39 protein-coding genes (2 of these 39 running past the window's edge) are annotated in these 57,671 nt (G+C 60.1%); 8 read left to right on the forward strand and 31 right to left on the reverse strand.

The features are described from left to right. On the reverse strand, positions 1-265 hold the 5' portion of the coding sequence (locus tag BLW03_RS00745) for a Rieske (2Fe-2S) protein (RefSeq protein WP_074651896.1). Its footprint begins 44 nt before the window's first position; 265 of the gene's 309 nt are visible here — the first part of the coding sequence; it begins with the start codon at positions 263-265; its stop codon lies beyond the left edge, outside the window. A gap of 87 nt (positions 266-352) precedes the next feature. On the opposite strand from BLW03_RS00745, the gene BLW03_RS00750 reads away from it, so the two are divergent. Both BLW03_RS00750 and BLW03_RS00755 read left to right on the forward strand, forming a co-directional pair. Next, positions 353-1,306: a serine aminopeptidase domain-containing protein gene (locus tag BLW03_RS00750; RefSeq protein ID WP_074651897.1), complete on the forward strand. Its 954-nt coding sequence runs from the start codon at positions 353-355 to the stop codon at positions 1,304-1,306. Positions 1,307-1,377: 71 nt separating this feature from the next. Next, the gene (locus BLW03_RS00755; RefSeq protein WP_074651898.1) at positions 1,378-1,800 is read left to right on the forward strand and encodes a DoxX family protein; all 423 of its coding nucleotides are present in this window, start codon (positions 1,378-1,380) and stop codon (positions 1,798-1,800) included. 329 nt (positions 1,801-2,129) lie between these two features. Here BLW03_RS00755 and BLW03_RS00760 read toward each other — a convergent pair whose 3' ends face one another. The 5 genes from BLW03_RS00760 to BLW03_RS00780 form a co-directional block, all read right to left on the reverse strand. Next, positions 2,130-3,374, reverse strand: a complete 1,245-nt coding sequence (locus BLW03_RS00760) for a DUF1501 domain-containing protein (protein WP_074651899.1) — start codon at positions 3,372-3,374, stop codon at positions 2,130-2,132. Between the two features lie 138 nt (positions 3,375-3,512). Beyond that, complete coding sequence (locus BLW03_RS00765; protein WP_244501898.1) at positions 3,513-5,588, reverse strand: DUF1800 domain-containing protein; 2,076 nt, start codon at positions 5,586-5,588, stop codon at positions 3,513-3,515. A gap of 227 nt (positions 5,589-5,815) precedes the next feature. Then, positions 5,816-7,990 (reverse strand): alpha-ketoacid dehydrogenase subunit alpha/beta, encoded by a 2,175-nt coding sequence (locus tag BLW03_RS00770; RefSeq protein WP_074651901.1) that lies wholly within the window; start codon positions 7,988-7,990, stop codon positions 5,816-5,818. Between the two features lie 490 nt (positions 7,991-8,480). After that, entirely contained in the window at positions 8,481-8,732 is a 252-nt protein-coding gene (locus BLW03_RS00775) for a hypothetical protein (RefSeq protein ID WP_244501899.1), read from the reverse strand. A gap of 116 nt (positions 8,733-8,848) precedes the next feature. After that, positions 8,849-9,268 (reverse strand): hypothetical protein, encoded by a 420-nt coding sequence (locus BLW03_RS00780; protein ID WP_074651903.1) that lies wholly within the window; start codon positions 9,266-9,268, stop codon positions 8,849-8,851. 134 nt (positions 9,269-9,402) lie between these two features. Between BLW03_RS00780 and BLW03_RS00785 the strand changes: the two genes are divergently transcribed. Beyond that, on the forward strand, positions 9,403-10,347 hold the full coding sequence (locus BLW03_RS00785) for a mechanosensitive ion channel family protein (RefSeq protein WP_074651904.1): 945 nt from the start codon (positions 9,403-9,405) through the stop codon (positions 10,345-10,347). 9 nt (positions 10,348-10,356) lie between these two features. Here BLW03_RS00785 and BLW03_RS00790 read toward each other — a convergent pair whose 3' ends face one another. The 6 genes from BLW03_RS00790 to BLW03_RS00815 form a co-directional block, all read right to left on the reverse strand. After that, positions 10,357-12,639 carry a PP2C family protein-serine/threonine phosphatase gene (locus BLW03_RS00790; protein WP_074651905.1) on the reverse strand — a complete coding sequence of 761 codons (2,283 nt, stop codon included), beginning with the start codon at positions 12,637-12,639 and terminating at the stop codon, positions 10,357-10,359. Between the two features lie 4 nt (positions 12,640-12,643). After that, positions 12,644-13,648, reverse strand: coding sequence for a YihY/virulence factor BrkB family protein (locus tag BLW03_RS00795; protein WP_244501900.1), 1,005 nt, complete (start codon positions 13,646-13,648; stop codon positions 12,644-12,646). A gap of 43 nt (positions 13,649-13,691) precedes the next feature. Further along, positions 13,692-14,825 carry a tRNA epoxyqueuosine(34) reductase QueG gene (gene queG, locus BLW03_RS00800; RefSeq protein ID WP_074651907.1) on the reverse strand — a complete coding sequence of 378 codons (1,134 nt, stop codon included), beginning with the start codon at positions 14,823-14,825 and terminating at the stop codon, positions 13,692-13,694. Positions 14,826-14,908: 83 nt separating this feature from the next. Beyond that, positions 14,909-16,192 carry a glucoamylase family protein gene (locus BLW03_RS00805; protein WP_244501901.1) on the reverse strand — a complete coding sequence of 428 codons (1,284 nt, stop codon included), beginning with the start codon at positions 16,190-16,192 and terminating at the stop codon, positions 14,909-14,911. Positions 16,193-16,230: 38 nt separating this feature from the next. Then, positions 16,231-17,802 carry a GH39 family glycosyl hydrolase gene (locus BLW03_RS00810; protein ID WP_074651908.1) on the reverse strand — a complete coding sequence of 524 codons (1,572 nt, stop codon included), beginning with the start codon at positions 17,800-17,802 and terminating at the stop codon, positions 16,231-16,233. 97 nt (positions 17,803-17,899) lie between these two features. Then, positions 17,900-21,400: an outer membrane beta-barrel protein gene (locus BLW03_RS00815; RefSeq protein ID WP_074651909.1), complete on the reverse strand. Its 3,501-nt coding sequence runs from the start codon at positions 21,398-21,400 to the stop codon at positions 17,900-17,902. Positions 21,401-22,218: 818 nt separating this feature from the next. On the opposite strand from BLW03_RS00815, the gene BLW03_RS00820 reads away from it, so the two are divergent. After that, positions 22,219-24,324, forward strand: a complete 2,106-nt coding sequence (locus tag BLW03_RS00820) for a putative bifunctional diguanylate cyclase/phosphodiesterase (protein WP_074651910.1) — start codon at positions 22,219-22,221, stop codon at positions 24,322-24,324. Between the two features lie 14 nt (positions 24,325-24,338). Here the strand turns inward: BLW03_RS00820 and BLW03_RS00825 are convergent, their stop codons facing one another. After that, positions 24,339-26,552: an MMPL family transporter gene (locus tag BLW03_RS00825; RefSeq protein WP_074651911.1), complete on the reverse strand. Its 2,214-nt coding sequence runs from the start codon at positions 26,550-26,552 to the stop codon at positions 24,339-24,341. A 208-nt stretch (positions 26,553-26,760) separates the two neighbouring features. On the opposite strand from BLW03_RS00825, the gene BLW03_RS00830 reads away from it, so the two are divergent. Continuing rightward, positions 26,761-27,525, forward strand: coding sequence for a hypothetical protein (locus BLW03_RS00830; RefSeq protein ID WP_074651912.1), 765 nt, complete (start codon positions 26,761-26,763; stop codon positions 27,523-27,525). Here BLW03_RS00830 and BLW03_RS00835 read toward each other — a convergent pair. Further along, positions 27,512-30,829 (reverse strand): thioester reductase domain-containing protein, encoded by a 3,318-nt coding sequence (locus tag BLW03_RS00835; protein WP_083350219.1) that lies wholly within the window; start codon positions 30,827-30,829, stop codon positions 27,512-27,514. The two genes, BLW03_RS00830 and BLW03_RS00835, sit on opposite strands and share 14 nt — an antisense overlap. Before the next feature lie 428 nt (positions 30,830-31,257). Here BLW03_RS00835 and BLW03_RS00840 point away from each other — a divergent pair, with 428 nt between their 5' ends. Together BLW03_RS00840 and BLW03_RS00845 are read left to right on the forward strand one after the other, a co-directional pair. After that, positions 31,258-32,373: a fatty acid desaturase family protein gene (locus BLW03_RS00840; protein ID WP_139285046.1), complete on the forward strand. Its 1,116-nt coding sequence runs from the start codon at positions 31,258-31,260 to the stop codon at positions 32,371-32,373. An 85-nt stretch (positions 32,374-32,458) separates the two neighbouring features. Continuing rightward, the gene (locus BLW03_RS00845; protein WP_074651914.1) at positions 32,459-33,832 is read left to right on the forward strand and encodes a cytochrome P450; all 1,374 of its coding nucleotides are present in this window, start codon (positions 32,459-32,461) and stop codon (positions 33,830-33,832) included. Between the two features lie 12 nt (positions 33,833-33,844). On the opposite strand, the gene BLW03_RS00850 is transcribed toward BLW03_RS00845, so the two are convergent. Both BLW03_RS00850 and BLW03_RS00855 read right to left on the reverse strand, forming a co-directional pair. After that, positions 33,845-34,903 carry an outer membrane protein assembly factor BamB family protein gene (locus BLW03_RS00850; protein ID WP_074651915.1) on the reverse strand — a complete coding sequence of 353 codons (1,059 nt, stop codon included), beginning with the start codon at positions 34,901-34,903 and terminating at the stop codon, positions 33,845-33,847. A 32-nt stretch (positions 34,904-34,935) separates the two neighbouring features. Further along, the gene (locus BLW03_RS00855) at positions 34,936-38,892 is read right to left on the reverse strand and encodes an eCIS core domain-containing protein (RefSeq protein ID WP_244501903.1); all 3,957 of its coding nucleotides are present in this window, start codon (positions 38,890-38,892) and stop codon (positions 34,936-34,938) included. On the opposite strand from BLW03_RS00855, the gene BLW03_RS20945 reads away from it, so the two are divergent. Continuing rightward, a complete protein-coding gene (locus tag BLW03_RS20945) occupies positions 38,893-39,294 on the forward strand; it encodes a hypothetical protein (RefSeq protein ID WP_244501904.1) in 402 nt (133 codons plus the stop codon). It abuts the gene before it with no gap. Between the two features lie 188 nt (positions 39,295-39,482). Here BLW03_RS20945 and BLW03_RS00860 read toward each other — a convergent pair whose 3' ends face one another. The 15 genes from BLW03_RS00860 to BLW03_RS00930 form a co-directional block, all read right to left on the reverse strand. Next, a complete protein-coding gene (locus BLW03_RS00860) occupies positions 39,483-40,937 on the reverse strand; it encodes an eCIS core domain-containing protein (RefSeq protein ID WP_074651917.1) in 1,455 nt (484 codons plus the stop codon). A 7-nt stretch (positions 40,938-40,944) separates the two neighbouring features. Beyond that, positions 40,945-41,850 carry a DUF6734 family protein gene (locus BLW03_RS20515; RefSeq protein ID WP_074651918.1) on the reverse strand — a complete coding sequence of 302 codons (906 nt, stop codon included), beginning with the start codon at positions 41,848-41,850 and terminating at the stop codon, positions 40,945-40,947. A gap of 19 nt (positions 41,851-41,869) precedes the next feature. Then, entirely contained in the window at positions 41,870-44,116 is a 2,247-nt protein-coding gene (locus BLW03_RS00870) for a DUF6519 domain-containing protein (RefSeq protein WP_074651919.1), read from the reverse strand. Between the two features lie 28 nt (positions 44,117-44,144). Beyond that, positions 44,145-46,409: a hypothetical protein gene (locus tag BLW03_RS00875; protein ID WP_074651920.1), complete on the reverse strand. Its 2,265-nt coding sequence runs from the start codon at positions 46,407-46,409 to the stop codon at positions 44,145-44,147. Then, the gene (locus BLW03_RS00880; RefSeq protein ID WP_139285048.1) at positions 46,406-49,132 is read right to left on the reverse strand and encodes a baseplate J/gp47 family protein; all 2,727 of its coding nucleotides are present in this window, start codon (positions 49,130-49,132) and stop codon (positions 46,406-46,408) included. Before BLW03_RS00880 ends, BLW03_RS00875 begins: the two co-directional genes overlap by 4 nt. 80 nt (positions 49,133-49,212) lie before the next feature. Beyond that, positions 49,213-51,663, reverse strand: a complete 2,451-nt coding sequence (locus BLW03_RS00885; protein ID WP_074651922.1) for a baseplate J/gp47 family protein — start codon at positions 51,661-51,663, stop codon at positions 49,213-49,215. Beyond that, a complete protein-coding gene (locus BLW03_RS00890; protein ID WP_074651923.1) occupies positions 51,660-52,025 on the reverse strand; it encodes a GPW/gp25 family protein in 366 nt (121 codons plus the stop codon). The genes BLW03_RS00885 and BLW03_RS00890 overlap by 4 nt, the downstream gene beginning before the upstream one ends. Before the next feature lie 23 nt (positions 52,026-52,048). Beyond that, a complete protein-coding gene (locus BLW03_RS00895) occupies positions 52,049-52,366 on the reverse strand; it encodes a hypothetical protein (RefSeq protein WP_074651924.1) in 318 nt (105 codons plus the stop codon). Between the two features lie 25 nt (positions 52,367-52,391). After that, positions 52,392-52,898, reverse strand: a complete 507-nt coding sequence (locus BLW03_RS00900; RefSeq protein WP_170834911.1) for a phage baseplate assembly protein V — start codon at positions 52,896-52,898, stop codon at positions 52,392-52,394. Between the two features lie 15 nt (positions 52,899-52,913). Next, positions 52,914-54,047 (reverse strand): hypothetical protein, encoded by a 1,134-nt coding sequence (locus BLW03_RS00905; protein WP_074651925.1) that lies wholly within the window; start codon positions 54,045-54,047, stop codon positions 52,914-52,916. Next, the gene (locus BLW03_RS00910) at positions 54,040-54,405 is read right to left on the reverse strand and encodes a LysM peptidoglycan-binding domain-containing protein (protein ID WP_074655682.1); all 366 of its coding nucleotides are present in this window, start codon (positions 54,403-54,405) and stop codon (positions 54,040-54,042) included. Before BLW03_RS00910 ends, BLW03_RS00905 begins: the two co-directional genes overlap by 8 nt. A 17-nt stretch (positions 54,406-54,422) precedes the next feature. Continuing rightward, entirely contained in the window at positions 54,423-55,025 is a 603-nt protein-coding gene (locus tag BLW03_RS00915) for a hypothetical protein (protein WP_074651926.1), read from the reverse strand. Beyond that, on the reverse strand, positions 55,018-55,353 hold the full coding sequence (locus tag BLW03_RS00920; protein ID WP_212733102.1) for a hypothetical protein: 336 nt from the start codon (positions 55,351-55,353) through the stop codon (positions 55,018-55,020). Before BLW03_RS00920 ends, BLW03_RS00915 begins: the two co-directional genes overlap by 8 nt. Then, positions 55,350-57,260, reverse strand: coding sequence for an ATP-binding protein (locus BLW03_RS00925; protein WP_074651928.1), 1,911 nt, complete (start codon positions 57,258-57,260; stop codon positions 55,350-55,352). Before BLW03_RS00925 ends, BLW03_RS00920 begins: the two co-directional genes overlap by 4 nt. Next, positions 57,257-57,671, reverse strand: the end of a protein-coding gene (locus BLW03_RS00930; RefSeq protein WP_074651929.1) for a Pvc16 family protein. It continues 854 nt past the right edge of the window; 415 of the gene's 1,269 nt are visible here — the last part of the coding sequence; its start codon lies beyond the right edge, outside the window — the gene reads right to left on this strand; it ends in the stop codon at positions 57,257-57,259. The genes BLW03_RS00925 and BLW03_RS00930 overlap by 4 nt, the downstream gene beginning before the upstream one ends.

Below are 57,671 nucleotides of genomic sequence, written 5' to 3' on the forward strand. Positions count from 1 at the left end.
GAAAAATATCAACGTGAGCATGCTCTTCCGGACAGTTGCCGGTGCTGACCTCAAAACCCCACGCGTGCCACGGGCACACCACGCGATCGCCCTCAATCCAGCCCTCGCCCAGCGGCCCACGGCGATGCGGACACCAGTTGTCCATCGCACTCAGCGTGCCGTTCACATTCGCCAGGCACACATCCACGCCCTGCGCTTCCAACTGCACCACCTTGCCCGGCTGCGGCACTTCTTCCACACCGCACAAACGAACCCATTGCGCCATTCCCTGCTCCCATTTGCTCTGTCGAGATTGGATGCAGCATGACCGCACGCGGCGTCCATCGATCCTGCGCGCTACTATGAACCCAACATGGCTCAGCAATCCAAGACCTCGTCCAAGTCGCAGTCCCGCAATGCATCCACCCGCCCAACGACGAAGACGGTCGAGGTTGTGGACCCGCGCTGGCTCCTCCGCATGCTCGGAGCATTCATTGTCCTGGGATTGCTTTGCAGCTATCTGGCGCTCGGCCTGTTGTTCTACATGGGATCGTGGCAGCTCGTGCTGCATCCCACTCGGACCGCGAATGGCGGCACACGCCTCTCGTCCGAGAAAACCCACTTCGGTCCAAACGGTGCAGGTGACCCACAGCTTGCGGGAGAATGGCTCAGCGCTCCGGCCAGTTCACCTCGCGCGGACTTCGCTGCGCTCTATCTTCGCGGCGGTGACGGGCAGCTTGATGCTGCTGATGGATCGCAGATCGCGCAGTTACATGACCTCGGACTGAATGTTCTCGCCTTCGACTACCGTGGCTACGGCAACAGCGCGCAACGCCCGCATCCCAGCGAAGACCGCATGCAGGCCGACGCCGTCTCTGCCTGGGAGTACCTCGCCGCGACGCGTCACATCGCCCCCGATCATGTGATCCTCTTCGGCAGCGGCACCGGTGTTTCGCTGGCCGTGAAGCTACTACAGAACTATGGCCCCGGCGGCGGCCTGATTGCCTACAACGCGGATTCCACCGTCCGCGCGCGGGTCGCACACGATCCGCGCAGCCACCTCTTTCCCCTTAGCCTTGTCTTCCACGACAACTTCTCGCTCGACGGTCTGCAGCACATCACGACCCCGAAGCTGCTCTATACCGTAGGCCACGCAGATGGCGCTCGAAAAGCCGTCTACCAGACAGCTGCCGACCCTAAGCTGACGGTCGAAGTGCCCACACATGACGCGGCCGCCGAGAAGGCCGCACTCGTGCGCTTTCTCGACAGCATCCTGCCCGGCGAGGCCTTCCCTGTGCTGACGCCGCAGATGCCTTCGGGAAAATAGCCACGCGGTCGGGAAAATAGCCACGCGGTCGCACTCCTGTCGACTTAGCCTGAACGTAGAGGTGTTCGTCCATGGCTCGATTCTTTGATCGTCTGCAGCCCTATGCCCTGCTTCTCCTTCGCGTAGTCCTGGGCTGCGCGCTGGTATCGGCAAGCTATACAAAGATCATTCCTCACGGCGGTTTCCACGGTAACAACACCTTCGCGGCCATCGAGCACTGGAACGCCTACGTGATCAAACTGGGTATGCCAGCGTGGCTCGGCACCGTCTCCGCGCTTGGAGAGTTCCTTGGCGGTCTTTGCCTTATCGTTGGCCTGTTCACAAGATTCTTCGGTGGTCTCAACACGCTCACGCTGCTCGTCGGCGTCGCCAAGGTCACCTTCCCGGACTACGGTGCCTCAAAATATCCGCTCGCCTGCATGGCACTTGCGTTCATCGTGTTGGCCTTCGGCGCAGGCCCGCTGTCTCTGGATCGCAGACTCGGTTGGGAGTAATTGCAACATCCCATCAATGCTCTGAGTAATTAACAATTCTGAAACATTCCCCAACATCACAGCGCTGAAAAAAACACCCAGACGAAGTGAAGGCCTCCGATACTCTGGAGGCCTTACATAAAAGGTGGGAAGATTTGGTGCGGATAGGTGAGACCAGGGTCGTAGAAGGGTGACCCCGGCATTATTACTGACTACATCGGATAAGACGCAGTCTCGCTTGAAAGGTTGCGCTGCAAAAGCTGGTCTTTCTGAGTAATCAAGTTGTATACGCAATCAAATCTGAGATGGATTGCGCAAAACTGTTGAAACCATACGCGCGGCGAGCCAGATCAGGCAAATCGCAGAAATTGCGCAGGCGTAACGGAGCCGCCCGGAAAGACTGTACTCAGGTCCCGCGTACCCAATGCGTGATAGGTCGCCTCGCCCAACACCTGCCGAAAATCTGTCGTGATCGCTAAGTCGCGTCCCTCATTTAACTGCTCTTCATCCAACCCAGGCCAGCGGCCATAGACCTTCCCGCCCTTGATACCGCCGCCCAATACAAACATTACATTTCCGTGACCGTGATCCGTACCGCCCGTGCCGTTCTGCCGCGCCGTTCTTCCGAACTCACTCATGGTCACCAGCGTGATCTGTTCTGCGTCCTGGCCCATGTCATTCCAGAAGGCGGCAATCGCTTCGCTGAACTCTTTTAGCCTGTTGGACAGGCGTCCGTTTACGCCGCCCTGCGCCTGATGCGTATCCCAGTCGCCGATGTCGGCGAAGGCCGCCTCTACTCCAAGGTTTGCCTTCATCAACTGAGCGATCTGCTTCAGGTTGTTGGCGAATGGCGAATTGGGATAGACCACACCATTCGCCGGTTGGTAGTGCGCCGGATCGGTCGCCTTCAGCATGCGCACAGCTTCGAACGTCTCCTGCCCCTCGCCGCTCAGGATGCGGTCATGGGTGCCCGCGTACATCGCCTGAAATGCGGCAGAGGCAGCAACACCCTGTGCGCCTTGTCCGCCCACCGAGAAATTTGCAACATTTGAGACCGCGACAGCCGGAAGACGCCCCTGCAGCGTGCGCGGAACCTGCGTCCCCAGAGCGACAGCACGGAAGGCGCTCATCGCCTTCGGGTCGATTCGTTCCGCCTGCAGCGCGCGATTCAACCAGCCGTCCTGGGTGCTCTTAATGCCCGGCGTGCCACTCTCCATATAGTCCTGCGCGTCGAAGTGCGAGCGCGTCGTGTCGGGCGATCCCACGGCATGGATCGCCGCAAGATGACCTTGCTTGAAGAGCGGCAACAACGGCGCCATGGCTGGATGCAATCCAAATTGCCCATCCAGATCGAGCACCTCGTTGGGCTGCAATGCGATGGATGGCCGCATGGCGTAGTAGTTCTTCTCCTTGTACGGCACGACGATATTCAAGCCATCGGCCGCGCCCCGCTGGAAGAGCACGACCAGTTTCTTGCCGTTAGCCTGCGCCGCCGCCTGCTCCGCCATCACACTGCGCACCAGGAAACTCGGCACGGTGGCCGTACCCACGAGCGCCAGGGCGCCATTTCGAACGAAAGCTCTACGAGAAAACATCTTTGGTACCCCCCACCGGTTTCGCCGGCGACTTCAGCTCTTTGGACCGACTAGACCGAAACGTTCGGCGCGCGACTCCGTTCGGAAGACCGCCAATCGGATGCGACCTTCTTGAGTGCTCTACTGCCATGAGTGGCACTACCGTCGCTGAAACTCCGGTGAACCGAGCAACAGTCCTGCCATCGCAGCAGCCTGTTTATCCGCGGGAGCCGGACCGGGCTTGATGACTGCCACACCCAGTCCACGCGGTGGAGCCATTCCCTTCTGCGGCGGCGGGCCCTTAACCTTACCGGCCATCATCGCGTCCAGACGATCCTGCTGCTGCGCCTGCTTCTCCGCATCGGTCAACTGACGCGTGCCAGTCGCGGAGAACTGTTGTGCTGCCTGCTGCGCCGTCGCATCGTTTCCCTGCGTGATTACAGCGGTCCGCGTCTGGGCGCTCACGGGTACTTCAAAGAGCCGCGATTCCAATAGCGATTCCTTGCGGCTGGCGTCAGGATCCGCCGCACCCGAGCCCGAAGTCAGGGATACAGGACGGATCGTCGGCGCGCCACTTGCCAGCACAGGCATCCAGTCCACCGTTGCCCCGCCAATGCGATTCGTGCTGAGCGACAGGGAGAAGTTCATCCGGTTGATGAGTGCGGACGATGACAACCAGGTAGCCTCATCCCACTTGTAGCCGGTCGGCGGCTGGCAGCCATACAGCGGCATGCCGAGTTGCTGCAGTGACTGGATCAATGGCTGCGGATTCGATATCTCGGCGCCACTCGCGCGAACCGCGCTGGTGACATACTCCAGCGGCGTCTTCAGTTTGGCATTGACCGTTGCCGTCGTGAAAAATTCCGGGGAATGCACCATCGCGCGGAGCACCTGCTTGATGTCCCCGTTGCTCGTAAGGAAGGCTTTGGCCATGCGGTCGACCATGGCCTGTGGCGGACTGTCGCTGACGAAGCGCTGCGCAATTTCTGTCGAGATAAAGTGCGCAGTCGCCGGGCTGGTCGCCAGCATGTGCAGCGCCTGGTACCCCTCTTCCTCACCGCTTGGCTGGATCGTCCTGCCCAGCACCGTCTTCGGGCCCGGTTCGTGCCGATTCATGTTGAAGTTGTAGGCGCCACCATCGTATGGCCGGTCGAGTGTCCAGCCGGTGAAGACCTTCGCCAGTTCGGTGACATCCTTCTGCGTATAGCCGCCATTCACGCCGAGCGTATGCAGCTCCATGACCTCGCGGGCGTAGTTCTCGTTCAGGCCCAGATCCTGCTTGTTCTTCGGATTCTTGTTCGCGCGCACCGCTGCGATGGAGTTCGGTCCCATGCTGGTTGCGTTGTTCAGATACATCAGCATTGCCGGACTTTGCGCCGTCGCAATCAGCAGGTCTTCAAACTTACCCAGGGCGTGCGAGCGAATCGTCTGTTCGTAGTCGGGGAGCACCGCCGGTATCTGGCCGTTCGCACCCACGAAGACATTAAAATGATTCAGCCAGAAGTCGGTCATCACCGCTTCAAGCTGACGCTCCGAGTAGATGTCCCGCAGCAGCCTGGCTCCCTGCGTCTCCGCGTTGATCATGCGGTTGGTACCAGAGAGCGCCAGCAGCGTCTCTTTCTGCAATGGCGTCATGCCGTCCGTCAGCTTCGCCTCCAACGGCCCGCGGGCTCCCTTCCGTAGGGCGATCAAGTCGGCCGGCGGCATGCTCAACAGGCGGCCATAGCGATCGTTCGGGGCGAGCGACACCAGCGAATCGACCTCAGCCTTCGGCATCGCTGGAGTGCTCTGTTCCAGGTTCACGACCGCTGCCTGCGCCTGGGCGGCGACGCTCTGCGTGGAACCATTCATCATCATGGCGTCCGCAGTGCCGGTTTTGGCAGCATCAGCCTTGGCCTTGTTCTCGCGGATCATCTGGTAGAACTCGACCTGGTCACCGACGATAGCGCGCAGTTCGGGGTCATTCGGCAGCACGCCGGTCTTGGCGATCTGTCGCAGCGTCGCCGGTTCCGGGTACCGACGCAGACGATCGCTCTGTGTCATTCGAAGCGCCGGGTAAGCATCCAGTCTGCCCTCAAATGCGCTGTCGTTAATGGTTTGAGGCTGCAACTGGCGCTCGAACCATGATTCGACTCCAAGAGACTCAAGCGAAAGGAGTTCCGACTTTGTTGGGCCGAAGGTGAGACGATTCAGAATCAGGTTGGCGCGCGCTTCTTTGTCCAACGGACGCGTCACCGGCGCTGGCTTTTTTGCAGCGGTCGCGCTCAGCGGTCCGAGGGCTAAGCAACCACATAACGCTGCGGAAAGCATGAAACGAAACCGGTGTTGAGCGATGCCCATGAAGCACCTCGGGGCTGGATCTCAAGGCGACCAAAGCCGCCGGACTCCAGAGAAAACCCAGTAGCCGCAGCATTGTTGCGGCTACTACTAGTTTCCGAGGTCATCTTACGCCCGCGGGCGGGCTAGAACGCTGCCAGTTCCGCCATGGCTTTATACAGGTGCTCTGTCTGGGGCAGGATCGCGTCCTCCAGAATCGGCTGGTAGGCCACAAAGGTGTCCATGCCGGCAACGCGGCGGACAGGCGCATCCAGATCGTGGAAGAGCTCGTCGGCGACGCGCGCTGCCAGCTCCGCGCCGAAGCCCCAGCTCCGCATGTCCTCGTGCGCGATGATGACGCGGTTTGTCTTGCGGACGCTCTCGGCGATCGCCTCAAAATCGTACGGCGAAAGCGAGCGGAGGTCGATCACTTCCACGCTGATGTCCTGCTCCCGTTCGATCTTCTGTGCCGCCTGCAGGGCCCGCGGAACCACCGCGCCGTAGGTGACAACCGTAAGATCGGTGCCAGCCTTCACTGTCTTCGCTTTGCCGAACGGTATAGCGTATTCCGGTCCCGGATAGGGCGCGCGGCCGTAGGCTTCCCGGTAGAGGCGCTTGTGCTCCAGGAAGAGTACGGGATCATCGCAGCGTATCGCAGTGCGCAGCAAACCTGCTGCATCGAGGGCGTTCGACGGCATCACGACGCGAACACCGGGGGTGTGCGTGAAGATGCTTTCGCCCGACTGCGAATGATAGAGCGATCCCCCTGTCAGGTAGCCACCGATCGGAACACGGATCACCAGCGGCGATGAGTGGTTACCGTTCGACCTCCAGCGGAATACCGATAACTCGTTCCGCATCTGATGCATAGCAGGCCAGATGTAATCAAAGAATTGAATTTCTACAACGGGCTTCAGACCACGCGAGGCCATGCCGATGGCGCGGCCAACAATGTTTGCCTCGGCAAGTGGCGAGTTGAAGACACGGTCCGATCCAAACTCGGTCTGTAGACCGGCGGTGATCTTGAAGACACCGCCTTTACCCTTCAGCGTGCCGGTCTTCAGGTGCTCATCCCGCGTGGCATCCGCAACGTCCTCGCCGAAGATGACGATGCGCGGATCGCGCCGCATCTCGTCCCGCAGCGTGTGATTGATCAGGTCCGCGATGGTGTGATCAACGGCATCTTCCAGCTTTACTTCCGTCGCAAAGACAGGATCGGTCGGCTTCAGATCCTCGGAATAGACGTGCTTCGTGATGTTCTCGACCAGCGGCAGAGGTGCGCCCAGGGCGACATCTGCAGCGGCTCGCACCTCGTCATCGACTTCCTTCTTCAGCAGGTCAAGCGCTTCCTCGGTCAGGACGCCCTCGCGCAGCAGCAGAGCCTCGGTACGGCCAAGCGGATCGCGAAGAGCATCTGCCTCAAGCTCAGAGGGATGACGGTACCAGCGCTCATCGTCACTTAGCGCGTGGGAGTAGGGCCGGATGACATGGCCATGCACCAGTGCGGGCCCCTTGCGGGCGCGGCAATAGGCGACCGCCTCCTTCATCGCCTCATAGCTGGCGACAGGATCAGTGCCATCCACTTCGGCAAAGTGGAAGTGCGGGAAGTTGGCCACCAGGCGCGAGATGTTGCCGCCCGGGGTGTTCGCCTCTACCGGCGTGGAGATGGCATAGCCATTGTCTTCCACGACAAAGATCACCGGCAGGCGCTTGTTCGAGGCTGTATTCAGCGCCTCCCAGAACTCGCCCTGCGAAGTGGAACCCTCGCCAATGGAGGTGTAGGCGACCTCGTCCGACTCGAAGCTGACGTCTTTGAAGCGGCGATAATCTCCTGCGCCGTAGTCGCCTTCGGCGGACTCAGGATGATCCGTAAAGTAGATGCCTGCCTCGGCGCAGCCAACCGCGTGCAGGCACTGCGTTCCGGTAGCCGAGGAGGGAGAGACGAGGTGGATGGGCTTGCTGGTCCAGTGGGACGGCATCTGCCGGCCACCGCTGCCGGGGTCGTCCGCACCCACCGCCTGCAGCAACTGGTCGGTCACGGTCTGTCCCAAAGCTAGGCAAAGCGCGCGGTCACGATAGTACGGGAAGAACCAGTCATAGCCGGGCTTGAGTGCAAGGCCCGCGGCAACCAGCAGTGCCTCGTGTCCGGCGCAGGAAATCTGGAAGAAGATCTTCTGTTGACGCTTCAGCAGGATTTCGCGGTCGTCCGTCTTCCGCGACAGGTACATCAGCCGGTAAAAGCGGATTAACTCTTCGCCCGTTAGGGAACCAAGCGCACTCTCTGCCTTCGTCGTCCCTGCTGTCGTGGTGCGTGCCGCCATGCTGTTGCCCTTGTCCCGAAGATCCGGTCCACCGTCACGACGCCACGGCCTTCCCTGCTGATTGTAAAGCGGTAGCGCCTGCAGCGCATCCGGCGCCCCGCCGGAGTCCGGGGCTTAAAGCTTGCATCGGGAACGCAGATAAGGCAAACGTCGCGGATTGGCGGCGGGATGCGAAGGTGTCACTCAGCACCGCCGCGCCCGGAACCGATCTGCCAGGGAGGCTCTCTTCAAGCCCTCGATCTTCAGACCGCGATGGCTTCCCCCTCTGGCTTTCGCTAGCGCTCGCGGTCCCGCGCAGCATTCGCGCCCAGATGGTCCCGGCGAAGGCTGCCAGCGTGCTTGGTGTTCATCGGCTACTGGCGATCTATCGTAACGGCAGTAGCCCGGGTGATGCCGAGAGCACAGCGGGCCTACGGCGTCGTGAATGCCGCCGCAGCTCTGGCGTACGAGCCGTCGGACCGATCGATCGATCAGATCCATTGATGTGGCGCTACTGTCGCATGCGATCTTTCACGGACTTCGCGAGTTTCTCGATCTGATCGGCCTGCTTAATCACCTGGACGGACAATTCGTCCTTTTTCGTCTGGTCCACGGCCGACTTTAACTGTTGCGCCATGGCAACCAGTTGGTCGGCGTCGGCCAGCATCTTCTTCTGACGGTCTTCCGCAACCATCTCTGCCCGTGCATGCTCTGCAGCCTGCACAGCCGATGCGATGTGCTGCTGCGCGCGGGCAGAAGCCATCAGAACGCTCATTGCAAGAACAACCCTGAACAGTCGAACGAGGTTCAACATCCCACACCATCCACACGGCCCGTGCCGGCATCCCTTGCCGACATGCGGTTCCGCCAGGCAGGCACTCAGTCCCGCATCTGGTCCTTCACCAACCGCGCCAGCTTTGCAATCTCATCGAGGCGTTTTGCATCATCGGCAGTTGCTTCCCGCGTCGCAAGTTCCGTCTTCAACTGTTGCGTCAGCTGCAGCAGCCGGTTGGCGCTGTCAACCATACGCTTCTTTCGTTCCAGTTTGCGAGCGGCGTCGCGCCGATAAATCATCGTGGGGGAGTCAAGCTCACCCGCAAGATCGGGCGTGTGCATGCTGCCAACTCCAGTGCCGATGCCCGTACCACTTCCGCCAATCGACCGAGCGCCAACGCCCTGGGTTGTATTCATCGTGGGATAGCTGGGGGCCTGGGAAAAGAGAGCCACCGGGGAGAGGATGACCATACCCGCGGCAAGCCAGGCAGGCAGCAGAGAGCGTAAGGAAATCGGTGCCTGCATAACGCCTCCCTGCCCTCGTCCCGACGTACGTGGCTTCGCCCCGGCTTGCAGCAGTCGATGCAGTGCGCGATGCTGAATGGGGCGTGCCTTTGCCACATAGTATCCCGGCTTATCGGCCACAGGTTGTCACTCTTATGTCTTTGTTGATCCAACTCGCACTCGTTGTGACGGAACCGGAAACTTCTTTCCGCGAGCTCGGCCATAGCTGGCACACGGACATTGTCGACTTCGTCCGGCATGACGCTCCGAAGATCGTGGTGATCCTGCTGGTGTCGTTCGTACTGCAGCGGATCGTGTCTTTCTTCGTGAATCGCATGCGGCGGGTCGCCGATGCCTATGCCGGCCACAATCAGCGTGCGTCGCAACTTCGGACGGTCGCAGCGATCCTGCGCGCCACGTGCTACGGCCTCATCGGCTTCATCGCCCTGATGCAGATTCTGCCACTCTTCAACATTGATCTGAAGCCCCTGCTGGCATCAGCCGGTGTCGTCGGCCTGGGCATCTCCTTTGGTGCGCAGTCGCTTTTCAAGGACATGCTGAACGGCATCCTCATCCTGATTGAAGATCAGTTCAACGTGGGCGACGTGGTGAAGCTGGCGGGGCTGACCGGTACCGTGGAAGATCTATCGCTGCGCGCGACGACCCTGCGCGATGGCGACGGCACGCAGTACTTCATACCCAACTCGCAGATCGCGACGGTGTCGAACCTGTCACGCGAGTTCTCCGTGGCTTCCCTTTCGGTCTCCGTCGATGCATCCGCCGATCCGGACCGCGTCATTGCGTTGCTCCGCGAGGTCGCCATGGAGGTTCGCAACGACGCTGCCTTCAAGAACGTCGCCATCTCTGACGGAGACATTCTCGGCGTCGACAAGATCATTGGCCGTGAGGTCATCTATCCAGTTAACTTCCGCGTCAAGGCGAATCAGAAAGACGGGATCCTTCGCGAACTGCGGCGGCGTGTTCTGCAGCGGTTCGATAAGGAAGGCATCCCGCTCGGCACGCAGACCAGCACGGTCGTCATGCAGGGCCTGCCGGATCCCACGATCACACAACAGGCGCCCTCCCTCTCCGGGAACTAGGGCACGGCCCTACATCTTGCGCGCAAGCACCAGGGTGATGTCGTCCGGCTGTTCGCCGCCACCGATCCATGCATCCAGTGCCGCCATCACCTCGTGCGAGATCACCTCGAGCGGTTGATCGCGGTGCTGATGCACCACCTCCAGCAGACGGTCTTCGCCGAACTCGCCAAAGTCATTTTCGGGCTCCGTGACGCCGTCCGAGTAGGCGATGAGCAGGTCACCCGGATCGAGCGCGACTGTCTCCTGCTCGTAGTGCATACCATCCATCAGGCCGACGACGGTACCGCCTCTGTCCAGGCGCACGATACGTCCATCGCGCTTCATCACGAAGGGCGGTAGCTGCCCGGCGTTGGCGTAGGTCAGGCGACCGCTGGCGTCGTCGTAGTGTGCCAGGAAGAGTGTGGCGTACTTCTCCGGCTGCGTGGAGCGGTAGAGGTGTTTGTTCAGCAAGGAAAGAATGCGGGCTGGCGACTCGAACAACTCACCGCACTCCAGTGATTCCTGGTGCGTCAGAGCGCGGGCACTGTCGCCAAAGAGTTCTTCGCTGGCCAGGCGATAGGCACGAACGGCAGAGTGAAGCGTCGCCATCAGCAGCGCGGCCGAGATGCCCTTGCCGCTGATGTCACCCAGCGCGAGGCCAAGGCCGGTAATCCTTCGGGCGTTGTCATGGTCATCGTGGAAGACGAGGAAGTCGTAATAGTCGCCGGAGACGGTCCGCGCGGGACGGCAGATGCCATGCAGCTGCAGCGATGGAACGCGCACCGAAGCCCGCGGGAAGAGGTTCGCCTGGACCTCCTGCGCGATGCTCAGTTCGCTCTGCATCCGCTCCTTCTCCTTCTGCTCTTCAATCAGCTTGCCGAGCGACCACGACATGCGATTGAACGACCGGCACAGATCCGCGAGCTGATCGTCGCGTTGCACCTGGATGCGATGCGACAGGTTGCCACTATCGATGGAGAGCGTCGCCGCGTACAGATCTTCGACGGACCCCGTCATCGTCTTCGTCAGCCGTATCGCGACGTAGAAGGCAAAGATCTCAAAAATCGCGAAGACAAGGCAGATGAGGAGAAAGGCCACCCGCACCGTGTCGGTGATACGACCTGTCAGGCCGGCTCCGAAGAGCTGTTCGAACAGAATCGACGGGCGCGACTCCACATTGAAGGGGACGGACTGAATATTACCCGTCTCCCAGTCGACGACGGAGAGGGTGGAAGGAAAGCGGACGCCGTAGTCGAAGAGCGAGGAAGCAGGAGGTCGCGCGCCGCCCACCAGGCGTGTCCGGCGCAGTTCCCTGGCGGTCAGGTTGGTGCGGTGCGTCTGCTGCAGAACAAGGCCAGGTACGAGCGTCACCTGGCCAAGACCCTCGGCCACTCCATTCAAGAGCTGCTCTGAGACCGGCACGCTGCCGATGACCGTCACGGTATGGTTGTTGCCGGCGGGCACACGATCCACGACCGCCATGTAAAGCACGCCGCCATCCGCAACGAAAACCTTCAACTGGCCGAAGCGGCGCTTGCCTACCCAGTCGGCCAGACGCAAGGGGCTGCGCGCATTTCCTGCAAAGCCAGGGGTATCGATGGGCTTTTCGTCGATATAAACCGCACGCTGCCGATTTGCAGGACCACGTCCCACGCCGTTCGCCGGACCATTTGTGCCAGGGCCACCGTTATTCGGCAGATTGCTCGCAGTCACCGGACCAGACGTAGCCGTAGCCGCGGGCGTACTCGCGACCACTGGCTGGTTACCCGCCGCAGGACCGCCTCCGCGAGTTGCGGCACCTGGGCCGTCGGGACCGCGCATCAGGCTTTCGACACTGGCGCCGTTCTCCAGCCGTCGTGCCAATCCGAACGCCATACCGGCGTCGGTCGTTCCCATGCTGTCCAACTGCAACTGCAGGTGCGACGCGACGAGATGGATCGCAAACTGTCCTGCAGCCACATATGCCGACAGAAAGACCAGCGTGAAGAACAGCACGACCGGCGTAAGGCCGATCAGAAGATACGTCAGAATCAGCTTGTTCCGCAGTCGCCACAACATCCCATGCCGGGCAGCTCGGTACAGCAGCGGGATGCCCGCCAGCACAGCGAGAGCGAGCATGACCCAGCGGAGAAAGGACGCTGCGTCTCCGATGATGCCGGGCAGATAAGCAAGCAGAAAGAACAGCGCGACAAGACCCCAGATCACGCGGACCCAAAACGGTATGCGTGTCCAGGGGCCCGGCGAAGGTGCACCCGTAGCCGCGTAGAGCGGGTCAGAGACATTCTGCTGGCGTGGACGAAGCACTAGCGGCATCGAGTCACTCTGCCTCCGCCGCACGGGCCATGCGCAAGGCATGGCGAGTCGCGGAAAAATGTGCTCCGGCCAGCAGCATCAGGCCGCTGAGAAACGCCCACAGCATCAGTCCGACGGAGATCTGAAAAGGCCCATACACATCCTGGAAGTTGAGGTGCGGCAGCGTGAGGATGTAAAGATGCTTCGCACCCTCCCACAGCAGACCTGTCACGACAGCGGTGGGCAGAACGGCTAACGCAGGAATCTTTCGGTTCGGCAGTATCCAGTAGATCAGGAAGAACAACATCACGGAGCTCAGCGTCGCGAGCACACTGATGAAGCCTTTCGACAGCACGGCGTACGCAATGTTGTCTGTATGCCCCATGAACAGGAAACCGAGCACAGTCTGCTGCGCAGAAGACACACCGATGGAGAACATCGCCAACAGCCCTACAGAGAATGCCAGCCCGAGCGACACTGCCTGATTGTGCAGGTAGCTCCTGTTTTTCGAGACGCGCCAGACGTTATTCAATGCCACTTCCAATGGCAGGAAGACACCAGTGCTGCTGACCAGCAGCATGCCTACGCTGAAGAACTGAACGCCCTTGTGCGGATGGACCAGCAGCTGCATATTCCGCATGACGAAGTCCTGTCCCGTGGGCAGGTAGTTGTACATCAGCTGACTCACCACCGTGACCATGGCTGGCGAATGAAAGACCACGCGCGAGATGGTCAGCAGCAGCACGATAAAAGGAAAGAGCGACAGGATGACGTTTGCCGCAACCGAGAAGGCATACGTGTGGACGCTGGTCTGAGTCAGGTACCGCAGTAAGGCGATGATCTGCGCGCCGGAGCCGCCTTCAACCGGTTCGGGCCACAGCTCACGCTCCCCCGGGGCGGCCTTCGCCTCTACCGGAACGACCTCATCCGGCTCTTTCGGCGCTGCGGCTTCGTAGGGCGGCGTAATGAATGGCATAGGCTCGCAACGGGCCTCCATCCGCCCGGTTCCAACGATGCTAGCAGAGGCCATCCGGCGTTATCTGCTCTTCTTCAGTGACTTGCGAGGACGACTGCTACAGGGACGTCGCACTCCCCGCAATTTGTTCCAACGCCCAGAGCGCCGCTTCGCGCAGCATCTCGTCCTCACCCGCAGCCCATGCCTCCAGACGCGGCACATGGCACGCATCGTGACTATTGCCCATGGCGATCGCCACGTTGCGTTGCAGCCTGCGACGACCAGTTCGTTCCAGGGGAGATCCGCGGAACCGGCGTTTGAACTCCGGTGTGTCGATCGCCGCCAAGTCCTCAAGCGAAGGGTTCACCAGCGCCGTCCGTGCCTGCATGTCCTGCGCCGTGCCGATTGGGGCCCGTCGATTCCACGGGCAAACGTCCTGGCATATATCGCAGCCGAAGACCTGCCGTCCCATCTGCGGACGAAGCGACTCATCAATGCTGCCCTTCTTCTCAATCGTCAGATAGGCGATGCAGCGCGAAGCATCCATCTTCCGCGGCGCGATCAGTGCGTCCGTCGGACACGCATCGATACACCGCGTGCACGTGCCACAGCGATCTGCTGTGGGCAACAACACCGCTTCGTCGGACAACGGCAGCGACGTGAGAAGGACGCCCAGCAGCATCCACGATCCCTGGCCCTGATTCAGAACGCACGTGTTCTTACCGATCCATCCGATGCCGGCAAGCTGCGCGAACCACCGCTCCACGACCGGGCCGGTATCGACATAACAACGAGTCTGGATCGCTTCTTCACCTGCAGGAACCGTCGCGTGCAGATCTGCCTCAACCTGCTTCAGCCGCGCCAGCAGCACCTCGTGGTAATCCGTTGGGACGGAGTCCTCGCCAGTCCCCGTCCCGCTCCACGCATACCGCGCAATCCATCCCGCCCCCGCAGGTGCCGCATCCACAGAACGCGGCTGCGCGCTGTTGTAATTCACGGCACACAGCACCACGGAGCGCGCCCACGGAACGGCCCGCTGCAGCGATGACCGCAACGGTACGCCGTCCGCGTCCGCACGCAACATCCAGGCCATGTCGCCCGCGAAGCCAGCGCGAGCCCATTCCGTAAAGCGCTCGCTCTGCAGACGCTCCTGAGGAGAGTCGCGCTCCGGCACAGCCGCAACGCCAGCCAGATCAAAGCCAGCGCAAAGCGCACGTGCCACAAGTTGTTCGCGAAGCCGCGGTGTGATCATGGTCGTCTCAACTCACCCCATTATCGCGTTCGCGAGGGGGGAGCTGGAACTTGCGATGACGCACGCCGTGACGACTGCGATCCCTAAAGCAGCTTGTCGGGGCGGAAGCCTGCTTTGCTGAAGGCGAGTGAGACTTCAGGATTCTTGCTGAAGGTATCCCAGACAAAGCCGCTGCGGAGGTTTTCTGCCATCAGCATTCCGATGCCGAGGTCGATGCCGAGAACGTCTGCGTTATACCAGTCCAGCTCGGGATTCAAGGCGTCCGTGAAGCCATAGCGTCCCCAGACTTTGTCGCCGCGGCGCGCCAGGTAGCGGAGGACGCGCAGGCACTCGTTCGGCCGGAACGGCAGAGAGCCTGCCGCAGCATTCGGCACAACGCTGCCGTCCAGCCTGCCGATCTTTGGCGGTCCTCCCCATGCCTGATAACCGGTCCTGGAGTCGGAAGCACTGATGCCCCAGTAGTCCTTCGAGTAGGGCTTTCCCAAGTCGAGACAGAACTGCTCGTGCGCCCGCGTGGCGATGACGGAATTCTCGAAATAGTTCGCGAACTCGTCGCGCTTATAGCGGAAATCAAAGTATGCGTGGCTGTATTGATGAACGAACAGCGGATCCGATCCGCTGAGGTAGATGAACTTTTTGTACTGCATGCGCGGCCGCGAGAAGGCCGACCACACGGCCGGATCCACCGGGTGCGTGGGCGATGCGATGGCCAGCAAAGGGATCATCATCATCTCGCAGTAGTGTCCCCAGTTGCTGGGGATGAAGCCCGTCTTCGGTCTCCAGCCCATCGAGAAGACGTTTCCTTCACGCAGCAGCCAGGGCCAGTCCACGCGGTTGTAGATGGTGGTTGCCAGATCCACAATCTCTTTGTCCTTAGAGAAGTGAACACGCGCGGTCAGCACACCGCATAGCAGCAGCGCAGTATCGATGGAGGAGACTTCGCTCCAGGACTCGGGCTTGCCGGTCTCAATGTGGTTGAAGTGGTAGAAGAATCCGTGCTCATGCGGCAGTGACGTTGCATGAAATCGCAAGGTCCGCAGAACCTGAGCGCGTGCCTGTGCGCGCGGCAGATAGCCCCGCGTGTCACCGATGCAAAGCGCCGTCAAACCAAAGCCTGTTGCGGCGATGCTGGCGCTGGTGCGTGGATCGCGCTTCCCGTTGTTGCCATAGAAGGCCGCGCGATCCAGAACCTGTCCTGTAGCAGCACCACTCTGCTCTACGAAATACAGGCAGGCGCGACGCTCCATGTCATCCAGGAGGTCGTCATCCGCTTTGGATAGCCTGCTCTTCCCAGGCAGTGTTGATTCCTGGACCTCGGCAATTCCTATGGACGGCAGAAGGGCGGTCGCGGCGCTTCCTGCGAGCAAGGAAAGCGCCTGCCGCCGACTCATCAAGTGCTGCATGTTTACCTCGTGATTCTTAATACAACCAGACCCTGAGCAGGAACCACGATCTCGATTGCACCTTGAGACAGGTGCGTATGTTCCGCCGGCGACATCGCACCTGCGGCGCGGAGCTGTGCGACCTGATCGCGCGTCAAGTCGGCAGGAGGCCGCTTCATCGCGTCGAAGGCTGTGTTCGCATCTCCATGTTTCGAATCCACACGCAGCACTTCCACTTTCGCATTCTTTGCAACGTGATCCAGCTGCAACTTGAAGTGCTTGTCTGGTCCAAGTGACGCCGGGGGCGCGGTGTATGTCGCGCCCGTGCCTGCGGGCGGTGCGTAGTTCCACAGTGCGATGGTGACCGCATCGTTCGATTGCGTTGCCAGCGCCGAATCCGATGCAACCGCGATGCGACGGTCTCCCAATGTGTGCAGCATGCGAAAGGCATTGAGCGATGCTTTTGGAATCCCATCCGCTGCAACGAGGCCGAAGCCGCCATAGAACGGCGTTCGATTCACACCCTGCTCTTCAAAGACATCGGAGAATGCCCAGTACGCCATGTCCTGCACAAGACCGTCGCACAGGCGGATGGTGTTTGCCACCCACGGGCCCATATAACTGGTGTCCGTGACATTCGGCTCATTGGCATAACTGGCGTTGTATTCCGAGAAGTACAAAGGGAGATTCGGAAATGCAGAAGCCGTGATCTGATCACGCACCTTCTTTACTGAGCGATACACCATCACATCGCGCGGGATGTTTTCATTCGTGCCGAAGACGTCCTTCGCCTGATCGTTCGCATACACGTGGGTTGAGACGAAATCGACCGGGACGTTCGCGCTTTTCGCGTGGGCGAGGAAGGCATCGACCCACGCAGCCTGTGCGGTCGATGGTCCACCCACCTGCAGCTTGGGCGAGACGGCCTTCAGTGCGCGCGCCGTGTGATCGTACAACTCCCAGTAGGTCTGCTGCTTTGGATTCCCTGCCCAGAAATCCAGGTTGGGTTCATTCCACACTTCGAACTTCCACGTCGCGACTTCGGCGATGCCGTAGCGAGCGATGACATGCTCGGCGAAGGCACGGATCATCCTGTCCCACTCGTCATAGTTTTTGGGCTGAGAGACATTCGGGTGATACCAGAAAGGATGAAGCGCATTAGGATCAGACGCCATCTGCTTCGGCGTAAAGCTCAGTTCCACGTACGGGTGCACGCCATTGGCCAGTAGCCCATCATAGATCTCATTGATGTAAGTGAAGTTATAGGCCGACGTATCGTGTGCGGCCTCCGCGGCAAGCCCGGGATTCTTTGTGACGCGGTTCGGATCGTACAGACCCACCTCATCCATCAGGATCCCGTGGAAGCGAATCTGCTGAAAGCCCGTGGCCTGCTTCACGGTGCGCAGATCATTGCGGTAGCTCTCACGCAGGGACAGGATCGCGCGTCCGGAGCCAAAGGTCTGCTCCCAGAAATGCGGAAAGGGTGTGGTCTGGGCCTGCGCGTCCACGTGGATGGCCTCAGGAGCCTGGGCGATCGCACTCGAAGCAAATTGCAGAGAAAGCAGCAGTGGTACAAGTCGTGCGAAGTTCAACATGATCTCCTCCCTGTTGGATGACTGAAGAAAAGGATCCGATAGCAGAAGAGGCGCGCCATTCCGGCGCGCCTCAATCTTCTTCAAACCCGCGCTTACGTTAGAAGCTAAAGCGCGCCTGTAGGTTTACGATACGTCCGGCGAGTCCCTGGTTATAGGTGCCGAAGTTTGCGGAGGTGATGTCCGTGACCACGGAACCCGGGCTGAGGTTCGTGATGTTGAGCACATTGAACGCATCCATGCGGAATTCAAGACCAGTGCTCTCGCCGAAGAAACGTGATCCCGGCAGAGCAAAGTTCTTGGAGATGCTCGCGTCGAGATCCTGGTAGCGCGGACCATCGAGCGAGTTGCGCGCAACTCCCGGCAGCGACGGCAAGCCATACGCCGAACCGGTCGAGGGAATGCCAGTTGTAGGAACACCGAAATAAGGCTGACCTGCCCCGGCACGCGGGAAGTTCACATTCGTAGTGCCCGTCTGCTTCATCGCGTTCACACTGTGGTCCTTACCACCGGTACCGGTGTAGAAGGTGGGTCGCAGTGTGGTGTACCCGCTGGTGCCGTAGTACAGGTTTCCACCCGGAACGTTATACGTCGGAGTGAATGGGAAGCCGGTATGGATGTTATAGATGCCCGTGACGGTCCAGCCATCGCCGAGGGTGTGAGCAAATCCATGCCCCTTGAAGAAGTTCGGCTGCCACATGCCGAAGACCTTGGCAGCCTTTCCGAAGTTGTAGTCGGAACGGCCATACGCCAGCATTGGATTGAACGAGTACGAATCGATGTAGTACGGCGACGAACCCTGATCCATGGTCTTGGCCCACTGAAAGCTGGCGTCTATTGAGAAGCCATGCGACATCTGCTTCCGGACCGATGCCAGCAACTGGTTGTTATTCGCAGTGCCGGTGTTTGTGAAGTAAGCAAGGTTGGAGACGAGTGGATTCACGGCATAACCCTGCGTGTAGGTGCGAACATACGCCTGGCTCTGCAGGATCAGGTGACGGGTCAGGCTACCCTGGTAGCCAACCGTTGCAACAATGCCCATGGGAAGCTCGAACTGGCTGTCCAGCGAGAAGTGTTGCGTGTAGATCGTCGGCACCGTCCCGGGATAGGCAACGATGCTTGCTCCACCGGCGGTCGGTAGATTGGCGGCGTTGTAGCCACCGACTGCATGCGGATTGGACGGATACCCGAAGAGCGAACTGGGATCGCCGGCGACGGCGTAGACGATATTGGGATCGGTCGTTGCAACGCCGTTTACAATCCTGCTGTTGTTGTAGCTGGCATTCAGGATGTACGGAGGATTGTTGCCGGAATTTCCCTGAATCGCAATCTCGTTCTGGTTGAAGTTCAAGCCGTAGCCACCGCGCAGCACCATGTGGTGGCGAAGTGCGTCCGGGTTCCATGCAAAGCCAAACTGCGGTCCGAAGTTGGTCTTCTGCGCTTGGCTGAGTGGTCCACCCGTACGAACGGTCATACCGGTGTACATGGCAGATCCCTGTCCGAACTGCACAACACCGATGTTGTTCTGCTTGGAATTCAGAGGCCCGAAGTAGCTCCAACGCAGCCCCATGTTCAGCGTCAGATTCGGCGTGACCTTCCAGTCATCCTGCGCGAAGAAGCCCCAGATGGTCGTCCGCTCATCCTGACGGTTGGTGCCTGGCGTACCGGTTGCCGAAAGGAAGGAGCCAGATTCTGCATGCGGCGCGTCATTCAGGAACGTCCACATGTTGTAGAAGTTATAGGCGGGACGGGCCGTGTACGTGGGGTTATTCAGGTAATACAGGCGTGTCGCTTCACCACCGAATTTCACGATGTGATTGCCAGTCGTCCAAGTGGCCACGTCTTTGTAGTTATAGGTGTGCTGGTTCAACACGCTTGGCCCGGGCGCGCCGTAATAACCGACCGAAATGTTATTCGATCCGAGCGTATCTACCGTTGAAGTGGGCAGGCCGAACGGTGCCTGCGGATTGCTGCTGACCTCGTTCCAGCGATAGCCTGCATCGTTGCCACGCGCCTCATTCAACAGGTTCGGCGAAAACACGTGATTCCAGATGACGGTGTACGCGTCATTGATCTGATTGTGATGAAAGAGGTCATAGACGCGTCCGGGGCCGCCCTGGTTCGTGCGGCTGAGCGGTACCCAATAGATGGCGAATGCAAGGTGATCCTTCTTCGTCACATCGCCGTCCAGGCGGCCGTTGTACTGCTGGCCAATTTGTACGGTGGGGTTGGTAAACGAGTACTGAGCGATCGTGGGAGTATTGGTCAGTCCGCCGCCGACGCCCGGGTTGCTGGTGCTTGTCCACGTGGTGTCCTGCGTGCCGCGAGCGCCCGCAATGGGCGATCCCAGGTTCAAGGCGCCACCTACCGTGCGGCAGTTGACGCCTTCCTGGAAACCAGCCGTGGCGCAGCTCTGGTTGATCTGTGTCGCATTTACCGGAGCGTTGCCGGCAAAGTTGAGATAGGTGGATGCGATGCTGCCGCTGGCAGCCAGCGCCGCAAACTGCGGCGTCTCAAACCATCCCGTCGCAGGGACCGAGGTGCTGTCGCGCTGTGTCTCATAATTGAAGAAGAAGAACAGGCGATCGCGAAGAATGGGCCCGCCGATGCTGCCACCGAACTGGTTGGAACGCGTTGCGTCGCGTAGCAGGCCGCGCTGTGCCGGTGTACCGGGATTGAATGTGCCCGTGCCGTTGTAGCGCTGGTACGCATTCAGGCCCGGGCGGTTGGCGCGCAGGAACAGGCTGCCATGAAACTGGTTGGTGCCGGTCTTTGAGTTCACCTGGATCTGTGCGCCGCTGAAGCGACCGTTCTCTGCATCGTAGCCATTCGAGACCACGCGGACGGAGCCAACCGAATCCTCAGACGGCGTGATGATGGACGCGCCTCCCCACACCGCAGAGACGGTGCTGACACCATCAATCGAGATACTATTGTTGCCGTTTTGTCCGCCGTTGGCATTTGCCTGGGGAGCATTCTCCGTCTGGAAGATGCCGTTGGAGCGGCTTGCTGCTCCAGGCCCCGCTGTTCCCGGCAGATTGGCATTGCTGGTGCCGCTTGCCGCCTGCGAACCGTCGCCGAACACGCCGGGCGCGAGTTGAGTCAACTGGAAGACGTCGCGACCCGCTGTCGGCAGATGCTGAATCTGGTTTTCCGTCACGGTGCCGCCAATGGTGGCACTTGCGGTATCCAGGACCGGCGTGGAATTCGACGTCACATCGACCGTTGTGTTTTGCGAAGCAATAGCGAGCTGAACGTTTACGCTGTTCGGCGCATCCGGCGTGATGGAGAGATTGCTAAGCTCCTTTGACGTGAAGCCGGCAAGCACCACAGAAATCTTGTAATGATCTGGCGCCAGGCCATTAAAGCTGTAGGAACCGCTGTCATTCGAAGTCGTGGTGAGGACCCGATTCGTCTGGAGATCCGTCAGGGTGACTGTCGCTCCGGGCACGACAGCGCCGGAAGCGTCGCTCACGGTTCCGGAAATCGAAGCGCGGAACTGCGCGGAAGCGGTGCCCGTGCACGCAAGTGCAAGAGGGAGTAGAAACTTGGCGCCTGCAGGAAAACGGTGACGCATATTACGGGGGGATTTGGACTTCATGGTGCCTCCAAGATGAAAACGCGGCCTTCCCTCGCCTCCAGAAATATCTGGATCGGGCGGGGCTTTGGCGGATGACGCGGGGGATCGACTGTAGCGGGGGAGCCCGGTGTACACAGTCGCGCGCGGAACGTTTCGAACCACGTTCAGTGGCCTAGATGCCATGTCGGGTCGGCGAGGTGTCCAGATGTCCGGGAGTGGCGTGACTCGACGTTTGCAGGACGTTCATTTACTTCATAAGTCGTCTTTTGGAGGCGGAGAGGCGTTCGCCGGACAGCGCCAGCTGCGCACTACTTCATAAACACATCGCTCGTATATTTTCGACTGAATCAAAATTGCGTTCTGCGTTTGGCACAGCCTGCTTAGGAACGGCAATCAACGCATCGAATGTTCTGTAGACGACACTTCCCGTGGTGCATGTGCAGTTGATGACCGGCGTCATCAAGATGCGTGCCAGGGCGCTCCCCGCAGAATGCAGATGTTAGCGCAGCGTTCCCAATGCACAACCGGAGGCTTCCATGCGACAGCAACCACTCTTCCGTTCCGCCATCAGGCAGCAAAGCACCAAGCTACCTCGCGCCGCCGCCGCGCGACTGAACGCTGGCCCCTTTAACAATTCTTGAGTCCTCGAGATCAATGTCCTTTGACCGGAAGGCCAGACATCACGGCGGTCGGCGAAGTTATGGCATTGAGGGCACGTCGAGCACGCTGAAGCATCCCCAGATCGACATCAAGAGCCTTCTGGGGCAGCACCTTGGCAAGACTTGGAAACTCCCTCATCCACAGACCCCAGGGCGCTCTCCCAGGCGCACGGTGATTCCATGAACGCAGGAAAGCATCAGTCGAATCAGTCTCCCGAAAAACTGCTCTTAGACAATCCGCTTGAACCAGGCACGATCGATTTCACCGTGGAGCAAGGGAGCCTTGTCGCGGAAATCCTGGAGCACACCTCAGACGGTGTGTTCATGCTGGATTACGAGTGGCGCTTTATCTACATGAACGCCCATGCACGCGACCTGGTCAGCACCGGGGCAAATTTGATTGGCCGAGTGGTGTGGGACGAGTTTCCGGCTGCGCACAATCTCCTGTTCTGGGACGAGTATCACCGCACGATGGAAGAGCGGGTTCCCTCCCAATTTAGTGCCCACTATCCGGAGCCACTTAACGCATGGTTCGAAGTCCATAGTTACCCCACTCATCGGGGAATCAGCGTTTTCTTCCGGGATATCACGAAGCGCCGAGCGGAGGAGGAACGGCTCAGGCTACTGGAACAGGCGATCTCGTCGGCCCCCATGGGCATCTCGATCGCTGAGTACAAAAGCGTTCACGAGTGCCCGATCATCTATGTCAATCCAGCCTTTGAGGACCTGACCGGATACTCTCTGCAGGAGGTGATAGGGTCCGACTGCCGTTTTCTCCAAGGGTCCGAACTCATGCAGAGCGGCCGTGGCGAACTGCAGCTGGCAATTGCTCAGCACAGACCGGCAAAGGTAGTCCTGCGCAACTATAAGAAAAGTGGGCGACGGTTCTTCAATGAAGTCCACCTGTCCCCTGTCTTTGACCAGCATGGGAACGTGAGTCATATCGTCGGCATCCAGAATGACGTCACGGAATACCTCGAGACAAAGGCAAGACTCGCCAGACAAGCGGAATATGATTCGCTGACAGGTCTTGCGAATCGATACCTCCTCACCGACCGCTTGAAGGAAGCACTCGAAACAGCGGAGATCCGGGGCACACAGGTTGCCGTCGTCATCTTTGATCTCGACAACTTCAAACACATGAACGACCGGCTCGGACATATCGAGGCTGACCGGCTTTTGATCCAGATTGCCAAGCGTCTCAATTCCGTCGCGGAACCTGGAGACACTGTGGGAAGACTTGGTGGCGATGAATTTGCGCTGATCCTGGTGAACTGGTCGGATTCGGCCCGCCTGCATAAGCAGTTAGAGCGGCTGCTGCAGGAGATACGAAAGCCGATCCGCTGCGGCAACCAGGAGTTGATCGTCACCGGGAGTGCTGGAGTCGCTACCTACCCCCAGGACGCCAGGGACGTGGAGCCGCTGTTGCAGATGGCGGATCTCTCCATGTACTGGATCAAACGCTGCGGGAAGAACTCCTTCCGCCTCTATAGTCCGGAACTGCGTTTCAATGACAACGAGCCGCTCGACGTGGCTGTGGGCTTCCGTAAAGCGCTTGCCAATGGAGAGTTCGAGCTCTATTACCAGCCGAGAGTCGATACACAGACGAAGCGAATCCTGGGCTTCGAGGCCCTCATCCGTTGGCAGCACCCGCAACGTGGGTTTCTTCTGCCGGCGCAGTTTATTCGGATTGCTGAGGACACGGGCCTGATCCATGAGATCGGATCCTGGGCGTTGCAACATGCGCTGGAACAGAACGCCGCTTGGCGTATGGCAGGGCTGGAACCGGTAGTCATGTCGGTCAACGTCTCACCCGCGCAGATCCGAGACCCGGACTTCCCTGCCTTCGTCGAAGAGGCTCTTCGCGCGACAGGTCTGCCCGCCTCGTCGTTGGAACTGGAACTGACGGAATCAATTCTGATCGACAACGCAGATCTCGCGGATTCCACGCTGCGCGCCTTGAAGCAGCTCGGCGTTCGCATTGCCATCGATGATTTCGGCGCAGGCTGCTCTGGTCTTCATTACCTTTCTAGTTTCCCGGTAGACACCATTAAGGTCGACCACTTCTTCATACGCGACATCGCGACCAACAAGACCGCCGCGATTATCTGCCGATCGGTCCTTAAACTGGGCCAGTCATTGGGACTCTTCACCGTTGCGGAAGGTGTAGAGACGCAGGATCAGGTCTCGCTGCTTAGGCGATGGCGATGCAGCGAACTTCAGGGATTCATGTTCGCGAAACCGATGCAGAGTGAGGATGCGGGACGAGCCCTGGCGAATATGTAGTTGCGCCGATGTGCTTACTCCTCTGCGACCTTCGGCTTGCCGAGACCACCGGGCCACCAGTTCCAGTCGCCTGCAAGGCGAAGCAGTGCCGGGCCGATGATGATGCGCACGATGGTCGCGTCGATCAACACGGCGACCGCCAGCGTGAAGCCGATCATCTTGACCACAAGGAAGCCGCCAAAGGTGAATGCGGCGAAGACCACGATCATGATGGCAGCGGCGCTGGTGATGAGGCCTGCAGTCCGTGCCATGCCCTCCGGAATAGCTTCCTCTTCACTCAAGCCGCTGCGCCGTGCTTCCAGCACGCGCGCTACAAGGAAGACCTCATAATCCATGCTCAGCCCGAAGACGATCGCGAAGGTCACGATTGGTACAAGCGGGAAGATACTGCCCGTACCGCCGGGAACTCCAAGGAACCTGCTGCCATAGCCGTCCTGAAAGACAAGCACTAAGGCACCGAAGGATGCTGCCACCGAGAGGAGATTGAGCGCGATGGCCTTCACCGCAACGAAGATCGATCGGAACCCGGCAAGCAGTGCGAGGAAGGTGCCGCCGACAACAAGCCCCATCACGAACGGGAAATGCTGACGAATGAGAGTTTCATAGTCAGCATTCAGCGCCGGAATTCCGCCCACCAGGAGCGTTGCACCGGGTACGCCTGTCAGCGTAGGTGCACCCGTCCTGCGAAGCTCACGCACCCAGTCGACCTGATCGCGCAGTGAGACATTGCCCTTGGGCAGCACCTGCAGAAGCGCAGCTTTTCCATCGCTGCTTAGGAGCGTGCGGCGCGTCTCCCGCGACAGCTCCGTCAGCGAGGCGCGGTTGCCCTCGGCGATGGTGGTAATGGAGATCACGCGGTCCGTGCGTGGATCACTCGCGATGCGCTTCGTGATTGCATCGACTGCATTCCAGCCCGAGTCCGTCTGCGAGATAGAGTCTTTCGGCAGCTCGACGATGATGCGTAACGACTCAACGATGCCACCACGGTCCATGTGTTCCAGCGTGTGAAGCGCATGGACGGACTCCGCCGATTGCGGCAGCCAGTCGCCCTGCGGGACGCTGGTGTCGAGATGCCGCACCTGCAACGCGAGTACTGACAGAGGAATGCCCGCGACCACTAACGCAATCCACGGATGTGCGACGATGACCTTTCCCCACTGTCGCCAGCGAACGCCTGTCCGCTCGGCACGATGCGAATCGAGCTTGGGTGCGAACGGCAGGCGCCCGAGGTCGATGCGACGCCCCAGCAGCGCCAGCACCGCGGGCACGAGGGTGTTGGTGAGCAGCACGCTGAGGCCCGCCACGAGGAACCCTGCGATGCCGATCGAGCGAATCTCACTGATGGGCACGGTCAGCAGCGCCAGGAATCCGATGCCGACCGTCGAGGCCGAGATCAGCAGCGTGCGCCCCGCCTGACGCGCGGCAAGTACCGACGCTTCCGACGCGCTTAGGCCGGTTGCGATGGCTTCGCGGAAGCGGCTGACCATCAGCAAGCCGTAATCGATGCCAAGCCCAAGGCCCAGCATCGTTGCCAGGTTCTGCACGAGGATGGAGAGGTGCCAGCGATGCGCCAGGAACCCTGTGATGGCCAACGTCGTTGCGATGGCAAGCTGACCGACAGCCAGCGGGATTAACGCCGCGACGAGGCTGCCAAAGGCTACCAGCAAGAGTGCGAGTGTCGCGGGAATGACCAGGCTCTCACCGCGACGCACATCGTCTGCACTTGCCTTACGAATGTCGAAGTTAAGGGGGATCTCGCCGGTGAGCTCAAGCTTTATCTGCGGATAGCGCCCTTTGAGCTTGCCCTCAAGAGAAGTGGCAAGCTGGTGCAATCCCGGAACCAGCGACTCCACGGAAGCATCGGCCGAAGCGAGTCCAACGAGGACGTACGTTCCACCGCCGCGTCCAAGGAAGATGGGGTCGCGCAGATCGAGATACGAGACGACGCCGGAGACACCGGTCTGCGCCTTTAGAGCCGCAACAATTGTCCCGAGCGCCTGTGCGCCTTCGTCGGACGTGGCCGGCGGAATACCTTCTACGACGAAGACGACCTGATCCACGAACGGGGATCGGAAGCGGTTCGCCAGTGCATCGCGAACAGTTTCGGCCTGGCTGCCTTCCACGCGGGTCGCGGTCTCGAGGGAACGCTCTGCATGAAAGGAGAACGGGAGCAGCGCAAGCGCTGCCACAAGGATGATTCCAGCCACCAGAAACCGGCGAAAATGCATAGCGTTCATCATGTCATAGACGCCGACAGGCCCTGATCAATGGCTCGCGGTCTCCGCGGTGGCATCAAAAGTCCGGCTTGATATTGCTTGGAGCGGCACATAGGCTAATCCATCAGCATCCAACAGCGGGTAGATACGCCGACGGCCGCTGGTTAACCGCCACGCTGCTGTACTCTGCGACGACTTAGGGGGAACCATTCATACCTTTTTGCTTCTTGCACTGTTCGCCTTCCAATCGGGTGGGGCAGACCCACGCATCGGATCCTGGACGCTTGTCTCCGCGCAGTCGACCGTGACGCCGGCGAACAAGCTTTCCATCACCACGGAACCGACGGGAACGCATGTCGTGATGACCGGTGAGACGCATCTTGATTTCACAGCGAGCACCAATGGGAAACCGGCTCCAGCACCCGGCAACCTGGGCTTCAACCAGATCGAGCTGCATCGAGTTAGCAAGAAAGAAGCGGAAGTGCGCGAGAAGAAGGACGGCGCGCCGGTGGCCGCAGTGCGTGAGAAACTCTCAAACGATGGAGCTGTCCTGACCAGCACGACGACCTCGACCGGCCACACGCCCGTCATCACCGTTTGGACACGCACCGGTGGAACGAAAGACCCCAAGGATCCCTTCGCGGGCGAATGGACGCAGGACTTGGGCAAGACGCGCATGCAGCAAGGCTCGTCTCTGAAAATCGAAGCGGACGGCAGTGGTGGTGTGCGTTTCTCAAGCGACTACACCTACACGGCACGACTCGACGGCAAGCCTTACGACATGAAGGGCGGTCGCAATGATACCGTGGCGCTCGCCCTTACTGATCCGCGTACCGTCGATGCAACTTATCGACGGGACAACCAGGTCTCGCAGAAGGATCGCTGGCAGGTCTCCGCAGACGGCCTGCAGATGACGCTGACCAGTACCGCAACCCTGGAATCTGGCCAGCATGTCACTGAGAAGCTTGTCTTCAAGAAGCAGTAACGGACAGCGCGTTGGAGTCAATGAGCGCGTCGCTCGTTGACTCCTCGCCATCCTCGCGAACCGTAACGGAGATAATGCCCTTACGGTTCATGAACTTCAGGATGCCGTTCACCGTGTCCTCAAGCGATGGGTCCGGCCTGCCCCATGCAGACGCGTCGCGCGCCGCCTGGTAGGTCGTGCTCTCGTACCGCTTGAACTCCATCGAAGAGATGTTGTCGACCGATCCTACAAGGAAGTCGAGCAGTGGGAACAGAAGATCTTCCTTGCGGCAGCGACGAATCAACTCAGGCACAAAGTCGGGTAGGAGGAACGCCTCGAACTGGCGCCCCGTTGACTCCGTGATCAGCCGCGTGATGTCGGTCATGTTCGAGTAGTCATCGCGGACGACGTGGAATGTCTGGTTCGCCGTGCCTGGGCTGGTCGCGATCGCGACAATATTATTCGCAACGATGTCCGCAGGTACGAAGCTGACCTGGTTCAGAGTGTCGACGCCGATGCCGTGGTTGACCATGAAGGCGACGAGTCGAACCGCGATATCAAAGTTGTTCCCGCCACCATCGACCGACGGGCTAACCAGAGCTGGACGGAAGACCCGCACAGACAGCCCCTTTTCCTGCGCTGCGAATACGACCTGTTCCGCCACCCACTTCGTCTGGCTGTAGCCGAAGTCGAGCAGCGCCATCTCTGCGTTGCAATCGGTCTCAAACAGGGTGGGCTTATGGGCCCAGCCATGAATGAAGGTTGTCGAGACGTAGTTGAACTCCTTAGCCCGGCCCTCGAACGCAAGACGCAGAATCTCATTCGTGCCGAGAACATTGGCGTCGCGCATCATGTCGTAGTTGAACAGATAGTTCACGGTCGCACCGTTATGGAAGACGGTGTCAATGTCCTTCGTGAGGGTGTCCCACACCTCCTGCATCAGGCCCAGCCCCGGCTGGCCGAGGTCGCCGCAGACGGGCACGACGCGTTCGTCGAACATCTCCATCAAATCAGCGGGCACATGTCCCATCGACTGCATCGCAGCCTGCAGGCGCTGCTTGCCCTGGATCTCATCGGAAGCACGTACAAGCACGTGAATCATCGCGTCCGTCTGTTCCAGCAGGCTCTTCATCAGGAACGGACCAATGAAGCCTGTGCCTCCGGTGAGGAGGATCTGACTCGGCATCGGAATCTTCGGTACAGTGGCCGGTGCTGGCGGATCGAAGAGTAGCTTGGTATCCTCACGCATCATCTGCATCTCCAGCGCATTCTGCTCTTCGCGGAAGACCGAAAGGAACTCGCGCAGATGCAGGATGGCTTCCTCGGGAGCGCTCTCTAACTGGTCGGCCAGACCGAACAACTCTGCGACACTGACACGTTGCACCAGGCCGATATCGACCTGCCGTGCAAGTAGTTCCGCACCTTTGTCTTTCAGGAGTTCCTTCAACTCGTGCATGAAGCCGACCAGGTCCAAGGAATCCAGCCCGGCCTCAATCAGGTTATAGGTCTCCTGCCCCGTCAGGTTGTAGCGCGCCTTCAACTCTGCGAAGGGCGAGTTCATATCGGCGGTGATCTGCGCGGCGTCTGTTTCCCCCTCGCGCGAAAAGTCAGACAGCACGTTGAACTCTCCGGCGGTCCACATCTGTTTCGTCTTGTGCCGCATGATCTTGCCAGAGCTCGTGCGCGGTACGGCGCGCGGTGCGATGAGCGAGATTTTTGCGACTTCCACGTTCAGATAATTTCGGACGGCAGTCGCGATCTTGCGTGCGTCGGGCAATACCCTGGGGTTCTTCACTTCGACGACGATAGCCAGTGCCGGCTCATTCTCCTCGTGAATCTGGAATGCGGCAACGCAGTTGTGGCGGATCAGGCTGGATGACTTCTCGACGACATTCTCAATATCGTGCGGGTAATAGTTCTGCCCGCGGAGGATGATCATGTCCTTGATGCGACCGCAAACATAGAGTTCACCATCGTGCATGAAACCCAGGTCGCCGGTGCGCATGTAGCCATCGTCATAGGGGCTGTCATCCACAAGGCGTGCGCGGAACTGCTTCAGGGTCAATTCGGCATTGTTCCAGTAACCCTGGCATTTGCCGCTGCCCCTAAGCCAGATCTCCCCGATGCGTCCCGGCTCCAGCGCGAGGTGGGCCTCTGGGTCGACGATCTTCAGATCGAGGCCGGCCAGCGGTACGCCACAGCTGACGATCTGCTTCGCGGCGTCAATTTCGGACACTTCGGCCGTCATACGAGCCTTGCCCTGGGCAAGGGCTCGCTTGTTCACCGATACGATGTTGCGACCGTGAAGCGTGACGGCAAGCGTGTTTTCGGCAAGGCCGTATGCGACGTAGAAGCTCTCCGCCTTCAGACCGTAGGGCTCGAAGGCTTCGAGGAATCGCGTAAAGGTATCCGGCTTTACCGGTTCGGCGGCGCACATCAGCACCAGCAACGAACTCAGGTCGCACGCTTGCAGCGTCTCCTTTGGCAGACGCCCGGTGCGCAGGCAGTAGTCATACGCAAAGTTGGGCGCAGCGGTTGACGTTGCGCGGTACTTCGAGATCGTCTCAAACCACAGGACCGGTCGCTGAATGAAGTCCATCGGCGAGAAGCCGTACGTTGTGCCGCCGCGGAGAGCGGGATACAGATAGCAGCCAATCAATCCCATGTCGTGATACTGCGGCAGCCATGAAACTACAACTGGCGCTTCGTTCTCGATCACGAGTGGTGCGGTACTCAGGATGTTTTCGTGCGAGACGATGACTCCCTTCGGTTCCATGGTGGAACCGGAGGTGTACTGCAGAAAGAGGATCTTCGAGGGCTCAGCGAAGGGCACCACGTGCCTTGCATGCACAAACTCTTCGGTCGAGATCCAGGGCAGGCCGCTGATGTAATCGATGTCCACACCAGAGGTGGAGACGCCGCTGCGAGCCAGGTTCGTCTTCAGGGAGGCCTGGTAGTCGCGGTTCGTCAGGATGGCTGCCGCCTGGCAGTCCTTCGCGATATGAACCATCTTGTAAAGGGCGCTCTGGAAGCCACGCGAACTGGGCGGATAAACCGGCACGGGGATCAGGCCTGCGCGCACGCAGCCGAAGAACGCGCAGATCATTTCAAGCCCTGGTGGGTATGCGAGCAGCAGACGACTGCCCGGTGCGAATCGGTCGTCTTTCAGCAGGTGCTCAGCAATTGCCTCCGCGCGAAGCAGAAAACCAGCATAGGTGTAGCTTTCGGTCGGATCGCCATCCACGTCGAGAAACGAATACAGCAGCTTGTCCGGGTGCTTGTCTGCCAGTGTCTGCAGTTGCCCCAAAAGAGACGGCGTGATCAATCAGCGATCCTCCAAAAAGGTATGAATAGAACTCAGAAGCGAAGGAACGTTTTCTTGAGAGAGCGGGGTGGATCGAAGTGCAGGTGTTTCACTTTTAGACGGAATTGCTCCGTCGAGTGTGACTATACGCGTTCGAATTGTTCAGCCTTTGCGACATTTCCACCCTCCCGCGCAAGACTTGCGCCCGGATCCGTACGGAAAAACGTGTGTTGCATACGAATGCTTTCAGGTATTTACGTCCCGAGGCGCGAGGTGTCAGCCGGACAATGCGTTTTATGTGTGGTCACATCGTAGCAAAGCATTTTGACGATGCCATGTAACGTCCTTCACGAATTGTTCCCGACGTTCGCTCTACAATCGGGAGGCAAGAGATAGCCGAACCCAGTCGCGAGATCGCGAAGGTGTCAGGAGTGTTTGTGGCGCAAGCGATGATTGCTGAAGCACCGGAATTGGCTGATCTTGTCCCGCCGGAGAGCGCTCCGGCTCCTGCGGTCGATGGGGCAAGCGCATCTTCGTTCCCGAAGGTTGTACGTCGGCGACTGGAGCAGTACTTCGCGGAGGCTGCAATCTCACCAAAGGCCGATACGACCATGTGGGTGAAGATTGCGACCGGCGTAGCGGTCCTGGCTGGTAGCTGGATCGCGCTTTACGTCCTTCATCCTGCTGCCTGGATGTTTCTGGCGCTTTATCTCGTGGGCGGCCTCGCGCAGACCTTTCTTTTGCTGAACATTGCTCACGACAGCAATCACAACGCGATCTCCTCGAATCCGTTGATCAACAAGTCTTTGAATTACGTCTTTGACCTCTGCGGCATCAGTTCGTACATGTGGCGCATTCTGCATCATCGCGGCCACCACTCCTGCATCAACCTGCACGGCGAAGACGATGCAATCGAAGGACGTGGCCTGTTCCGGTTTACTCCCCACGATCCGCGCGCGCCGCTGCATCGCTTCCAGCACATCTACGCGCTGTTTCTGTATGCGCTATTTTCCTTGGAATACGTGTTCGTCCGCGACTTCCAGAGCTTCTATTTCCCCGGGCACGACTACCTCACAAGAACTCGACATCCGTTACGGGAATACTTCATCCTCTACGCGGGGAAGGCGTTTTACCTGAGCTACATGCTTGTGTTGCCCATCTTCGTGATGAAGGAACCGGTGTGGCTGGTACTAACTGCATTCTTCCTGGTTCACCTGGTCGTTGGGATCAGCGTTGTGCTCGTCTTCCAGACGACTCACGTTATCGAAGACACGTACTTTCCGTTGCATCGGAACGAGTTCGAAAACGGCGTGTATCACGTGTTTGCGACAACGGCCGACTATGCGACGGAGAACCCCGTTGTCGGCTGGCTCGTGGGCGGCCTGAATCATCACGTCGTGCACCATCTTTGCCCATACGTGTGTCACACCCACTACGCACCGCTGACCCGCATCGTGAAGCAGACTGCCGAAGAATTCGGCGTGCCTTATCGACAGCATCGCACGATGGCCGCCGCGCTCCGGCATCATCTGCTGTTGTTAAGGCAGTTGGGGAACGAAGACTGATGCTCCGCTCCGTTCCCGTTCGGCGATCCTTATCGCATGACTCACAGTTCCCTGCCGTTCCAGGCAACCACCAGAAAGGCTGGGCATGACCACGTCCGCGCTCATCCCTGCTGTCTCCCGTATGCGTTCACTTGCAGACTCGCGCGCGATGGCCAGCAATCCCACACAGGTTCTTTCGCAGTACAGCGCGGAGCTGGGAGATACCTTCCGCTTCTACCTGGGCGGCATCAAGGAAGCGATCGTCACGATCGACCCGGCCGTGATTGAGCATGTCTTAAAGGCCAACGCCAGCAACTACCGCAAGTCTGAGATCCAGGTGAAACGGATGGGCCACTTCCTGGGCAAGGGCCTGCTCACCACCGAGGGCGAGGCATGGAAGACGCAGCGCCGCCTGATCCAGAAGGGCTTCGACCGTAAGCAGCTCGATGCTCTGGCGATTATCATGCAAGACTCGCTGGCCGATTCGCTGCGAGACTTCGACGCACAGATCTACAATGGCCCCGTCGACATCTATCCGCAGCTCATGAAGATCACCTTCGCGATGGTCGCGCGCTCGCTCTTTGGTGCACGCCTTAAGGACGAGGACATTGAACTGGTCAGTCGCACTATTTGCGACGTTCAGGAATTCATCGTCAAGCAGACGCTGCAGCCATATCTGAACCCATGGTTTGAAGTATCGGGCGAGTTGACGAAGCATGAAGAGATGCGGCGTAGCGCGGACGCCGTGCTGATGGAGTACATCAAGAAGCGGCGCAATGAACCGCCCGCCCTGGACCTGTTGCAGACCCTGATGGACGCTCGCTACGCTGACGGGGAAGGCATGAGCGATGAGCTCATCCTGAGCGAGAGCATGCAGTTGCTGGTGGCTGGGCACGAGACGTCGTCCAATGCGCTCTCGTGGTTGCTGTACCTGCTAAGCTCACGCCCTGAGACCCTGGAGCGGGTACGTCAGGAGTTTGACGAGGTGTTGGGTGACGCCCCACTCGATCACGCCGATGTGACGAAGTGCGTCTACACAACGCAAGTCATCCAGGAAGGGCTCCGCCTGTACCCGCCCTTCTGGATGGTCGATCGGGAAGCGATTGCAGACGACCGCATCGGTGATGTTGTGATTCCTGCCGGCTCCATGGTCATCGTGCACGTGTACGGCGCGCACCACGCGTCGAAACACTGGCCGAATCCGGAAACGTTCGATACGGACCGCTTCATCAAGGGCAACGAAAAGCTGCGCGCACCCTTCACTTACCTCCCATTCGGCGGCGGCCCGCGAGGCTGCATCGGCAACAATTACGCCATGCTGCAGGTCCTGATGATCCTGAGCGACCTGTTGCGAAAGTACGATTTCCAGACCGTGCCCCACCAGGTCATTGAAGAGCAGGCAATGGTGATCCTGCGGCCGAGACACGGTATCCGGATGACCTTTACCAAGTCCCAGGAGCGCGCTGCGTCTATCGCTTAAGGCATTGCTTCTTCATGAGCGGTGGCCCACGACGGTCACACCCCCGAGCGCATTCAGCAGGTAGATGCGATCGCGCCCAAGCGTCATGGGCTCGTACACCGGTGTCCCGCAAGCCGCACGCTGCAGCACACGCGCATTCTCGCGGCTGATCGCAGTGAGCATGCCACCGCCGTCCACAGTCCATACCGCGTCCTGCGAAAGACTGATGGGAGAATACGGTCCATCGCCTGCCGGGTGTTGGAGGCCCTGGAGCGCATAGTCGCGCAGGACATTCCCGCTGGTTGGATGGAGCACTGTGAGACGATTCTCCGTTAGGAGATAGAGCTCCTCTCGATCCGGAGCCAGCGCAAAGTTTCGCACGCTTGCTGTCTGTGCCCGGTATTGCCACCGCAGCGAGCCGTCCGTCGTGTTCAATGCCAGGAGCAAGCCGCCTGTGACCGGCAGGAAAGCGATTCCGTTTCCGAGGACTGCATGGCCGAGTGTGGCGCCCGGTCGTTCGCCATGCAGCGCAAGCGTGTGACGTCCCACTTCAGCTACGGAGTAGCGCCACAGCTCTGTGCCTTCCCCAACTGTAAGACCGACACATTCCGATTCCTCGGATACGACTACGACACTCTCGTCAGCAGTCAGGTAGGAAAGCTCCCACTCGGAGGGTGCCGTCCACACCAACTCCTTTTTAAAAAGGTTCCACGCGCCAAGCTTTGGATACTCGAGGGGCGTGAGTACGAGATCCCCCACTATAGCGCTGTAGTTCAGCGTAAGCTCACCGACCTCCTGCCGCTCCACCTCCTCTCCGTTTCTAAGGTCCACGACGGAGAGCAAGCCGGGTGATGGCATGGTCAGCAGATGCCCCTGCCAGAGCTGGGATGTTCCCCATCCTACGTCTGAAGCACGGCTCCATAACTTGTCCTTCAGGTCAGCGTCATACGCCGTGAGTGTTCCGTCACGGGCGATGAGAAAGACTCGATCATCCTGTAGCAACGGGGGCTGCACAATGTCCTCGCACCGCGACGAAGTCCGTAAGCGCGTAACGGGCAGTAACAGCTCCGGCACCTGCGTTTGACGACGCATCGGGGAGCTATGCGCACATGGATGATATGCGCTCATTTGGGCCCTACACGCACTATGGACGGCAGCTTATCTTTAATGGCTGCAACCCTGCGCGGCGCGAAGGCGTCCTCGTATCCTCGCCATTTCTCTGCAAGTGCTTTGTCGAGTGCCTGCCCCATCTTCGCAATGATATCCGGCGCTGTGCCAATTCCGGGTCCGTCCTCGAAGGCCCAGATCAGGGGATCGCGCATGTTGTTGGTGGGCAGCCAGTCTGCCATGATCTGACGGCTGAACCCCTCCTGCGCAATGTTCTTCCATTCGCTCCAACTCTTTAACTCGATTCGGGTGCCATCTGCAAGTCGGACATCCACGACACGGTTGATCAGCGCGCCCGGGACAGGCTCTTCAAACGCCACGACCTTGTCCCATAGAGCGGCCTCTGTGAGGAAACGCAGCGTCCAGCGCGCCCCTTTCGCTCTGAGATAGGAACCTGTCAAACCATCCGGTCCCAGAAACTTGTCAACACCTTTGATCTTTGCGGCAACGTCGCTCAGGCGTTTCAGGTGACCCAACATCTCTTCCGGATCACCTCCTTCCGTCCTGCGAACCTGGTCGAGCGCGTTGGCCACCGCCTCCATGTCAAGCGTGCCGGCCTTACTGATCTCATCAGCAAGAGCGCGTGCTCGTTTCCACTTGCCAGGTTTGGCGGGATCAAGTGCCTCCACCGGGCCCTCCGAAAAGTTCGCAAGGACGTAGTCCGCACCGCTCCCGCGTGCCAGAATGGCAGCTTCGTTGCTGGCCTCCGCCTTGCTTTGTCCCCTGGCCGCCTTGCCTTTGGACTTCGCGGCGGCCTGTTCCAGGCCATCCAGCAGTGCGGTGAGTTCGCCCGGACCGCGGTTGTCATGGATGAGTCCCTTCAGAGTCCGGCGCGCCTTGGGAGTCAGCCGCATCGAGAGTTTCTTGATACGGGCCTGATCAGCCGGCGACGGCGGATCCATCGGGACACAGTCGCTGCCGCACTGCGTCAGCAGGTCTCGAACAACCGGATCCATCTCGGAATAGATCTTCCAGATATTTTTGCCGGGCGCCGTTTCGTCGCGGGTGCTCTCCAGCTTCTCGCGCGTGGGTTGCTCCAGTTCCGTGACCCACTCGTCGAAGGTGCGGGGAGCATTCTCCGCACGGTACTTAGCGGCCAGCACTGTGCCCACCATGATGCCCGCGTGAAACATCAGGCCGCCGATGATCTTGGCGATCTCTGCCTTCTGCAGTCCTTCGGGCATATCGCGGACGCGGTCAAGCTGATCCAGAGCGCCAACCGACATCATGAGGACACTGGAGCCCATCACTCCGAGACCTGTCACGATGAGGACTTTGCCGCCCGTGGTGCCCAGACGTATGGCCTGCATCCCGGCACGTGTCTCTGCCCCGACGCCAACAGCAGCGCCGACAACGTTCACTACATCCATCGCCAGCGCCAGGTCGAAGTGCAGCGTGTGATCGATGCCACGATGAATGATGTTGTAGATGGATGGAATTGCGCCGATCACCATGGCCGGCACCATCAGCACCATGCTTGCACCGCCGGTGAAGGGTGCTGCCGCGATGGCAATGATCGTCAGCAGCGTCGACGCATGGCCAGCCGCCTCCATGAAAAGCTTGCCTTCTGCGAGCGTGGGGACATCGATGGATTCGAGGACGCCGTCCAGCTTCACCGACGCCTTGCCGCGGCCATAGTCAGAATTCTTGAAGAGATCTTTCAGCGCTGTGACGATGGCATCATGCCGCGTGCCCGTGGCTTTGGCACTGGTGCTGGAAGGCGCAGTCGCATCATTCACGATGTATTCCGCAGTACCATCGCTGTTCTCAGTCCCCTTCCGAACCTCAATCAGAAGGTCGAGTACCTGGCCCGCATCGCTGATGTACACGGTCGGCAGCCGCTCGCTCTTAGCATCGAAGCCGCGCGCCTTCCGTGTGTTCAGAATGTCCTGCAGATGATCCGCGCGATCCTTGTCGTCCCCGGTTCCTGAGGTAAGTTGATCCCGTTGATAATTCAGCAGGCCTTCCACACCGCCGGTGATTGCGACCATCCGCTTGCGTTCGTCCTGCAGCTCCTTGCGCTTCTTTTCATCCTTGGTCGCCGCGAGTTCCTTATCGATCTGGCCGATCCGGGTGGATGCATCGTCTATCTCGCCAATGCTTCCCTGCAGATGCATCTCCGCCAACAGGCCGGGGTCACTCGCAAACAGCGGCATGTAAGCCGCGCTGGGTGGCCGTCTCATGACCACTTCCTGATCAGGCGTATAGGCCGCGATCGCGCGGACGATGTACAAGCCTTCATCATCGAAGCTGAAACGCGCTACGTAATGCGGATCGAAGAGTGTCTCCACCGCGGTCTTGACTATGTCACCCAAATCCGCCATCGCTGCATTCAGGCCGAGGACCGACATGGTCACGCTGGGCGCACCCATCTGGTCCCAAAGGGAGTTCGCGTAAGCGCGTACGTCCGCCTGTTGATAGCGCTGATTTTGCGCTATGCGATGGTCCAGGGTGGCCCAATGGCTTGAGCGGCGGCCGCTTCCCTTCAATGCCTTGTCCGCGTTGATGAGCTTGTCATCCGGAACACGAAAGACCTTGAATTCGTAGTGATGCGACTGGAACGCCGCCCAGATATCAGGAAATTCCACGTTCATCTGGAAGCCGTACTCCGAGCGGGTTGAGCCGTAGAGCTGTCCTTCAAGTTGTGGATAGACGGCAAGCGTTGCGGGAAATGGATCTGCCGTGTACTGCGAGGGATAGTCTGTGACGGTCTGGATGCCCTGAGCGCCAGACTCACCGGTTCGATAGGACTGCGCAACGGCGTAGCTGTCCATCAGCTTCTTACGCGCAACACTGCTGTTGAGCGCATCCAAGGTTAGCTTTGGCCTGGCATCTGCGTACGCAATCAGGCCGGCGGCGACCTGCAGCTTCGGCACTGCGTCCTCCGCCGCCAAGGATGGACGCTTTGGATCTGCGCCCTTCTGCCTTCCGGTGGGCCACATGCTCTGATACACGGGATGTGTGGCAAGCGCACTTTCTTGCCGGATCTCATCAAGCACATCCACGGGAGGAAGCAGGCTTGCGGCGACATCGTTCGCCGCCTGTGCCGCCGCCTGTTTTCCGGCATCTCCGGGGATCTTCCGGGCAGCGATGACATCCCGAAGCAACTTGGCACGCTGGGCCATCACTGCATCGAACAGCGGCTCAGAGAACCATTTCGGCATGCCTGGACGAACGAGTTGATAGGTAAACTCAGCAGCCTCGGCCAGCAGAAGCAGTTGCTCAAGCTCGGGAGCCAGCTTCACCTCAAGGCCGGCTTTCTGACATGCGCTCATCAACAGGCGCATGGCCACCGGCCTGGCAAAGGCTGGTATGAAGGGGTCTCCTTTCTTTGCGACGCGCCCCGCATAATCCGCTGCCGTGTAAGTCCCGCCCGGGGGTGAGTCGAAGAGTGGCCGATTGAAAACCTTTAAGAGTTCCGCGTTGACCCTTTCCCGAAACTCTGAGGTGTAGGCATCCCGGACGAGTGCCTTCAAGATCATGCCGAGCATCTGTGGATTCGTGGGGCCAGCCTGGAAGGTGGCACCGGCTTTCGGGTAGAAGATGAAGTGGTAGAGGCTTCCACCGATGCTCGCCTCTGGCGGATCGTCGTCGTCTTTCTTTTCCTGTCTCTGCGGAGAAATCACGCCGTAGCTGGACAGCGAATGCACCCAGCCACCTGCGCTGACCTGATCCCCGGCGCGCTCCGCCTCCTGCTCCAGAGCAGCCTCGCGACCACGTCCCGCTCCCGCAAGCACGGCTCCTCCCGTCTGCTGGACCACATGGATCAGTTCATGCGACAACAGGCGGCGGCCCGCTTCGCTGCGGGGATCGTACTGACCGCGAGCGAAGACGATATGACGATCTACGGTGTACGCCAGTGCAGAGACAGCGTCTGCAGACTTCGCGGCAAGCTCATCGGTGTGGACGCGCACATGCCGCAGATCGAGCCCGAGCCGCGGCTCGAAGAAAGACCGCACCACTGGATCGAGCGGCTCACCTTGCAGATCGAGCGCGCGCTGCACGATGTCCGGTACGTCCTCCTCGAGATCCCGCTGCGGTTCGGCGGGCGTAGCGGCCTTTCGCTGAAGTTGTTCTTTCTCTTTCTGACAGTGTTCACAGGTACCGCCGCAGGCACACGCTCTTTGCAGCAGACCGTGCGCGTGCGGCACGGCTTGCACCGTTATTCCGGGAAGGTGTTCGGCGCCCCGCTGCGCCTCGTATTCAAGGGGATCGTCCGCCTTCCCCAGCTTCAGGCGGACGCGCGGCAGAAGTGCCGGCAGCATGGGACGAACGGTCGGAACGGATGGCGTTCCAGTGCTCTGAACACGCGTTGAGCTCCCTTGCGCAGCGATCGACGGGCCGCGAACATTCGGAAGTACTCGCGGGACGGGGCGGGCTTGTTTGTGCTGTTCTTCCGCGTCAAGCACCGCGGATGATACGTTGCCGCGGGGCGTGGCTTTGCCGCGGCCGTCGGGCTTTTTTTCTGTCCTGCGTGTTGGTGAAAGAGATGGCATGCATCAGCTCAGGGAGCGCCGACCGCGGTGGTCGCCGGAGGCGCCGCGGGCACGCGTGCCGCAGCAGCCGCACTACGCTCTGCGATGAAGTCATCCAGGCTTAGCCTGCGCTTATCCTTCGTCTGCACGAAGACGTTGCCGGCCATCACGCCGCCACCTTTGGAACGAAGAACGTGGAAGATGCTGTAGCCCTCTCTGCTTCGGTAGCCAAACACCATCACGTTATCGCCGCGGTCCTCCTCGAAGACAAAACGGATAGTGGGGTCGCCCACCTTGTCACGCAGCAACTGGGTCTCCGCCGCGACGCCTGCGGCATGTGCCCGATCGAACTCTCCGCTATCGCGCTGTGTGAAGGTGCCAATGCGCTGGTCGTAGCGCGAGACAGCAAATCTCTCTGTCAGCAGGTGAAGCAGATTCAGTTGGAAGCTGTTGTCATCCGACGCGCGCATGTCATCCACATCCAGATAACCGAGACCGAAACTATCCACGCTCAGCGGCTTCCACGGATCATTGCCGTCCCGTACCAGGCCTGCGGAAGTGATGAGGCGCAGGGGCACAGTCTCCGGCTTGTCGATGAAGCCGCGCATGCGCTGATCGAATGGCGTGAGATGCGACGCATCCAGAATCGTGTATGTGATCTCGCGGCCCGCCAGGACATATTGCATGCCAGCGGAGAGGTGGTTCATGCGGTCCAGCAATTCCTGCCTTCGCTCGAACGCGGAAGCCTCGCCCTTTCCCACGGGACGTACTTCCACCTTTGACTGCACCTGCCTCTTCGTTGCGGACAACGTAGGGCGTAAATCGCGTGATGTCTTCGCGCCTTCCCCGCCGCTTTGTTGAATCACATGCGCAATCTCATGCGCCAGCAGCTCCTGGCCCTCAGTCGTGGAAGGGTTATATCGCCCGGGTGCAAAGACGATGTCGCTGCCGACGGTATACGCCTTCATGGAACGCCGCTCGGCCGCGTGTGACTCCTTCGCATCCTCGCGAATCCTGATGTGGGAGAGGCTACGACCGAACTGGCGTTCCATCATGGTGCGGGTGCCGGCATCCAGGGAATCACCTCCCGCACTCGGGGCCGCCCGCACGGGCTCGCGTTTCGCGGCGTTGTCTCTCGCACCCGTCTCTCGCTCCTGCCCTTGCTGCTTCGGTGACAGAAGGCGTGTGCCCGACTTCCGCGTGGAAACATGGCGCGCCATGTGGTCTGCCTCTGCTTCGAGTTGAGCTCCACGCTCGATCTTCGGAGTGGATTGCGACTGGGCCTTTGGAGCCGATGGGCTTTTCCCGGCAGACTTCTGAGCGGAACCGATGGACCGCATGCTGCGGAGCGCCGCCGCACCGGGGGCGACCAGTTGCTTCGCCGATGCGGCGTTCCTGTTCGCGTGCGCAGCAGAGCCGTTTTGCCTGCGCGCGACGGGGCCACTGCCCTGCTTTGCGGCCGCATTGGCGTGCTTCACACTCATGCTGTCCTCAGGCTGTGGCGTGTCCGTTGCGATGAAGCCGCATACAGTGGCGATAGAAGTCAGGTGACTCCCATTGCATGCGTTCTTCGAGCCGGCGCGAGATCGCTGGATGCGATTTCGCATCGCCCAGCAAATGCGTGAAACCTGCGCGTGCTGCACGATCTTCCTCGTATGCCTGCTCAAACGAGGGGAAGAGATAGCCCATCCTGACACGCGCAAAGGGTGACTGCGGATGGGCGCGGTGATAGCGTACGCAGGCATTCAACAGGAACTGCTCCACAATCATGTTGAAGCCTTCCTTTTCGCTGAAACGATCCCATGCGGGCGCGTTCTGCGTCACCAGTTCGATGGCGAGCGTTGAGAAGTACTGCAGAAAGGCGACGTCCGTCCCGCCGAGAATGCCACAGTTGTCCTCACAGAAGCGTTCCGGGTGAAGCGACCGGGCCCATGTCCACTCCGCCGGCAGTTTCCGATGTTGCGCCTCGAATGCCTCCTCCACATAACCTGGGCCTGACCATTCCCAGGCTGTGTGGTGATACTCCGGGCACTGCGTGAACACGGGGGAAGATAGCAGCGCTGGAGGCAACGGCTTCCACAGGAAAACGTCGTTATCGATGTGGCAGAACGGCTTTGTCTGCATGCTGTACGCCACAAGTTTGCCGAATGCCCACCATCCCGGATCGACATCGCGGAATTCCTGCAGATGCTCACTGACGTCGTTAAACTTCAGCCCCAGCCGGTCGACCAGCAGCGATTTCCCAGCCTTGTCCGTAACCAGCACAACCTCGTCAAAATGCTGCTGCGCGAGCCGAACCGATAGCCCCCACGCCAGCAGATGATGCATGGGCGTGGCCCAGATACGGCCTTTGTACGCGGTAAACGGTTTGCTCCAGAACGAGAACACGGCACGCATGGCGTATCTCCTGTTGACTTCAGCCGATGATGATCTGCGGCTGCATGCCGGTGATGGTGAAGGTCGCGCTCACCGGTGCATTTGGAGCTGACCTGAGGGCGGCACTCACCGTAAAGGAAAGTGTTGTTGCTCCCGGATTTCGCTTCACAACGATGCCCACCTGCGCCGTGGTCGATCCTGCCGGCACAACAACAGAGGTTGCGGCGAGGGATGCCACCTCCGGGTTGCCAGCGAGGGAGACGACCACTTCCGCCCCCCCTGCGGGTGCGGCAACGGACAATACGAGCTCAACGAGGGGAGAAATGTTCTGTGGTGGTACGCCCGGATTCACCGTTGTCTGGACCGCAAGTACGGTGTTGTTCGGACTGACCAGAAGCGAATAAGAAAAGCTGTTTGGTGTGACGGATAGGAGCGTTAGTGTCGGTGTCAGGTAGAACCAGCTCTCGAAGTCAGCCGCAGCAACATGGCTACCTGAGGGCAGTTGCAGGTCCACATGCTCCGTGCCATCTGCCTGTACCGACGTTCGCGCGAAGGTTCCGCCGTCCAGATACAGCGTGCTGCCAGCAGCTGCTGCAAAGATGCGGTTGCCATAGAGGCGCACGCGGACGCGAGCGCTGGCGCGCAACCGCGCCTGCCCTGTTAAAAGGCTGTTCAGGAAGCTAAGCATGCGTGCGTCCTGCGAGATCTGCCACTGCAGGCTGGTTCCTGACCGCGTCACCGCACCATCCAGGATGAAAGGCTGACGGATATTCGTTAGTTCCTGAGGCTTCTGGTCAATATCCAGAACATTCTCCATCGTCACCGTAAAGATTGCGGACGATACAGGCGACGTAGGCGCACCATCCAAGTTCACCACTAGGCCTTTACCTGCGAGTTCGTCCAGGCTCATCACGCTGTCGTTGACCCAGCTGATACCAGTTACATGCAACGCGGGATTCGCGGTATCAAGATCTGTGAGCGGAGGGAACAGGCGGCGGCAATCTGCAATCGCGAAAGGGATGCCCTGGCCGTTGGTGAACACTCCGACGGGATCCGCAGTGATGCATGCCAGTGGCGCGCGCAGAATCCGCACACGCTGAGCTGGCTGGTACAGATCTCCACCGGAACCGCACGGTGGCCATTCGATGGCACCGGTCGCAGCTCGCGCGGGTATCGTCCACGCATCGCCAGTGCGGTAGATCCCCTGCTGAAAAGAAACTTCAATACCGTTCTCAAGCGCAACCCAACCACCGCTGCCGAGTGGCAGCCCGGAAGAGGAAGCGCTGGTGCCGGATTGATCCCAACGCCGGACGCGTGCGTTCTTCGACGTGTCCACCGGCAACACTGTCGTAAACATGGTCAGGGTGCGAGTCGATGACTCGATGCTCTTCACCTGGTAGAGCATGCCGGCGCCGTTGGGCTGCTCTCCAAAGAGCGTGGAATCATCAAAAATTTCCACCCATTGATCCGGGGCGAAACCCAGGTTGCTGTCTGGTCCCAGGGAGTCAACGCGAACATCCGCGCCCTGCATGGACACCACGCTTGCGACGACCGATCCGTTCTCACGCGACCACTTGAATGTGGCATTCGAAAGGCCACCACCCTGGTGGACCTCCACGCGATACAACTGGTTTTCCAGTCCGACATAACCACTGGACGCCACGGGGTCGCAGCCACATGCATCCGACGCGGGATTCGTCTGCGCAGCCATCTTGGGACTCGGTGGCTCCAGCAAGTCGCGATACATGCCGGAGCAGCAGGTACTGTTGGCAAACTCTACGGTGCCCGGCTCCGCAACTACACGCCACACGGTCTGCCGTCGCGCCGTGGTCTCTGCGGCCTGGCCTAGCGCCGGCTCCAACAGGCAGGAGTCTTCACGGGCAGTGACGAGTCGTTCCCACACCTCAAGCCACACACGCAGTGAGGCGTTGCCCTGTCCTTGCAGCAGCATTTCCAACAACTGCTGTGCGGTGTTGGACGCATGGATCAGAAACGGCTGGTTGTCAAAATCGCCGTCATCCATCGCCTCGCACAGAACGCCATTGACGTAATAACGTCCGGCGCTGAAGAGCAGCCTTCCATCTCGGATGGAGATTGCGAAACCATCGTCACCCTTCGGAGCACCATAGTCTCCGATGACGTCCACGATCTCCGTCTTCCGCAGATGCGCGTCAATGTAACGCTGCTCATTCGCGTCGGCATCCAGCGCCACGCGGCCCTGCTGTTCCAGCACCGAGGTGTAGTTCTTTGCCGGATTAAACCGGATGCGGCTGAAGTCGCCCCTCATGTCGTCCACTCCTTATGGAACAGGCCGTTTAAAGCAGCCTGATCCCGATACCGCTTACGCCCTCGTCGGACGCTCCGTTCTCGCAACAATCTTCTGGAACAACTCGCACGCCGTAGTGTGGATGCCGTCGTGGCCCTTCGCAACAGGCCGTCGGCGTCACCAGAAACACGCCCGCTTCCATGCCTGCTGGAAGAAATTCAGGAATGCGGAGCTGCATGTTCTGCACTGCCTCTGACTCCTGTATTCCATGCATCACGCCGATCTGCCCGCCATCGTCCGCACCATGCCACACAGCCAGCGGCGTTCTTGTTGCCAGCAGACCGTAAGCCGGATGTCCGTAGCGCAGCGAGACGAACATGGGAGACAGAGCACCTTCATTGACAAGCGAGGTTGGCAGGCACTGGTAACGGCGCGGCGTGATCGAAGCAAATGGCAGCGAGCAGAAGCGGACACAACCGGTTTGCGTGCGTCCACACCACACGGCTGCCGGCCAGGAATCGTTCCGCGCCAGCCGCGCGCGGAAGATGGTGTTCGAAGCCAGCGGCATGGTGCGCGTGCGGACCTTCCCGATGACCGTGCTGTTCTCCACCTGTAGATCGCCGCCCTGCTGGGAAGGCTCTGCACCGGCATAGGCGATGCAACATGGTGACCCAGCGTCCAGTAGAACCTCGCACAGCATGACGGTGGCGCTATCCACCACGGCAAGTGGCCCCGTCAGTGTCCGCTCCATCGTGAGCGATGTCCCTGCAGAGAGCACCGTGAAGCTTGGCTCGCGAGGCCCTTCCGCACCTGCGGCGTGCAGTCGCGCCGGATCCGGCAGCACCGTGCAATGATTTGCGGACAGGCCGATCGCTTCACCGCCCACCGCAATGGATCCGAGCAGACGCAGACCATTCAGAGCCAGTCGGCCCGTGTTCACGTTTGAGGCCGATGCCTCGCCCGTCACGAGAAGGTCCGCCGCCAACGTCACCTGTGATTGTGCCCCGGTGAACCCACTGCTGACGCCGTTCGCGCTATGAGCCGTAGCGGCAAGGATCGTGAGCGCGCTTCCTGCAGGGATGCGGATCTGCAGCGCCTCCTCGCAATCGATCCGCGCATAATTAACGAAAACAATCGATCCGGTCGTGCCTTCGGGCTGCGCGTTCCATAGCGCGACTGCGTCTTCCACGGTCGGAGTCAAAGGAGAGCCCACAATCGCAAGAAATTCTCCGGCGATGGTGTCGGCGGTGAGTTGAACCGATCGGTCATACGCTCCTCCGCCGATGTCCGCAGCGAAGCCATACGCGAAACGCACCAACACTTCCGAAGGGGAACCCCACTCTGGCGCGAGCGCGATGCGGCCGCACTGGACATCGACCGTCACCCTGCCGGGGACGCCGGCGCACCAGCGTCCTTCGTCTCCTGAGAGGCGCTTCCATGCGATGTGTTGCGGATCAACGGCAACGCCATCGATCCACACGTAGAGACTTTTCGTCTCGCCATAGAAGTCGTCGGCAGATGTCTGTACTTCGCGTAGTGAGATCGGTTGCGGAACGTCCATACGCGTCGTGATGTGGTCAAACGGTGTGCGAAGTGTGGGCGCAGAGAAGAGTGGAATGTCCAGGCCTGCAAGATCAAAGGTGTACCGTCCATCGTCCACGCGGAGAACCGGAGCCTTCTCAACGAGGAAGCTGCGACAGCGCCAAAGATGCAACGCGATATTCGGCAGGTTGAACTGCCCTCCGCCGTGTAACGCAATGTCCACCGCGTCCATGTCCGGAGTAGCCACCGCTCGAAGCCGTGGTGAGATGCGTCGCACATCTGCACGATGGCTCACGCTATCGAATGCTGTGCCAATCCGTTCCATCGTTCGCTGCGACCGCACAGGCGCAAACGCGGGCTGCGAAGGAGTAATGCATCGCATGCTCTGCAGGGTGAACGTGGTCTTGAAACGCTCTGCAAGATGCACCGGACGACCCGACACGTCGGAACACACTTGCTCCAGAGCGATGGCAGTTCCCTTGCGTCGACGATAGCCAATCGTGTTCGCCACCTCGGCGCGAGGACTGTAGAACGCGCCATTGATGGACTGAATTGGCAGATAACCAATCAGGTCTCCGATGTAAGGAACGGCCCACGTAGAACTTGTCTCGATGAATTGGTCTTCATAGAGTTGAAGGATATTGTCTTCGACAATGCCAGCCTGTTCGCCCAGCACATCCAGCAGCGCTTCCAAAGGGCCGCCAGCCGCAGCATCGCGAATACCGTGTACCGCCGGCAACAGCCGCATCAGGTCCTGTCCGGTAAGCTTCATTGCCACGCCCCCAGCCCTGCGCGTGAGGCGGGATCCAACAGGAACAATTCGGCCCCCATCAGCACGCTGTTCGGTGCGGTAGCAAGCGTGTCAGCGCGCAACGTTCCAGCCGGCGGCAGGCTCGACGCATCCCCACTGCGATAGAGGCCCTGCAACTGCACCGCCTGTACGCCTTTGACGGACTGGATCCGCTCGACGACATCGCTGCCCGCCACTCCCTGCTGAAACTTGCGATTGGTAAAGGCGAAGACCTGCTGCAGCGCGCTCCAGACGCGTGAGGTGACCTCATCTACGGCAAACTGCGTGGTGTCGATTTTCAGACCTGCCGCGATCGAAAACAGGATGGGACGATACGGCACAACGCGCACCGGTGTGCGGCCAGTTCCGTACTTTTGGAGATCATCCAGCAGATGGATTGCAGCCTCATCCTCCGGGGACAGCATCGATCCATTCACGCCGGAGACCGTTACCAGCACACCCCGTTCGCCGTCGAGCCAGCTCCACACAGCAAGAGCCTTGCCGATGCCCGGGAACGCGCTCGCGTAAGCCTGGAAGTCATCCAGCGTCACCACCCGCCCAAGCGTCACCGTGGGCATCGGTGCGGCGGTCCGCGCATCCGCCGGCGTGGCGGGATCTTCCGCGCCAGACGCTCCGCTGGGATTCGCCACTCCCTTCAGCCCCTGCGGACGGTCGAGTAGTTGCGAGATCTGTCCCGCGCTCACCATCCCCGCAGAGCCAATGCCCTTGCGATACACGACGCGCAGGTTCGACTGCCCTGTCGGTGTGCGGGCACCCCGCAAGCCATCGCCGAACTGCACAAACACCTTGCCACCCTGATCGACTCCGGTCACATACACGCGATCTGAAGGGCCGGAGCCGAGGAAGTTTGGCACTTCTGTCCACCGCAGGTTGTTCACCCAGACCTGCAATGTCGAAGCAATGCCGCCACCCGTGTCCGCGCTTGTGTAGGTGAGAGGCGATTGCTTGAGCGAGAGTCGCAACGCTGCGTTCGTGCCGTCACCGCTGCCCAGGATCTCGTGAACAGTTTCACCGTGATTCGAGTCCATCGCGTTCGCATTCACAGTCACGGTCACCGTGTCGTAGATGCCCTGCAAGGCGGATGCAAGGTGCAGCGTGGTCACGTCGCCCTGCGTTTCCACGCGATTCACTCGTGAGGCCTCACCTATCAGTACGTCCTCGCTGCTAGAGGCCTCCAGTCGGAATGTAGTTCCATCGGCGAGATGGAGGCTGCCCGCGATGCCGCTGCTCATGATCACCTGCCAGACGCTTTCACTCGCCGCCGCCGTAGGTGGAAACCCGTTAACCAGGAACACCTGGTTCGGTGTCACAAGTTGCTTGCTAGACGTTTGATCCGGCACGAAACTTGCATCGGCAGGTATCAGCACACGCAGCCTGACGGCCTTCCCCTGCACGGCAATTGGCATACCGGCAACGATGCCTTGTCCGCCCTGGATGGTGATCGATGTCCCTACGACCGGCTGCAGCAAGTCCCCGGACATGGCGTACGGCAACGCATCGGTCGGAGTTACATAAGGCGGACGCAGAGGAAGTTTTGCCACGGGGAGTTGCTCGCTCGCCATATAGACCGTCGCCGTGCGTGACGCGGCAACAATCAGGGTCAAGAGATCATCGATCGCTGCGCCAGCAGTGCCTTCTATCACCGCGGCAGAGGAGAATTTCAACGCAGTGGACTTGCCCGTGAGCGTGTAGAGATTCGGATTCCAATCGCGAACGCCGCCAATCTGCAGCAGCGCCGTGATCGCTCCTGTCGACAACACCGCCCACTGTGCCACGTCGCCTGACGGAGCGATCCCTGCGTACTGGCTGTCAAGATTGACCTCATGACTGCCGCTCGAATATTGAAACTGCCAGTCTGTCTGGCCCTCTCCCGGATAGCCCGTCGAGTTGGTGATTCCTGCGGTCGTAAACAGCAGAGGATTCGGTGCCTGCGATCCGAAGAGCGATGCCTTCTTTCGCATTGCATACACAACAACTTCGTCCTTACCGGCGCCTGCGGTGAATGAAGACAACGCACGATCCCAGCCCACCTCAGTGATCGCATCGGCACTCCTCACCTGTACCGAAGTGATGGTGCGCAGGTCGGCCGGTCCTGCTGCCTTGGCGACGCCATCCGTTGCAGCCACGAACAGCAATGCATCCCCCGGCTGCAAGCCTGTACTCACACCCGCCAAGCATGTTCGCGTGTCTTCACCCGCCAAAGCCCACGGTACAGTTGCCATCGCTGGTAAGGCGTTCCAACCCCTATGAGCAACAAGATCCTCTTCTGTCTCAAACACCTGTGGCAAGCCGCCCGGCGGAGGGATGCTCTGCGCGCGTGTACCTGCCGGAATCAGCACGGATTCCGGCGCTCCCGGGGCGCTGTTCAATGTGAATGCGAGCACCGTCGACGCGGCAACGCCGGGCGAAGGAACGTAGCCAACCAGCCTCGTCAGTTCGAAGACCGAACGTGGCTGTGTAGCGGTTCGAAGGTAGGCCTCATTTGCCAGACGCTCCTGGTACATTGTCAGAACGTCCAGCGTTACGGACCAACCGTCCAGTAGCGCCACCGTGAAGTCACCGGCGTCGCGTGTCGTTAAACCTTGCAGTGCGGGCAGGTTTGTGTCGGAGAGAGCCGCCATCATGCTTTCGCGAAACGTTCCGTACTTGCCTACACGGTAGCGAATCTCGGCAAGGCCAGGCACATTCCGGATGCCCTCCGGCGTGCTGCGTGTTTCACCTGCACAGCATCCACAGAGCGACAGTTCAAGAGAATGGCATCCACTCATCGCCCACCATCCATCTGCAAGGAGAAGATCCCGCGATCGCGACGGTTCGGGTCGTTATCGCAGCGGGCAATCTCAAGCCTGCCCATCGGCAGGAATCCCTGCTGCGGCCCGACATCCGAAGGCCGGTCCATGCGTTCAAATCGCACCAGCCTCACGGACACCACACCATCCACCGCCTGTGCCGCGGCAATCAATGGACTTGCATACACTGTCTGTCCGAAGAAGAAATTCTCTGGCTTCAACACTGCCTCCAGCCCATCGCAGCCTGAGGAGGATAGGAAACGCTGCATCAGCGCGGTGTAGACGTCACTGCGGAACCGGTTGGAGGCCACGCACACGGCCAGCGTGATCCGCAGACCGACGAGAATCGCATCCTCTACTTCGAGTCCGGTGCCCATCATCCGAAAGGGTTCGAGACGAATCAGCGTCCGCTCTGCCAAATTCGACGGCGCTAGAGAGGATGGCTCCACGGAGACCAACCCCGCATACCAGGCTCCGGTCCATCGCATGGTGCCACGCGCTTGCGTGATGTTCTTATCCAGCAGTGCGGCGGTGGCGTAATCGTCTTCCGTCACGCAGCGCAGTTGCGACTGGAAGGCAAAGGGAGCATGCTGACGAATGTGTTCGGGAGTCTCCGCGTCTGCTGCCGCGGCGGCCGGTAGTGGATTACGCACGGATATCACAGGCAGCGTTGTGACCGTATGAAGCAGCGTGTCCGAGCCGGTCAGTCCAGAGCGTCCATTGCCAACGCGATAGCTTGCCGTAAACTGCTCTCCCGGATCCACCGCTGCACCATGCTGTCCGTCACCGAAGCGAAGCGAAGTCGCACCGCCGTCTTCAATCTCCAGCACAAACACGAGATCTTCTTCGGCACTCGCCAGCAGGTCTGGTTGCGAAGACCAGGATCGGCCACTGTCATCCTCTACCTCGATCTGCGGCAGAGCAGATGACGCGTCCGCGGTGGGGTTCAGAAAGAGGCTTGCAGGAGCCGACGCATCGAACGGCAACTGGAACGTGAGTGGACCGGAAGACAGCGTGGGTCGGAAGCGGGTCAGGGCCATTTCAGTAACCGCCCCGGAACTACAGGTGCAGCCGGTGGAGACCGGTGAGATCGGTGCATCCAGCACGGTGCCGAGCGACTCCTTCGCGACCCACACGCCCTGATCCGCAGGGACCGCGTTGCCATAGGCACGAGCCACACCGGAGATACTTTTGCTGCCATGCGCTGCGTCCAGCATTGACGAGATGCACAGCGAGAACGGCAGCGCATCCGCGACATCCCACTCGATCTCGGTGACGGGAGTATTGTTCAACGGGTCGACTAGCGGCTCGCCAGCATCATCCGCGACACGGACGCCTGTCAGGCGAACCGCCCAGCGGTGCGCAGTGTTCGCATCTTCTGCTTTCCCGGTCTTTGCACCCAGCACTTCTTCGAAGATCAGGACATCTCCCACTCGAAGGGTAGTGAGATTTTCGACCAGCGTGGCAGATGTTGCGCCCTGTCGCAGACAGCAGTTCATGTCGCTCCAGGTGTACAGGTCCATCGCATTCTGCTCTTGATACAAGCGCGCATCGAGCATGCTGGCGTAGACCGGCTGCCCATTCGACAGCAACACATTGAGCAGCGCGGTCTGCGATGGGTCATCCGGTGATAAGACGGGCGGGACACCTGCGGTGCGCACGTAGAACTCGGTGCCTGCAGGTAACACGAGATCGTCCTTCCCCGTGCTGACGCAGACCCATGTCCGGGCATTGCAGCCTTCGCCAATGCGGTAGTCCACAAGCCGCGCGTGGCGCCGCAGCGAGACTCGGCTACGCGCCGTGCTCAGGTACGCCTCGGTGTTGACCGCATCCTGCATGTAACTCAACCGATCGGCGAGATAAGCCAGCAGTTCTACCAGCGTGATTCCTAAATCAGCAGCATGCGACTCTGTCCACGTCGGCATCAGCACCGAGAGCCGATCTAACATGCCCTGACGGAAACCTTCATAATCCTTCGCGAGATAGTTGATGGAAGGCGCGGCAATGGGAGCCTCGCCACAGCAGCTTTCCGTGTAGCAGTCTGCGGGCGAAGCACAGCCGGCCTTGAAGGAGAACGTGATCTCCGACAGCTGCGGGTCGAACGTCTCCGGTGGGTCCAGCGCATCGGCGCCAGCCCGCAGTTTCAGCGTGTAGGTCGAGAAATCTCCCGTGCCATCGAGTTGAATGCGGAGCGTGCGTGACGTCGCACCGTCGCGCAACGCGATGCTCATCACGTGTAACGGGGCACCACCGCTGACCGTGACCTGATCCACGCCCGGCACCACCATTGGTGTACGCAACAGCGTTACATCTAGCGCTGTCCCACAGCCGGGAGTTCCTGCAACCTCCAGGTAATCGATGCCATTCAGCGAGGAGTGCGCAAGCACCTGCGCGCGCCGTCGTTGTGCAGAACAGAAGTAAGTCATACGGCACCTCCTCCCACCTGGAATTGCTCTGTATGGGGCTGGCCCGTCTCCATCACGGAATACTGCACGGTGATGGTCACCGTGGAATCATTACCGTCGACTGAGACGGCCTCAACACGCACAACATCCAGCAGCCATTGCTGCAGCGCCCCTTGAATCAACTGGTTCTGCGTCGCCAGCATCATCGCGCTGTTCGGCTCAAAGACCAGCCGTGAAGCACCGCTCCCGAAGTTCGGGCGGTTCACACGTTCTCCCGGCGCGGTTAACAGGATCTGTTCAATCATCTGCCGGATGTGCGCCAGACGCGGCGTCCCGGCCGTGATGCCGGTGCTGTCGAAGCCGTAAGGAAAACGCAGATCCATAACAATTACCTCGACCGTTCCTGTTACGTCGCCATCACCCGTACCTGCGTCACCACCGGCATCAGCGGTGTGCCGTTCGGAACACAGACAGCCTGCCCTGTAGCAACCACAAGCGGTTGCCCGACAGAGAGAACACGTGTGGTTCCCGTGACCCATTGCCCTGTAAGGCACGGCAGCAGTGGCGGTGGTGCCAGCGGGCATCCCGCAACGACCCACGGCGCGGCGATGAGGCAGGAGGGCGCGCCACCGAGCATCACGCGCGGATTCGGTGCGGTCGGCATGGCCTGCCCGCCGTGGCTACATAAAACGGTTGCTCCCACCTGCACTAATGGTCCCGGCATCGCTTCGCTCCTTTCTGCTCCTCACTTACACAACCTGCAGAGCGCCTCCGTTGATGGTCACGGCCGGCCCCGTCATCATGATGGTGGCGCCCTGTCCGTTGCTGATGGTGATTCCCGTGTCATTCACCGCAATCATTGCGCCTGTCGTTGTCTTCAGCAGGATGCCGCCGGTCGGTCCCGGAACATCGCTCACCACCAGCGTGTTCTGTCCTGTGGTCTGGATCACCAGTTGCTGCAAACCCGGCGGCGCTGCAAGTGCAAGCGCTGGTATCTCGGCAGAGCTGCCCCAGAAGCCTCCAACCCAGATCGGATAATCCGGGTCCCCACCTTCAAACTCGACCCACACACCGGATTGCACCGCCGGCAGCACGAACATGCCGCTTTGAATGCCTGCAAAGGGAAAGCAAGGCATCGCCCAGGTTGACGGCAACAGCCCTCCCACGGCGGCCACCTGTACCATGAGCCGTCCCATCTGCATGGGGTCTACGTTGACCAGCACCGTGCCACGATATTTTCCGTAATACTTCGCCAAGCGGCTCTCCTTTGATCAGTAAGGCAATGCCGGAACCAGCGGGATGTTTGAAATCAGTGCATTCCGCTTGAGTGTGAAGCTCTGCTTGTACTGCCCCGGCTGAATGGTGTGCGTCGTGCTTTCCACGTAATGCAGCCCATCAAACGCAAGGCCTGCACCGCGCACGCCCACAAGCGACCGCGCTCTCAGAATCCATCCATACCGCTGCACATCCAGCGTTCCGTCGCCGGTCACAACGTCGCTCGTCTCCACGGCCTTGGCCCATAGCCGCATCAGCGTCTGTGCCACGGGCTTATTCGAGACGTCGTCCAGCGGCTCAATCTTTTGCGGCACGGGAATCACCAGTCCCAAAGGCGGACTGAACGGTGTTACAGCCGGGATCGGCACCGGAATGATTGCCTTCGTCAACGGATCCTGTATGTACGCCAACGGCATCACGGACTCCTGCGTCTGGTAGCGGAAGTTGAGCGACTCCACGTTGGTCCAGCTGTCCATGTTTGCGTTCAACGCCGGCTGCGGTATGCCGATGCGCACGCTCGGCCCCCAATAGGCGGTGCTTGTTCCGGGCAACAGGCCCGGCTCAACATAGAAGACGTATCCCACCTCCTCCGCAAGCTTACGGATGTAAGCAAGGTCGGTGCCCTCTTGTGTCGGGATCTTTTCTACGGGTACTTCCACGTCCGGTGCGGGCACCGGGATGACCATCGGAACGATGCCGAAGACGGCGTACTTCGCAAGGATGGTGAGAACACGCAGATCCGGCGTCATGCCTGGATAGGGCACGCCATTCATCTTCACAAGATCCATCACGGCAGAGAGATCCTGTCCTGTCAGGACTAACTTCGAACTGCCGTGCATGGCATCGGGCGCAATCTCGTGGTGCTGAATTACACCGTCCATGACAACCTGCGGTATGCCCCCGAAGGTAACCATCAGGATCACTCGCAGCATGGGAATCGGGCCGCCTGCAGCAAGGAGAAAGAGGGTCTGCAGGATTGAATTATTCGCCAAGGTGAACGTCAGTTGGAAGCCGCTGCGATCCGATGAGTTCGTGATCTCCACGGATGTCAGCGCATCGGTCACAGGCTTCGGCACGGGCACCGCGATCACGGGTCCGGCAAGCAGTGTCAGGTAGAGTCCGTTAGCCATTGCGGGACCCCGGTGGAAGATTCGAGGCCAGCGGAATCCTGATAGCGATTCCCGGCTCCTCGGTGAGGGCCTCTGCATCGGTCGCGGCATTTGCGTCGGCAATCATCCAGAACAGCAACGGATCGCCTAGAAACTTTGCCGCCAGGTTATCCAGCCGGTCCCCCTGCTGCACCGTGTAAGTGCGCGTCGAAGAGTACACCGCGATCTGCGGGAGAATGCGTCGTGAGAGGTAGCGAACAGCAACGCCGTCGGGGCCCACGTACTCCTGCGTCGCGGCGCCGTAGTACCGGCTGGAAGGGTTCGTTGGCGCGCCGGTGCCGGCGGCGGATTGAATCATCGATGCGAGTGCGCTATCCATCTCTTCCACTCCTCTCTTCAGGCTCTGCGTGCCATTGCTTCCTTGCCCATCTGGTATGCCATGTACACCGCTCCCACGGGCGACAGGAAGCCAGCGTCACTGACGCTCAATACGCGCAGATCGAGCGCTATCTTTGCGCGAATCGGATTCAACTGTGCGTCAAATGCCTCTTCCGTAATTTCAAAGCCCGTGATGCGCACCGGCGTCACACGGTTCGTGCCCCATGCCAGCAGCGTCAGCGGAGAAGACATGGGCAGAATCTCGATGGTTCCGATGAGCGAGAGGATTTCGTTCACGATCATCTCTGTGCTGCTCGGATAGAGCAGCGTCTCCAGCAACGCCATCTGCGGCTGCAGGCCAACGCTGGTGGCCGTGGCATCGCCCGCCTCAAGACTGTCGGTGGCATCCAGTTCCACCGTTAGACGGATGGTCTCAACCGGTGGCCCCTTCAATCGGAGCAGTTCACTACGATCTGGCTCCTCGCCCGGTGTTTGCGGCTTCAGCGAGCGTGTGATGGTTTCGGGGTTGTACTGCAGCGCGATCCGGCCCATGGGTATGCCCGTATTCGGCTCCAGCAATACCAGCGCGCCCTTGACCAAGCGAGGAGAGATATTAGGCACGCGTCACCTCCTCGCGTCTTTGATCAGTCGTCTTCAATGCCCGCAGCAGACCCGCAGCGACCTGCCGTGCCGCGTCTTCCACCGTTGCACCGGCCGAGAGCGCTGGGATGGCAAGACGGTTCAGGTGGAGGTTACCGCCATGCGTAAGCCCCTGCCCCTGCTGCATGCCCTGCGTCATGGCCTTCTGCAAAGCCAAGTGAAAGCGCTCGCCAGCATCCGCTCCAAAGCCGCGCAGCGACAATCGACCAATCTGCAGCCTTACCTGCGGTGCCGCGGCTCCGTGCCCTGCACCCGCTGCCGGCATCGACTTCCCCGGAATTGGTCTCATATCCACCCCCCGGTCTCGGATGGCGTAAGGATCTTGTCCATCTTGGTGTACTCCGTGCGAACGCCTGCAGCGATGTGGCTCATGCGAACCGGCAGTTCGTCGTTCGCTGCCATGTACGCAGCGTGCATGGCGATGTTGCGGATGACCGCGCCTGAGACATGCAAGTGCGCCAGTTGTTCTGGCTTCAGCCCCTCGGTGGGTGTCGCCGATGGGAAGACGCGCGACCACATCTGCCGGCGTGACGCCTCGTCTGGAAATGGAAACTGCACGATGAAGCGAATCCTTCGCAGGAAGGCTGGGTCCAACGCCCGCTGCATGTTTGTCGTCAAGATAGCGATGCCGCTGTACGACTCCATGCGCTGCAGAAGGTAGCTGACCTCAAGATTCGCGTATCGGTCATGGCTGTCTTTCACTTCGCTGCGCTTGCCAAAGAGCGCATCTGCCTCGTCGAACAACAGCAACGCGCCGCTTTGCTCCGCAGCATCAAAGACCCGCTTCAGGTTTTTCTCGGTTTCACCGATGTACTTGCTCACAATGGCAGCAAGATCAATCTGGTAAAGATCCAACCCAAGTTCGCCCGCAAGAATCTCCGCAGCCATCGTCTTGCCCGTGCCGCTGGGCCCGGCAAAGAGTGCGGTCAGGCCCGTGCCGCGCGCATAGCGTGAGGAGAATCCCCAATCCTGGTTCACTCGCCGACGATGACGCACGTGCATCATCAGCTCCCGGAGCGTCTCCTTCTGTGATTCAGGCAGCTCCATGTCTTCCCAACGAGCACGCGGGTCGATCCGCTGCGCCAACCCTTCAAGCGGTCGCCGTGCATGATCCCGGCAGCTTTGCAGGAGTGCATCGGCAAGCGTTCCGTCATCCTCCGCCGACTGTCTCGAGGACACATCCAAAGCAGCCAAGCGGATCGTTCCTTCGTCGAACCGGAAGGCATCGACCAGGCGATCCAGTTGACCGTTCAGCGATGCACCGGGCGCTCCCAGGCTCTCAAGCCACAGGTGCTTGCGGTCCTCCGGACCCGGCTGCGCCATGCGGACCGGCAGGCCCTCAACGTGCTCCATCGCACTACCTGCCTCCGCAAGCACTGCGAGTGGGACCTGCACGGAGCGGACCCATGCAACGGCTGCGGCAGTCACCTCTGCACTGTCGGCTGCAGAGGTTTCCAGCAGCAGCGCTGCACCGGTCAGTACCGCTTCGCGAGTCCAATGACGAGCGGCAATCTCGCGCTCTATCGTGGCCGTGGGCAGGTCCGCCGCGCGAAGCTGGAATGGCAGGAGGTCCGTTTCACCACAAGCCTCACCGAAGATCCGCCTTGCCGCGGAAGGATCACTTCCCAACAGCACCACCGGCTTCGCCGGACGTCGTGAGTCTCTCTGCCAGTGAGCGGCGATTCTCCGGGCGTCTTCCCCCAAGCCATTGAACTCTGCCGCAGCAAGCGGACGCACCAGCCATTCCAGCACTGCATCCAGCGACGGCACACCCAGCAAGTATTGGAGGATGCGCTCATCGAGTTTCAAGGGTGCCTGTAGCAAGCTTTGCGATGGTCCTTCTTCCACTAAACGCCAGTACCGCAGCGGATGCAGCCGGCTCAATGCGCTCCAGTGCGCACCATCGATCTGAGTCATGGCCATTGCAAACGTGGGCCATGATGCCCGATCGTCACCATTCGCGATCGCACACGCCTGCAGGAACCTTGTCTCGAGCGCAGCTCCTGTACAGAGCAGCAACAGGTCACGCTCAAAGTCACTCAGGCCAAATTGCGTGACCACGCGATCCAGCGGACGCCGGCTGACACTCGACGGAGTTCCCTCGGTGGCGACAGCTTCCGGCTGCTCGCCACCGACCATCGCGTAGACGCGATCCAGTTCGTCAGCAAGCGTCATCGTCTGTAGCGACTCACTCATGCCGTCACCTTCAACTGCGGGAAGAACTGTCCAAGCGTGGGACTACCCGGCGTTCCATCCACCACGAGCAGACTCTGTGCACCATCCACCTCGACGCGTAGTGGTGACTTGAAGGGTCCCCATGTCGCGGGGATGGGAAACACCAGTGCCGTTGCGGACTCCGGCGCTGTCGGGGGACGGGCCGGGATCTCGAGGGAGAGGCTCCCTGCAAACAATCGGACCCGTTGTCCGCGCCCCACGGCTGGCTGAACGTTCACGGTCAGGTTCGTTCCCTTTGCCACGGTGATTACAGACGCCGGCGTTATGGGCGACACGTCCGTGAGGGTTGGCGCGAGCATGAAGACGGCGCTGCCCGACTCAAACGCGCGATGCGGATCAGCCGCAGTGCCGAACTGTACCGAGCGCACGATG

This window comes from Terriglobus roseus (assembly GCF_900105625.1).
In the GTDB taxonomy this organism is placed as follows: domain Bacteria; phylum Acidobacteriota; class Terriglobia; order Terriglobales; family Acidobacteriaceae; genus Terriglobus; species Terriglobus roseus_B.

Coding starts and splice junctions, on each gene's coding strand:
- BLW03_RS00750 (WP_074651897.1), top strand. CDS start 353: ATGGCTCAGCAATCCAAGACCTCGTCCAAGTCGCAGTCCCGCAATGCA.
- BLW03_RS00755 (WP_074651898.1), top strand. CDS start 1,378: ATGGCTCGATTCTTTGATCGTCTGCAGCCCTATGCCCTGCTTCTCCTT.
- BLW03_RS00760 (WP_074651899.1), bottom strand. CDS start 3,374: ATGTTTTCTCGTAGAGCTTTCGTTCGAAATGGCGCCCTGGCGCTCGTG.
- BLW03_RS00770 (WP_074651901.1), bottom strand. CDS start 7,990: ATGGCGGCACGCACCACGACAGCAGGGACGACGAAGGCAGAGAGTGCG.
- BLW03_RS00775 (WP_244501899.1), bottom strand. CDS start 8,732: ATGGCTTCTGCCCGCGCGCAGCAGCACATCGCATCGGCTGTGCAGGCT.
- BLW03_RS00780 (WP_074651903.1), bottom strand. CDS start 9,268: ATGCAGGCACCGATTTCCTTACGCTCTCTGCTGCCTGCCTGGCTTGCC.
- BLW03_RS00785 (WP_074651904.1), top strand. CDS start 9,403: ATGTCTTTGTTGATCCAACTCGCACTCGTTGTGACGGAACCGGAAACT.
- BLW03_RS00790 (WP_074651905.1), bottom strand. CDS start 12,639: ATGCCGCTAGTGCTTCGTCCACGCCAGCAGAATGTCTCTGACCCGCTC.
- BLW03_RS00795 (WP_244501900.1), bottom strand. CDS start 13,648: ATGGCCTCTGCTAGCATCGTTGGAACCGGGCGGATGGAGGCCCGTTGC.
- queG (WP_074651907.1), bottom strand. CDS start 14,825: ATGATCACACCGCGGCTTCGCGAACAACTTGTGGCACGTGCGCTTTGC.
- BLW03_RS00810 (WP_074651908.1), bottom strand. CDS start 17,802: ATGTTGAACTTCGCACGACTTGTACCACTGCTGCTTTCTCTGCAATTT.
- BLW03_RS00815 (WP_074651909.1), bottom strand. CDS start 21,400: ATGAAGTCCAAATCCCCCCGTAATATGCGTCACCGTTTTCCTGCAGGC.
- BLW03_RS00820 (WP_074651910.1), top strand. CDS start 22,219: ATGAACGCAGGAAAGCATCAGTCGAATCAGTCTCCCGAAAAACTGCTC.
- BLW03_RS00825 (WP_074651911.1), bottom strand. CDS start 26,552: ATGCATTTTCGCCGGTTTCTGGTGGCTGGAATCATCCTTGTGGCAGCG.
- BLW03_RS00840 (WP_139285046.1), top strand. CDS start 31,258: ATGATTGCTGAAGCACCGGAATTGGCTGATCTTGTCCCGCCGGAGAGC.
- BLW03_RS00845 (WP_074651914.1), top strand. CDS start 32,459: ATGACCACGTCCGCGCTCATCCCTGCTGTCTCCCGTATGCGTTCACTT.
- BLW03_RS00850 (WP_074651915.1), bottom strand. CDS start 34,903: ATGCGTCGTCAAACGCAGGTGCCGGAGCTGTTACTGCCCGTTACGCGC.
- BLW03_RS20945 (WP_244501904.1), top strand. CDS start 38,893: ATGCCGCAGATCGAGCCCGAGCCGCGGCTCGAAGAAAGACCGCACCAC.
- BLW03_RS00860 (WP_074651917.1), bottom strand. CDS start 40,937: ATGAGTGTGAAGCACGCCAATGCGGCCGCAAAGCAGGGCAGTGGCCCC.
- BLW03_RS20515 (WP_074651918.1), bottom strand. CDS start 41,850: ATGCGTGCCGTGTTCTCGTTCTGGAGCAAACCGTTTACCGCGTACAAA.
- BLW03_RS00870 (WP_074651919.1), bottom strand. CDS start 44,116: ATGAGGGGCGACTTCAGCCGCATCCGGTTTAATCCGGCAAAGAACTAC.
- BLW03_RS00875 (WP_074651920.1), bottom strand. CDS start 46,409: ATGAAGCTTACCGGACAGGACCTGATGCGGCTGTTGCCGGCGGTACAC.
- BLW03_RS00885 (WP_074651922.1), bottom strand. CDS start 51,663: ATGACTTACTTCTGTTCTGCACAACGACGGCGCGCGCAGGTGCTTGCG.
- BLW03_RS00890 (WP_074651923.1), bottom strand. CDS start 52,025: ATGGATCTGCGTTTTCCTTACGGCTTCGACAGCACCGGCATCACGGCC.
- BLW03_RS00895 (WP_074651924.1), bottom strand. CDS start 52,366: ATGCCGGGACCATTAGTGCAGGTGGGAGCAACCGTTTTATGTAGCCAC.
- BLW03_RS00905 (WP_074651925.1), bottom strand. CDS start 54,047: ATGGCTAACGGACTCTACCTGACACTGCTTGCCGGACCCGTGATCGCG.
- BLW03_RS00910 (WP_074655682.1), bottom strand. CDS start 54,405: ATGGATAGCGCACTCGCATCGATGATTCAATCCGCCGCCGGCACCGGC.
- BLW03_RS00920 (WP_212733102.1), bottom strand. CDS start 55,353: ATGAGACCAATTCCGGGGAAGTCGATGCCGGCAGCGGGTGCAGGGCAC.
- BLW03_RS00925 (WP_074651928.1), bottom strand. CDS start 57,260: ATGAGTGAGTCGCTACAGACGATGACGCTTGCTGACGAACTGGATCGC.